This is a genomic window from Pseudomonas syringae group sp. J254-4 (assembly GCF_032586855.1).
Taxonomy (GTDB): domain Bacteria; phylum Pseudomonadota; class Gammaproteobacteria; order Pseudomonadales; family Pseudomonadaceae; genus Aquipseudomonas; species Aquipseudomonas amygdali.
On the sequence record NZ_JAWHOO010000013.1, the window covers coordinates 114,134 to 170,245 of the forward strand.

Annotated in this window: 55 protein-coding genes, 1 tRNA gene and 1 pseudogene (1 of these 57 running past the window's edge); 35 read left to right on the top strand and 22 right to left on the bottom strand. The window is 58.2% G+C overall.

Annotated elements, in window-relative coordinates; genetic code table 11:
* Positions 1–88: 88 nt before the first annotated feature.
* The 7 genes from RYB09_RS16740 to RYB09_RS16770 form a co-directional block, all read right to left on the bottom strand.
* On the bottom strand, positions 89–367 hold the full coding sequence (locus tag RYB09_RS16740; RefSeq protein WP_003318312.1) for a lipoprotein: 279 nt from the start codon (positions 365–367) through the stop codon (positions 89–91).
* Positions 368–547: 180 nt separating this feature from the next.
* The gene (locus tag RYB09_RS16745) at positions 548–991 is read right to left on the bottom strand and encodes a helix-turn-helix domain-containing protein (protein WP_003372222.1); all 444 of its coding nucleotides are present in this window, start codon (positions 989–991) and stop codon (positions 548–550) included.
* Positions 988–1,305 carry a DUF4258 domain-containing protein gene (locus tag RYB09_RS16750; RefSeq protein WP_058400059.1) on the bottom strand — a complete coding sequence of 106 codons (318 nt, stop codon included), beginning with the start codon at positions 1,303–1,305 and terminating at the stop codon, positions 988–990. Before RYB09_RS16750 ends, RYB09_RS16745 begins: the two co-directional genes overlap by 4 nt.
* A 361-nt stretch (positions 1,306–1,666) precedes the next feature.
* Positions 1,667–1,742: transfer RNA gene (locus RYB09_RS16755), tRNA-Phe, on the bottom strand.
* A 101-nt stretch (positions 1,743–1,843) separates the two neighbouring features.
* Positions 1,844–2,116, bottom strand: a complete 273-nt coding sequence (locus tag RYB09_RS16760; RefSeq protein WP_002555777.1) for an oxidative damage protection protein — start codon at positions 2,114–2,116, stop codon at positions 1,844–1,846.
* The gene (gene mutY, locus RYB09_RS16765) at positions 2,113–3,180 is read right to left on the bottom strand and encodes an A/G-specific adenine glycosylase (RefSeq protein ID WP_058400060.1); all 1,068 of its coding nucleotides are present in this window, start codon (positions 3,178–3,180) and stop codon (positions 2,113–2,115) included. The genes RYB09_RS16760 and mutY overlap by 4 nt, the downstream gene beginning before the upstream one ends.
* Positions 3,181–3,276: 96 nt before the next feature.
* Positions 3,277–5,502 (bottom strand): AsmA family protein, encoded by a 2,226-nt coding sequence (locus tag RYB09_RS16770; protein ID WP_316889421.1) that lies wholly within the window; start codon positions 5,500–5,502, stop codon positions 3,277–3,279.
* A 424-nt stretch (positions 5,503–5,926) separates the two neighbouring features.
* Here RYB09_RS16770 and RYB09_RS16775 point away from each other — a divergent pair, with 424 nt between their 5' ends.
* The 8 genes from RYB09_RS16775 to RYB09_RS16810 all read left to right on the top strand — a co-directional run bounded on the left by RYB09_RS16775 (position 5,927) and on the right by RYB09_RS16810 (position 13,219).
* Positions 5,927–7,588 (top strand): OFA family MFS transporter, encoded by a 1,662-nt coding sequence (locus tag RYB09_RS16775; protein WP_316889423.1) that lies wholly within the window; start codon positions 5,927–5,929, stop codon positions 7,586–7,588.
* A gap of 267 nt (positions 7,589–7,855) precedes the next feature.
* Positions 7,856–9,055, top strand: coding sequence for an aromatic amino acid transaminase (locus RYB09_RS16780; protein WP_122280889.1), 1,200 nt, complete (start codon positions 7,856–7,858; stop codon positions 9,053–9,055).
* Between the two features lie 92 nt (positions 9,056–9,147).
* Positions 9,148–9,741, top strand: a complete 594-nt coding sequence (gene hisB, locus RYB09_RS16785) for an imidazoleglycerol-phosphate dehydratase HisB (RefSeq protein WP_002551454.1) — start codon at positions 9,148–9,150, stop codon at positions 9,739–9,741.
* Positions 9,741–10,379 (top strand): imidazole glycerol phosphate synthase subunit HisH, encoded by a 639-nt coding sequence (hisH, locus tag RYB09_RS16790; protein ID WP_005745046.1) that lies wholly within the window; start codon positions 9,741–9,743, stop codon positions 10,377–10,379. Before hisB ends, hisH begins: the two co-directional genes overlap by 1 nt.
* Before the next feature lie 4 nt (positions 10,380–10,383).
* A complete protein-coding gene (locus tag RYB09_RS16795) occupies positions 10,384–10,644 on the top strand; it encodes a DUF2164 domain-containing protein (protein WP_002551456.1) in 261 nt (86 codons plus the stop codon).
* Between the two features lie 107 nt (positions 10,645–10,751).
* A complete protein-coding gene (gene hisA / locus RYB09_RS16800; protein WP_058400064.1) occupies positions 10,752–11,489 on the top strand; it encodes a 1-(5-phosphoribosyl)-5-[(5-phosphoribosylamino)methylideneamino]imidazole-4-carboxamide isomerase in 738 nt (245 codons plus the stop codon).
* Positions 11,490–11,508: 19 nt separating this feature from the next.
* Positions 11,509–12,279 carry an imidazole glycerol phosphate synthase subunit HisF gene (gene hisF / locus RYB09_RS16805; protein ID WP_002551458.1) on the top strand — a complete coding sequence of 257 codons (771 nt, stop codon included), beginning with the start codon at positions 11,509–11,511 and terminating at the stop codon, positions 12,277–12,279.
* A 184-nt stretch (positions 12,280–12,463) separates the two neighbouring features.
* Entirely contained in the window at positions 12,464–13,219 is a 756-nt protein-coding gene (locus tag RYB09_RS16810) for a substrate-binding periplasmic protein (RefSeq protein WP_058400090.1), read from the top strand.
* A gap of 4 nt (positions 13,220–13,223) precedes the next feature.
* Here the strand turns inward: RYB09_RS16810 and RYB09_RS16815 are convergent.
* Positions 13,224–13,514: pseudogene (locus RYB09_RS16815) on the bottom strand (serine protease); the annotation flags it as partial.
* 270 nt (positions 13,515–13,784) lie between these two features.
* On the opposite strand from RYB09_RS16815, the gene RYB09_RS16820 reads away from it, so the two are divergent.
* On the top strand, positions 13,785–13,967 hold the full coding sequence (locus tag RYB09_RS16820; RefSeq protein ID WP_005781617.1) for a type II toxin-antitoxin system HicA family toxin: 183 nt from the start codon (positions 13,785–13,787) through the stop codon (positions 13,965–13,967).
* A 31-nt stretch (positions 13,968–13,998) separates the two neighbouring features.
* Complete coding sequence (locus RYB09_RS16825; RefSeq protein WP_011169797.1) at positions 13,999–14,424, top strand: type II toxin-antitoxin system HicB family antitoxin; 426 nt, start codon at positions 13,999–14,001, stop codon at positions 14,422–14,424.
* Positions 14,425–14,478: 54 nt separating this feature from the next.
* On the opposite strand, the gene RYB09_RS16830 is transcribed toward RYB09_RS16825, so the two are convergent.
* The 4 genes from RYB09_RS16830 to gpmI all read right to left on the bottom strand — a co-directional run bounded on the left by RYB09_RS16830 (position 14,479) and on the right by gpmI (position 19,644).
* Positions 14,479–15,261 carry a divergent polysaccharide deacetylase family protein gene (locus tag RYB09_RS16830; protein ID WP_054995969.1) on the bottom strand — a complete coding sequence of 261 codons (783 nt, stop codon included), beginning with the start codon at positions 15,259–15,261 and terminating at the stop codon, positions 14,479–14,481.
* 3 nt (positions 15,262–15,264) lie between these two features.
* On the bottom strand, positions 15,265–16,602 hold the full coding sequence (locus RYB09_RS16835; RefSeq protein WP_002551463.1) for a S41 family peptidase: 1,338 nt from the start codon (positions 16,600–16,602) through the stop codon (positions 15,265–15,267).
* A 33-nt stretch (positions 16,603–16,635) separates the two neighbouring features.
* A complete protein-coding gene (locus RYB09_RS16840) occupies positions 16,636–17,958 on the bottom strand; it encodes a murein hydrolase activator EnvC (protein ID WP_316889426.1) in 1,323 nt (440 codons plus the stop codon).
* Between the two features lie 153 nt (positions 17,959–18,111).
* On the bottom strand, positions 18,112–19,644 hold the full coding sequence (gene gpmI / locus RYB09_RS16845) for a 2,3-bisphosphoglycerate-independent phosphoglycerate mutase (RefSeq protein ID WP_316889428.1): 1,533 nt from the start codon (positions 19,642–19,644) through the stop codon (positions 18,112–18,114).
* Positions 19,645–19,800: 156 nt separating this feature from the next.
* Here gpmI and RYB09_RS16850 point away from each other — a divergent pair, with 156 nt between their 5' ends.
* Genes RYB09_RS16850 through secB form a run of 3 tightly spaced genes read left to right on the top strand, consistent with a single transcriptional unit; the run spans position 19,801 to position 20,997 of the window.
* Positions 19,801–20,214, top strand: coding sequence for a rhodanese-like domain-containing protein (locus RYB09_RS16850; protein WP_002551466.1), 414 nt, complete (start codon positions 19,801–19,803; stop codon positions 20,212–20,214).
* 2 nt (positions 20,215–20,216) lie between these two features.
* Positions 20,217–20,468, top strand: coding sequence for a glutaredoxin 3 (grxC, locus tag RYB09_RS16855; RefSeq protein ID WP_058400067.1), 252 nt, complete (start codon positions 20,217–20,219; stop codon positions 20,466–20,468).
* Between the two features lie 40 nt (positions 20,469–20,508).
* Entirely contained in the window at positions 20,509–20,997 is a 489-nt protein-coding gene (secB, locus tag RYB09_RS16860; RefSeq protein ID WP_002551468.1) for a protein-export chaperone SecB, read from the top strand.
* Between the two features lie 61 nt (positions 20,998–21,058).
* On the opposite strand, the gene trmL is transcribed toward secB, so the two are convergent.
* Positions 21,059–21,514: a tRNA (uridine(34)/cytosine(34)/5-carboxymethylaminomethyluridine(34)-2'-O)-methyltransferase TrmL gene (gene trmL, locus RYB09_RS16865; protein ID WP_058407890.1), complete on the bottom strand. Its 456-nt coding sequence runs from the start codon at positions 21,512–21,514 to the stop codon at positions 21,059–21,061.
* On the opposite strand from trmL, the gene RYB09_RS16870 reads away from it, so the two are divergent.
* Positions 21,513–21,953: a hypothetical protein gene (locus RYB09_RS16870; RefSeq protein ID WP_004655063.1), complete on the top strand. Its 441-nt coding sequence runs from the start codon at positions 21,513–21,515 to the stop codon at positions 21,951–21,953. The genes trmL and RYB09_RS16870 overlap by 2 nt on opposite strands.
* 347 nt (positions 21,954–22,300) lie before the next feature.
* On the opposite strand, the gene tauC is transcribed toward RYB09_RS16870, so the two are convergent.
* From tauC to tauA, 3 genes are read right to left on the bottom strand one after another with little or no spacing between them, the layout of a single operon-like run.
* On the bottom strand, positions 22,301–23,176 hold the full coding sequence (gene tauC, locus RYB09_RS16875) for a taurine ABC transporter permease TauC (protein ID WP_316889433.1): 876 nt from the start codon (positions 23,174–23,176) through the stop codon (positions 22,301–22,303).
* Positions 23,173–23,958 (bottom strand): taurine ABC transporter ATP-binding subunit, encoded by a 786-nt coding sequence (gene tauB, locus RYB09_RS16880; protein ID WP_316889435.1) that lies wholly within the window; start codon positions 23,956–23,958, stop codon positions 23,173–23,175. Before tauB ends, tauC begins: the two co-directional genes overlap by 4 nt.
* A gap of 25 nt (positions 23,959–23,983) precedes the next feature.
* Positions 23,984–24,961: a taurine ABC transporter substrate-binding protein gene (gene tauA / locus RYB09_RS16885; protein WP_122258799.1), complete on the bottom strand. Its 978-nt coding sequence runs from the start codon at positions 24,959–24,961 to the stop codon at positions 23,984–23,986.
* 770 nt (positions 24,962–25,731) lie between these two features.
* Between tauA and RYB09_RS16890 the strand changes: the two genes are divergently transcribed.
* The 7 genes from RYB09_RS16890 to RYB09_RS16920 all read left to right on the top strand — a co-directional run bounded on the left by RYB09_RS16890 (position 25,732) and on the right by RYB09_RS16920 (position 32,449).
* A complete protein-coding gene (locus tag RYB09_RS16890; RefSeq protein WP_058400071.1) occupies positions 25,732–27,078 on the top strand; it encodes an OprD family outer membrane porin in 1,347 nt (448 codons plus the stop codon).
* 169 nt (positions 27,079–27,247) lie between these two features.
* Complete coding sequence (locus RYB09_RS16895) at positions 27,248–27,886, top strand: peroxiredoxin (protein WP_058407887.1); 639 nt, start codon at positions 27,248–27,250, stop codon at positions 27,884–27,886.
* Positions 27,887–28,426: 540 nt separating this feature from the next.
* Positions 28,427–29,392 carry a sulfonate ABC transporter substrate-binding protein gene (locus RYB09_RS16900; RefSeq protein WP_316889438.1) on the top strand — a complete coding sequence of 322 codons (966 nt, stop codon included), beginning with the start codon at positions 28,427–28,429 and terminating at the stop codon, positions 29,390–29,392.
* A 28-nt stretch (positions 29,393–29,420) separates the two neighbouring features.
* Positions 29,421–30,218 (top strand): aliphatic sulfonate ABC transporter permease SsuC, encoded by a 798-nt coding sequence (ssuC, locus tag RYB09_RS16905; RefSeq protein WP_032614408.1) that lies wholly within the window; start codon positions 29,421–29,423, stop codon positions 30,216–30,218.
* Positions 30,215–31,027, top strand: coding sequence for an aliphatic sulfonates ABC transporter ATP-binding protein (ssuB, locus tag RYB09_RS16910; RefSeq protein WP_002555771.1), 813 nt, complete (start codon positions 30,215–30,217; stop codon positions 31,025–31,027). Before ssuC ends, ssuB begins: the two co-directional genes overlap by 4 nt.
* A 26-nt stretch (positions 31,028–31,053) precedes the next feature.
* Positions 31,054–31,269 carry a molybdopterin-binding protein gene (locus tag RYB09_RS16915; protein ID WP_002555770.1) on the top strand — a complete coding sequence of 72 codons (216 nt, stop codon included), beginning with the start codon at positions 31,054–31,056 and terminating at the stop codon, positions 31,267–31,269.
* 133 nt (positions 31,270–31,402) lie between these two features.
* A complete protein-coding gene (locus RYB09_RS16920; protein ID WP_122280893.1) occupies positions 31,403–32,449 on the top strand; it encodes an RHS repeat-associated core domain-containing protein in 1,047 nt (348 codons plus the stop codon).
* A 6-nt stretch (positions 32,450–32,455) separates the two neighbouring features.
* On the opposite strand, the gene RYB09_RS16925 is transcribed toward RYB09_RS16920, so the two are convergent.
* Together RYB09_RS16925 and RYB09_RS16930 are read right to left on the bottom strand one after the other, a co-directional pair.
* Entirely contained in the window at positions 32,456–33,088 is a 633-nt protein-coding gene (locus tag RYB09_RS16925) for a TetR/AcrR family transcriptional regulator (RefSeq protein WP_058400074.1), read from the bottom strand.
* A 293-nt stretch (positions 33,089–33,381) separates the two neighbouring features.
* Positions 33,382–34,758 carry a glutamine synthetase family protein gene (locus tag RYB09_RS16930; RefSeq protein ID WP_003413528.1) on the bottom strand — a complete coding sequence of 459 codons (1,377 nt, stop codon included), beginning with the start codon at positions 34,756–34,758 and terminating at the stop codon, positions 33,382–33,384.
* Positions 34,759–35,351: 593 nt separating this feature from the next.
* Between RYB09_RS16930 and RYB09_RS16935 the strand changes: the two genes are divergently transcribed.
* The 7 genes from RYB09_RS16935 to RYB09_RS16965 all read left to right on the top strand — a co-directional run bounded on the left by RYB09_RS16935 (position 35,352) and on the right by RYB09_RS16965 (position 43,646).
* On the top strand, positions 35,352–36,710 hold the full coding sequence (locus tag RYB09_RS16935) for a glutamine synthetase family protein (RefSeq protein WP_002555767.1): 1,359 nt from the start codon (positions 35,352–35,354) through the stop codon (positions 36,708–36,710).
* Positions 36,711–36,779: 69 nt separating this feature from the next.
* A complete protein-coding gene (locus RYB09_RS16940) occupies positions 36,780–38,147 on the top strand; it encodes an aspartate aminotransferase family protein (protein WP_316889441.1) in 1,368 nt (455 codons plus the stop codon).
* 142 nt (positions 38,148–38,289) lie between these two features.
* Positions 38,290–39,387 (top strand): polyamine ABC transporter substrate-binding protein, encoded by a 1,098-nt coding sequence (locus tag RYB09_RS16945; protein ID WP_004663257.1) that lies wholly within the window; start codon positions 38,290–38,292, stop codon positions 39,385–39,387.
* 171 nt (positions 39,388–39,558) lie between these two features.
* Positions 39,559–40,653 (top strand): polyamine ABC transporter substrate-binding protein, encoded by a 1,095-nt coding sequence (locus tag RYB09_RS16950; RefSeq protein WP_011169790.1) that lies wholly within the window; start codon positions 39,559–39,561, stop codon positions 40,651–40,653.
* A 55-nt stretch (positions 40,654–40,708) separates the two neighbouring features.
* Positions 40,709–41,851 (top strand): polyamine ABC transporter ATP-binding protein, encoded by a 1,143-nt coding sequence (gene potA / locus RYB09_RS16955; protein WP_058400076.1) that lies wholly within the window; start codon positions 40,709–40,711, stop codon positions 41,849–41,851.
* On the top strand, positions 41,848–42,768 hold the full coding sequence (locus tag RYB09_RS16960) for an ABC transporter permease subunit (protein WP_003372160.1): 921 nt from the start codon (positions 41,848–41,850) through the stop codon (positions 42,766–42,768). The genes potA and RYB09_RS16960 overlap by 4 nt, the downstream gene beginning before the upstream one ends.
* Entirely contained in the window at positions 42,765–43,646 is an 882-nt protein-coding gene (locus RYB09_RS16965; protein WP_058400077.1) for an ABC transporter permease subunit, read from the top strand. Before RYB09_RS16960 ends, RYB09_RS16965 begins: the two co-directional genes overlap by 4 nt.
* Positions 43,647–43,998: 352 nt before the next feature.
* Here RYB09_RS16965 and RYB09_RS16970 read toward each other — a convergent pair whose 3' ends face one another.
* Entirely contained in the window at positions 43,999–46,386 is a 2,388-nt protein-coding gene (locus tag RYB09_RS16970; protein ID WP_316889443.1) for a penicillin acylase family protein, read from the bottom strand.
* A 270-nt stretch (positions 46,387–46,656) separates the two neighbouring features.
* Between RYB09_RS16970 and RYB09_RS16975 the strand changes: the two genes are divergently transcribed.
* On the top strand, positions 46,657–47,598 hold the full coding sequence (locus RYB09_RS16975) for an alpha/beta hydrolase (protein ID WP_058400079.1): 942 nt from the start codon (positions 46,657–46,659) through the stop codon (positions 47,596–47,598).
* Positions 47,599–47,612: 14 nt separating this feature from the next.
* Here the strand turns inward: RYB09_RS16975 and RYB09_RS16980 are convergent, their stop codons facing one another.
* Positions 47,613–48,365 carry a DUF2059 domain-containing protein gene (locus RYB09_RS16980; RefSeq protein ID WP_058400080.1) on the bottom strand — a complete coding sequence of 251 codons (753 nt, stop codon included), beginning with the start codon at positions 48,363–48,365 and terminating at the stop codon, positions 47,613–47,615.
* A gap of 141 nt (positions 48,366–48,506) precedes the next feature.
* Here RYB09_RS16980 and RYB09_RS16985 point away from each other — a divergent pair, with 141 nt between their 5' ends.
* Together RYB09_RS16985 and RYB09_RS16990 are read left to right on the top strand one after the other, a co-directional pair.
* Positions 48,507–49,142: a 2OG-Fe(II) oxygenase gene (locus RYB09_RS16985; protein ID WP_005741083.1), complete on the top strand. Its 636-nt coding sequence runs from the start codon at positions 48,507–48,509 to the stop codon at positions 49,140–49,142.
* A gap of 136 nt (positions 49,143–49,278) precedes the next feature.
* Complete coding sequence (locus tag RYB09_RS16990) at positions 49,279–49,716, top strand: DUF4399 domain-containing protein (RefSeq protein ID WP_057453652.1); 438 nt, start codon at positions 49,279–49,281, stop codon at positions 49,714–49,716.
* Positions 49,717–49,900: 184 nt separating this feature from the next.
* Here the strand turns inward: RYB09_RS16990 and serA are convergent, their stop codons facing one another.
* Positions 49,901–51,130, bottom strand: coding sequence for a phosphoglycerate dehydrogenase (serA, locus tag RYB09_RS16995; protein WP_002555754.1), 1,230 nt, complete (start codon positions 51,128–51,130; stop codon positions 49,901–49,903).
* A 161-nt stretch (positions 51,131–51,291) separates the two neighbouring features.
* Between serA and RYB09_RS17000 the strand changes: the two genes are divergently transcribed.
* The 4 genes from RYB09_RS17000 (at position 51,292) to RYB09_RS17015 (ending at position 55,550) form a co-directional block, all read left to right on the top strand.
* Positions 51,292–52,686: an FAD-binding oxidoreductase gene (locus RYB09_RS17000; RefSeq protein ID WP_193600973.1), complete on the top strand. Its 1,395-nt coding sequence runs from the start codon at positions 51,292–51,294 to the stop codon at positions 52,684–52,686.
* Positions 52,687–52,753: 67 nt separating this feature from the next.
* The gene (locus RYB09_RS17005) at positions 52,754–53,419 is read left to right on the top strand and encodes a fumarylacetoacetate hydrolase family protein (RefSeq protein WP_058400082.1); all 666 of its coding nucleotides are present in this window, start codon (positions 52,754–52,756) and stop codon (positions 53,417–53,419) included.
* Positions 53,420–53,601: 182 nt separating this feature from the next.
* Positions 53,602–54,534: an SdiA-regulated domain-containing protein gene (locus RYB09_RS17010; RefSeq protein ID WP_122280901.1), complete on the top strand. Its 933-nt coding sequence runs from the start codon at positions 53,602–53,604 to the stop codon at positions 54,532–54,534.
* Positions 54,535–54,644: 110 nt separating this feature from the next.
* Entirely contained in the window at positions 54,645–55,550 is a 906-nt protein-coding gene (locus tag RYB09_RS17015) for an SdiA-regulated domain-containing protein (protein ID WP_316889452.1), read from the top strand.
* 45 nt (positions 55,551–55,595) lie between these two features.
* Here RYB09_RS17015 and rpiA read toward each other — a convergent pair whose 3' ends face one another.
* Positions 55,596–56,112 carry the 3' portion of a ribose-5-phosphate isomerase RpiA gene (gene rpiA / locus RYB09_RS17020; protein WP_058407876.1) on the bottom strand. The gene runs 155 nt beyond the window's last position, so 517 of the gene's 672 nt are visible here — the last part of the coding sequence; the start codon falls outside the window, past its right edge — the gene reads right to left on this strand; the stop codon is at positions 55,596–55,598.

Below are 56,112 nucleotides of genomic sequence, written 5' to 3' on the forward strand. Positions count from 1 at the left end.
GGGGGAGCGGGCTTAAGGATTCACACTTGGGAGCAGCTCTACAATGACGCGGTCGCTGTGAAAACTTTGTGAAGAGTATTCACTGTTTTCACTTTTTTTCCGGCTGGATGGTGTTGGTCACTTCGGACGTCGGCACGAAGGTCTTCGACTCTTCGGCAGCCGCTTCCTTGGACTCGGCTTTATCCTTGGCCGCTTCGGTGTTCTCTTTGGCAGCCTCGTTCACTTTGTCCTGAGCAGACTCCATCTTCTCCTGGGACTTCTCCTGATGCGCCTGAGCGTCCTGTGCCTTCTGTTCGGATTTGCTGTCGCAGGCAGCCAGACCCAGAGTGGCGGCGAGGATGAGGGCGGAGGCAGTTAACTTGAGCACGGAATTTTCCTTGTGGAAGCAAATGTATGGCTTCGATGGCGGGCAGGGAAAATTAGTTCAATGGGATGGGGGTGGCAGGGCTCTGGATGGCTGGTATGAGTAGCAGAAGGCCGTTGTGATCTTCTCAAGTGTTGCCTTGAACGGCACCTTTACATGCCGCCAGACTAATCACCCTGTGAGTCAAGCGACTTTCAGCTCGGACTCTTTCCACTGTGTTCCGTCCAATTCGAACGCGGCTCCTTCGTGGGGTTGTGCATTTCGTTCGAAGATGATCGGACCAAAATTGGCGTGGATATAGGCAGCGTAAAAAGCCCTCATGGCAACGTCAGCTGGTCCCGGTATTTCTTGAGATTCGCGCTTTTCCCAGTTGGCAATGGTCTGCACATCGACCCGGAAAATGGCTGCAGCCTCCTCCTGAATGAGATCCTGCTCCTTTCTCAAAAAGCGAAACTGACGCCCGGTCATTGGCGTTTTCTGGCCAATGATATCCACAGCTATCGCTCGATGAAGTCCGTCGATATCTTCAATCTTCACACCTTCGCCGTATGGCGTTTCGAGGATCGTATAACCATTTTTCAAGAAGATGCCGTCCAGTCCACTGCCTTTATATTTGTACATTTTCATACCTCCCACACCGTAATTGCGAAAAGCTCGTCAGGCTCAGGACTTGGATTGACGGCTACTACCATGCAGACAACATCTCTCGGCGCGAGCTCGCTCATCCGGAACTCGAAGTTGCCATGCTTCTCGCTGTACGTAGGCCCTCGGATGATTGCTCCTCGACGCAGGCATCTCAGGGCCTCCGTGGCGGTTATGCCGCGCTCATAGAGGCGCTCCAGGCAATGCTCGCGAAAAACGACTTTGGAGGAGTCTCTTGCCAGGACATGAACAAGATCCTCAAGTTGCTGCTTGCTCCACAAGGGCTGCCTGTTTTTCATGCTGCCTATAATCCTTATAGGTGACACCATAGTAGGGTGTCGTCCTTGCGTCGTAAATAATGATTATTTTCCGCTTGAGGCGTCGCGCTTGGAGCCTTTGGAATTAGCGGGTTTTGGTTTGCCGAGGCTTGGCTACCTTGTCACGCGCCGCGAAATGCGGGCAAGCGAATAAGCCGGATGGCGGCCGACGTGCGGCGCAGGAAGAGTCGACACGTGCAGTAGTCTGATTCTACTGGTCTCTTCTGCGCGCGCAGGGTGCAGACACGTCTGTCATTCAAAAAAACCAGACAACAAAAAGCCCGCACGAGGCGGGCTTCTTGTGTGCTTTCAGGTGTGCTTAGCATCACCTGAAAACGAAAGGTGGTGCCCAGAGACGGAATCGAACCGCCGACACGGGGATTTTCAATCCCCTGCTCTACCGACTGAGCTATCTGGGCAACGGGGCGCATTAGACGTGTTTTTCAGGAGGTCGTCAAGCGTGTTTTTTAAAAAATTTGAATTATTACCGACGCTTACGACCTTCACTGCGTGAAACGCTTTATTTTTCGGGGGGAACGTAGCCTTCGGCCTGGGCGTATTCTTCGCCGGAGAGAAACTTGTCCATCTCGGTCTGGAGGAATTTACGGTCTTCGGCGTTCATCATGTTCAGGCGACGCTCGTTGATCAGCAGGGTCTGGTGTTTCTGCCAGTCGGCCCAGGCTTTCTGCGAGACGTGGTTGAAGATGTCCTCGCCCTTGGCGCCCGGATACGGGGCGCGTTCCAGGCCGGGCAGTTCTTCTTTGTATTTGCGGCACATTACGGTGCGGGTCATGACGACTCTCCTGCGTTCAATACGTCGGCTGCGCGTTTGAGCAGCTTTTTCACCGGGGCGGCAAGGCCCAGGCGTGGCGGGGTGGCGAGGTTATACCAGAGCCAGTCAGCCTCGGCCACGTGATCGGTGGACTCCTGGACCTTGACCAGCCAGGGTTCGATGCTCAACTGGAAGTGGCTGAAAGTGTGGATCAGCCCCGGCAGTTCATGGTGCTCGCCCAGTTGCAGCGCGTGTTGGGTGGCCAGGTGCTGAAGGTCATCGAAGTCATCCAGTTCCGGAAGGCTCCACAGGCCGCCCCACAAGCCGCTGGAAGGGCGACGATAAAGCAGAATCGCGCCGTCTTCGTTGGCGAGCATCGGCATGAGCGTGCGTTTCTGCGGCACGGTCTTGCGTGGTTTGGGGATGGGGTAGCGGGTTTCCAGGCCCAGCATGTGCGCCTCGCAACTGCGTTCCAGCGGGCAGAGCAGGCAGCTGGGTTTGCTGCGGGTACAGAGCGTGGCACCGAGGTCCATCATGGCCTGGGTATAGTTGTTGACCCGGCTGTGCGGTGTGAAGCGTTCGGCTGTAGCCCACAGCTGTTTGGCCACCTTGGGTTCGCCCGGGTAGCCCTCTTGCGCGGTGAAGCGCGCCAGCACGCGTTTGACGTTGCCATCGAGGATCGGCGCGCGAATGCCCATGCTCAGGCTGGCAATCGCGCCTGCGGTGGACAGGCCGATGCCGGGCAGCAGAATGAGCTTTTCGACATCGCGGGGAAACTCGCCGCCATGGTCGGCGACCACGATTTTTGCCGTTTTCTGCAGGTTGCGGGCGCGGGTGTAGTAACCCAGCCCGGTCCACAGGTGCAGCACTTCGTCCTCGGGCGCGTCGGCCAGCGCCTGCACGGTCGGCAGGGCCTCCATGAAGCGGTCGAAGTAATTCAGAACGGTGCTGACCTGGGTCTGCTGCAGCATGATTTCCGATACCCAGACCCGATACGGCGTGATGTCTTGTTGCCAGGGCAGGTCATGTCGGCCATGACGGTCGTACCAGTCCAGCACGGCGCTGGAGAATTGTTCGGGTTGCATGGCCTGAAGGGCTCTCGTCGTCGGGGTATGAGTCGGGATAGGAAAGGTTGCGCCAGTGGAGCGCCGCGAGGGCGCTCCTGAGCAGTTCACGTTGCCCTAGCGCTTGAACAGTCCCTTGAGGGCGTCCTTGAGCTCGGGGCTGACCTTGTCACCGAGTTTGTCGTTCAGCTTGTCCTCGAGCTTCTCGCTGATCCGGTCGCCCGCCAGTTTCGCAGCGATCTGGCCGATACCTTCCTTGTCCAGACGGCAAGCCTTGGCGCCCAGTTCCAGCGGGCCGCGGCACTGCACCGGCCACTCGATACCGACAAAGCGCGGATTGATCTCGCAGGCCGGGTCCGGCATGTCGCTCTTGTCGCCTTCGACGATGATGCCGACGCGGTAATTCATGCCCAGTACGCGCAGGTCGATGTCGCCGTTACCGTTGACGGCCATGCCCGGCGTACGAACCTTGAGGTCCGGATTGCTGGCCACGCCGTTGCGTACCACCAGATTGCCGTTGAGCTGCTGGAAAGGGGTGTCCTTGGCGCGCGGTTCGCCGCTAAGCGTCTTGCGGTTGAGGATCGAAATACCCTTGCACAGCTGCTGCTCCAGGTTGGCATTGACCAGTACGCCGTTATTGAGCGCAAAGCTGGCGGTGCCGTTCAGGCTGTCGATCAGGGCTTTTTCGCTGTTGCCTGTACCGGTCAGGTTGCTGTCGAGGTTCAGCAGGCCACGCACTGGCGGCGTCTGGCCCTGGCTTTCCAGAATGCGTTCGACCGGTACTTTGGCAATGCGCGTCTGCACCGTGGCCACAGGCGTGTCCGGACGCGTGTCCAGATTGCCCTTGACCTCGAAGTTGCCGTTGTACAGGTCGCCACTCAGCGTATCGACCTTGATAAGGCCACCGTTGGCCTGGGTCTTGAACGCTGCGTTGTCGATGGGCAGTTTGTTCAGGGTCAGTTTGCCGAAGCTCAGGTCAGCCTCGACATCCAGCGTACGCAAGCGCTCCAGTGGCAGCAGCTTTGTGGTGCTCCAGGCAGCCTTGGTCGGTTGCTCGGGCAGCGGTGAGTCGCCCGCAGCGGCGGCGGCTTCACCGGACTGAACCTCGGATTTGCGCGCGGCTTTGGCACCTTTGCTTTCTTCGCTCTCAGCCGGACGATAGCGGTCGGCGTCGAAGGTATCGCTCTTGAGCTGGACACGCAGCGCCTGTTTGGCGAAGTCGTCCACGGCGATGCGACCCGTGAAGGTGCTGTCGTCGACTTTCAGGTTTAGGTTGTCCAGCGCAAGGCTGGTAGGCGTACCCGCCAGGCGCGTGACCATTTCAACCTTGCTCAGCGCACCCTCGGACATGGCTGGCAACGGCTGACCGATGTTCTCGAAGAACGCGCGCAGATCGAGCTGGGCAATGGACAGGCCGCCGCTGATCTGTGGCGTTTTGTCCAGGTCGCGGGCACGCAGTTCGCCGAGTGCACGCAACTGGTTGGCCGAGACTTTGAGGCTGTTCCATTCAGCGATATTGGCGGCCAGGTCAACGAGCAACTGGCCCTGTGCCGAGAAGGTCACGGTCTTGCCTTGCAGCGGCTCGCCGGCGACTTCACCGGACAGGCGCATGTCTTCGAATTGATAACGCTTGAGCACGCGGTCCATGCGCAGTTCGCCGACCAGTTCGGTCTTGGCGCGCACGACTGGCTGGTTGGTGCTCAGGAACGCCGTCAGTTTGATCGGGATGTCGGACGCTTCACGAATCGGCCCGGTGCTCAGTTGAATGCTCTCGGCGGTGAAGGTTCGGCCTTTTCGGGCATCGCTGTAATCCACGCGGGCGTTGTTGACGGTCAGGCTGTCGATATCCAGCCGGATGGGCTGGGAAGGGCGGTCGGCCTTGGGCGCGTCCGGGGCTGGTGCAGGAGCCGGTTCGCCAGGCGCTGCAGTGGTTGCGACAGCGGGCTTGCCGATGTCTTCCCAGTTGCCATGGCCGTTTTCGTCACGGTGCAGGGCCAGGTTAAGGCCTTCGACGCGGATGTCGCTCATCTGCACCTGACGACGAAGCAGCGGCAGGACACGTACGGACAGGCCGAGCATCTGCACATCGGCAAACGGCTGATCGGGGGCGGTCAGGGTGGCGACATGGGCGTCGTGCAATTCCAGGCCGAGCCAGGGGAACAGGCTCCAGCCGATATCGCCGTTGAGCGTCAGCTCGACGTTGGCCTTGTCGCGTGCCAGCTGGCGAATCTCGTCTTTGTAGTCGTTGGGATCAAACAGGTGGGTCAGGGCGAAGCCGAGAGCCACGATGATCAGCAACAGCCCGAGAATAAACAGCCCCAGGATTTTGCCGAACGCTTTCATGGGCGAGTCCTTGTGTCGATGTTCAAAAATAGCCCGTGAGTATACCGCTCTGACGCGCGTACCGGGCTGCGGATGCCGTTATTGCTGTCCGGTCTGTGGTTTGAGGTGTCCGCGCGCCTCTCGACCAGACCGCCAAACAGTTTTTGCCGCAACTAAGGTTCTGACAGTTTTTCTTATCATTTAATTGACTGCATCTATGGCGTCATAGAGCGCGCGGATTAACCGATGCAATAGATAATAAAAAGCATGTAACGAGATGCTTATTTGCCATCAGACAGTGATAGTCTCCGTTTTTGCTGGCTCAGGTGCGTCTTTTTGTCACGTATCTGAATAACCTGCCGATAAAACAGACATGGCCGCTCGGCATTGAGTCTGTGGCGGACCAGCGGACCATCTGCGAGCTTCACACATTGGGGTAATTATAATGAGCACAAGCACAGCCTTGGGCGGCGACGCCGTTCAGCCTGCGTTCTTGTCCAAAGAGCGCATTATCGCCAAGCCCGGTTTCAACCGTTGGCTTGTTCCACCAGCAGCATTGGCAATCCACCTTTGTATCGGTATGGCTTACGGCTTCTCGGTGTTCTGGTTGCCGTTGTCCAAGGCCGTGGGTATTACTGCACCCGTCGCCTGCACTCCGGACATGGGTTTCTTCGCGCAGATGTTCGCGTCGACCTGTGACTGGCAGATCTCCATGCTGGGCTGGATCTACACCCTGTTCTTCATCTTCCTGGGTTGCTCGGCTGCCATCTGGGGTGGCTGGCTGGAGCACGCAGGTCCACGCAAGGCCGGTGTTGTTTCTGCCGTGTGCTGGTGTGGCGGTCTGCTGATTTCCGCACTGGGTATTTATACCCACCAGATCTGGCTGATGTGGCTGGGCTCGGGCGTGATCGGCGGTATTGGTCTGGGGCTGGGCTATATCTCCCCCGTATCGACTCTGATCAAGTGGTTCCCGGACAAGCGCGGCATGGCGACCGGCATGGCGATCATGGGCTTTGGTGGCGGCGCGATGGTGGGTGCACCGCTGGCCACTGCGCTGATGGGTCACTTCGCTTCGGCTGAAAGCGTGGGCGTCTGGCAGAGCTTCGTGGTGATGGCGATGATTTACTTCATCTTCATGATCGGCGGTGCACTGGGCTACCGCGTTCCGCCAACCGGCTGGAAGCCTGAGGGCTGGACCGCTCCGGCTGCCAAGGCCAAGAACTCGATGATCACCAACCGTCACGTGCACGTCAGCGTGGCCTGGAAGACACCGCAGTTCCGTCTGGTCTGGCTGGTGCTGTGCCTGAACGTATCGGCCGGTATCGGCATCCTGGGCATGGCTTCGCCGCTGCTGCAGGAAGTCTTCGCTGGCAAACTGCTGGGCGTCGACCTGACCTTCAGCCAGCTCAATGCCGACCAGCTGAAAGCCATTGCTGCGATCGCCGCCGGCTTCACGGGTCTGTTGAGTCTGTTCAACATCGGCGGTCGTTTCTTCTGGGCTTCGTGCTCGGACTTCATCGGTCGCAAGGCAACCTACTTCGTATTCTTCGCACTGGGCTTCCTGCTTTATGCGTCGGTTCCGACCCTGAGCCATATGGGTAGCATCGCGCTGTTCGTGGCCGCGTTCTGCATCGTGCTGTCGATGTACGGTGGCGGTTTTGCGACAGTTCCGGCTTATCTGGCTGACCTGTTCGGTACGCAGATGGTCGGCGCGATCCACGGTCGCCTGCTGACTGCCTGGGCTGCGGCCGGTGTGCTCGGTCCGGTATTGGTCAACTACCTGCGTGAGTACCAACTCGCCCACGGTGTTGCACGTGCCGATGCCTATGACATCACCCTGTACATCCTCTCGGGTCTGCTGGTGCTGGGCTTTATCTGCAACCTGCTGATTCGTCCGGTTGCCGACAAGTACTTCATGACCGACGCCGAGCTGGCGGCTGAACAAGCCATCGGTCACGACAAGGGTGCCAACGCCACGACTTCGCTGGAGTGGAAAGCATCCGCAGGCAGCAAGCCGCTGGTCATCGCCGCTTGGCTGGCCGTAGGCATCCCGCTGGCGTGGGGCGTCTGGATTACCCTGCAAAAGACCGCAGTGCTGTTTCACTAAAAGCCTGTAGGTAACAGATAAGCGCTTGCACTTCGGTGCAAGCGCTTTTTTTTGTGCGCAGACTTCTTGTTCCACGCACTCTGAATCGGACGCAGAGCGTCGCACGATAGTTGAGGCTATCGTTCCGCACGCTCCAGCGTGGGAATGCCGTTCATGACGCTCCGCGTCACCTATCTGCGGCTCAATGTGTTTGATGCACTGCCCGTTCCCCCGCAGACGCTGCTACATTAGCAACCCCTGTTTTTATTGCCTGTAGGAGTTGTTTGCATGCTAGCCCACGTGGAGTCATACGCTGGTGATCCGATCCTTTCCCTGATGGAAACCTTTGGCAAGGATTCCCGTGCGGACAAGGTCAATCTGAGCATCGGCTTGTATTACGACGCGCAGGGCCGTATCCCTCAGCTGGGATGCGTAGCAACGGCACAACAGCAACTGGCCGAGGGCGAGCAGGCGGCTTCGGTCTATCTGCCGATGGAAGGCCTGGCGGCTTATCGGCAGGCAGTGCAGACCCTGTTGTTCGGGGCGGATCACCCGCTTGTGCAGGCAGGACGCGTGGCGACCATCCAGACCGTGGGCGGCTCCGGCGCGCTGAAAGTAGGCGCCGACTTCCTCAAGTATGCCTTCCCTGATTCACAGGTCTGGGTCAGCGATCCGACCTGGGAAAACCACAACGCGCTGTTCGGTGGTGCGGGCTTCAAGGTCAACAGCTACCCGTATTTCGACGCGCAGACTGGCGGGGTCAGGTTCGAGGCCATGCTCGATACGGTGCAGGGTCTGCCTGCGCAGAGCATTCTCCTGCTGCACCCGTGCTGCCATAACCCGACCGGTGCCGATCTGACGGTGGCGCAATGGGACCGCCTGATCGAAGTGATCAAGGATCGTCAGCTCATCGCGTTTCTGGATATTGCCTATCAGGGTTTCGGCAAAGGCATGGACGAAGACGCCTACGCCATCCGGGCGATGGCCAACGCAGGTATCACAACGCTGGTCAGTAACTCGTTCTCGAAAATTTTCTCGCTGTACGGCGAGCGGGTCGGCGGGTTGTCGGTCGTTTGCGAAGACACCGCGTCGGCTGCCAACGTATTCGGCCAGCTCAAGGCCACTGTACGCCGCAACTACTCCAGCCCGCCTGCACATGGCGCGTTTCTGGTGTCGAAAGTGCTCAACACACCGCATTTGCGCGAGCAGTGGCTGGGCGAAGTCGAGGCCATGCGCGTGCGCATCATCGACATGCGCACGCGTCTGGTCGAGGTGCTGGCGCAGAAGGTCTCCGGACGTGATTTCAGCTTTATACTCAGGCAGAACGGGATGTTCAGCTACACAGGTCTGACGCCACAGCAGGTCGATGAACTGAAAGACGTTCACGGCATTTACATGCTGCGCAGTGGCCGGGTGTGCATGGCGGGCCTGAATGAAGGGAATATCGACAAGGTATGTAACGCAATCGCGAGCCTCTTCACCCACTAAATGCCCTGCTGGTCGTCTGTTTGCTTCATGGCGGGCGCATCTGGGCCTATAATGCTCGCCTTTTTTCGCCCAATGATTTTGCGGAGCTGGTGATGGCCGAACGTAAGGCGTACGTCGAGCGTAATACTCTGGAAACCCAGATCAAAGCCTCGATCAACCTGGATGGCACCGGAAAGGCCCGATTCGATATCGGTGTGCCTTTTCTTGAGCACATGCTCGACCAGATCGCCCGGCACGGGCTGATCGACCTGGACATCGAGTGCAAGGGTGACCTGGCAATCGATGATCACCATACGGTGGAAGACGTCGGTATCACCGTGGGGCAGGCGTTCAGCCAGGCCATCGGCGACAAGAAAGGCATTCGTCGTTACGGCCACGCCTATGTGCCGCTCGACGAAGCGCTTTCACGTGTGGTCATCGATTTCTCCGGGCGTCCGGGCCTGCAGATGCATGTGCCGTACACCCGCGCCACTGTAGGCGGCTTCGATGTGGACCTGTTTCAGGAGTTCTTCCAGGGCTTCGTTAACCACGCGAACGTGACGCTGCACATCGACAACCTGCGTGGCACCAACACTCACCACCAGATCGAAACCGTGTTCAAGGCTTTCGGTCGCGCGCTGCGCATGGCGGTCGAGCTGGATGAGCGCATGGCCGGGCAAATGCCATCCACCAAGGGTGTGCTCTGATGCAGACGGTTGCGGTCATCGATTACGGTATGGGCAACCTGCACTCTGTCGCCAAGGCGCTTGAGCACGTAGGCGCAGGCCGTGTGCTGATTACCAGTGACGCCAAGGTGATTCGCGAAGCCGACCGTGTGGTGTTTCCGGGTGTGGGCGCGATTCGCGACTGCATGGCCGAGATCCGCCGTCTGGGCTTTGATTCGCTGGTCAGGGAAGTCAGCCAGGACCGTCCGTTTCTCGGTATCTGCGTCGGCATGCAGGCGTTGCTCGACAGAAGTGAAGAGAGCGGCGGCGTGGATTGCATCGGTCTGTTTCCCGGCCAGGTGAAGTTTTTCGGCAAGGACCTGCACGAAGAGGGCGAGCACTTGAAAGTGCCGCACATGGGTTGGAATCAGGTCGCTCAGGCGGTGGATCACCCGCTGTGGCATGACATTCCGGACCTGGCACGTTTCTACTTCGTGCACAGTTTCTACATCGATGCCGCCAATCAGCGTCAGGTGGTCGGGCGCGGTCACTATGGCCTCGACTTTGCCGCCGCGCTGGCCGACGGTTCGCGCTTCGCCGTGCAATTTCATCCGGAAAAGAGCCACACCCACGGTCTGCAATTGCTGCAGAACTTCGCTGCCTGGGATGGTCGCTGGTAATCGTATGAGCAAAACCAAGAGCAAGCCGCCGATCCTGACCCTTTCGCCCGAGCATGAGCAGCAGGCGATCGACAAGCTCAAGCGCCTGTTCGCAGAGCGCTTCGAGCTGGAGCTGGGTACGTTTGAAGTGGCTGAGGTACTGGAATTGTTCACCCGCGAGATTGCGCCGCATTACTACAATCGCGCTATTTTCGATGTTCAGCAGCAGCTCAAGGAGCGGTTCGAGAGCATCGAAAGCGATCTCTGGGCGCTCGAAAAGAATTGAATAGAAGCAGCTTTGAGCTTCAGGCTTCAAGCCGCAAGAATCAGTGAGTACGCATACTTGCAGCTAATCGCTTGCAGCTTGCCGCTCTTTTTGACCAAGGAATAAGCATGCTGATTATCCCCGCTATCGACCTCAAAGACGGTGCCTGTGTGCGTCTGCGTCAGGGCCGGATGGAAGATTCCACAGTGTTCTCCGATGATCCGGTGGCCATGGCCGCCAAGTGGGTCGACGGTGGTTGCCGCCGTCTGCATCTGGTCGATCTGAACGGTGCGTTCGAAGGACAGCCGGTCAACGGTGATGTGGTCACGGCCATCGCCAGACGCTACCCGAACCTGCCGATCCAGATCGGTGGCGGCATCCGTTCGCTGGAAACCATCGAGCACTACGTCAAGGCGGGTGTGAGCTACGTCATCATCGGCACCAAGGCCGTCAAAGAGCCCGAGTTCGTGGCTGAAGCCTGCCGTGCGTTCCCCGGCAAGGTGATCGTCGGTCTGGATGCCAAGGACGGTTTCGTCGCCACCGATGGCTGGGCTGAAGTCAGTTCGGTTCAGGTCATTGATCTGGCCAAGCGCTTTGAAGCCGATGGCGTGTCGGCCATTGTCTACACCGACATCGCCAAAGACGGCATGATGCAGGGCTGCAACATCCCGTTCACCGCCGCGCTGGCGGCCGCCACGCGGATCCCGGTAATTGCTTCGGGTGGCATTCATAACCTGGGCGACATTCAGGCGCTGCTGAACGCCAGGGCTCCGGGCATCATCGGCGCAATCACCGGTCGTGCGATCTACGAAGGCACGCTGGATGTGGCCGAAGCCCAGGCGCTCTGCGACCGCGAACAACGCTGAATAGCTGGAGACTGACCCTGTGGCCCTAGCCAAACGCATCATCCCTTGCCTGGACGTCGACAACGGTCGAGTGGTCAAGGGTGTCAAGTTCGAGAACATCCGGGATGCAGGCGATCCGGTGGAAATTGCTCGTCGCTACGATGAACAGGGTGCCGACGAAATCACTTTTCTCGACATCACTGCCAGCGTCGATGGCCGTGACACCACGCTGCACACTGTCGAGCGCATGGCCAGTCAGGTGTTCATTCCGCTGACTGTCGGTGGCGGCGTGCGTACCGTGCAGGACATCCGTAACCTGCTCAATGCGGGCGCGGACAAGGTGTCGATCAACACTGCAGCGGTGTTCAACCCCGAGTTCGTCGGTGAAGCCGCCGCTCGTTTCGGGTCGCAGTGCATTGTGGTCGCTATCGATGCCAAGAAGGTCTCCGGCCCGGGCGAAACCCCGCGCTGGGAAATCTTCACCCACGGTGGACGCAAACCCACCGGGCTGGACGCGGTGCTCTGGGCGAAAAAGATGGAAGACCTGGGGGCTGGCGAGATCCTGTTGACCAGCATGGACCAGGACGGCATGAAGAACGGCTTCGACCTGGGCGTCACCCGCGCCATCAGTGATGCGCTGGGCATTCCGGTAATTGCTTCCGGTGGTGTCGGCAACCTTGAGCATCTGGCTGCTGGCGTCATCGAAGGTCACGCCAGTGCCGTGCTGGCGGCGAGTATTTTCCACTTTGGCGAATACACCGTTCCCGAAGCAAAGGCTTATATGGCCAGTCGCGGGATTGTGGTGCGCTGAGTACTGCGCATCAAAGCGGGCGTCGCTTGTTTCAGACCATGGGTTTGAAACAGCCGGCGCTCGCTCTGTTTCAGCCCTGTGGCATTCGAGTATTACCTGTAAGCGACATCGCCGGACAGCGCGCTAGACAGTGCGCCGGGTTCACGGCACTCTGCATGCGTCGTTCATGATCGAGTGCTGGAACATGTTCAAACGTCTATTTCTCGCACTGATCGGTGTCGGCTTGTTGCTGAGTGAAACTGCGCGAGCCAGCGACTCAGCGCCTTATTCCATGGTGTTGCTCACCGAGAATTTTCCGCCGTTCAACATGGCGGTCGATGGCAAGAATTTCGCGCAGGAAAACAACATCGACGGTATTGCCGCTGAAGTGGTGCGTGAGATGTTCAAGCGCGCAAACATTGGTTACAGCATGACCCTGCGTTTTCCGTGGGACCGGGTTTACAAGCTTGCCCTCGACAAGCCCGGTTATGGCGTGTTCTCCACCACTCGCCTGCCTGAGCGCGAAAAACTGTTCAAATGGGTAGGTCCGGTAGGCTCCTATGACTGGATCATGCTCGCCCGCGGCGACAGCCCTATCACGTTAACGTCGCTTGAGCAGGCAAAGAACTACAGGATTGGTGCCTATAAAGGCGACGCCATCGGCGAGCGTCTGAACGCGATGGGCCTGAACCCGATTTTGATGCTGCGTGACCGGGACAACGTGAAAAAGCTCGACAATGGTCAGATCGATCTGTGGGCCGTGGGCGATCCGGTTGGCCGCTATCTGGCGAAACTGGAAGGGGTCACGGGGTTCAAGACCGCGCTGCGTTTCAACAGCGCCGAACTTTACCTGGCAGTCAACAAGAGCACGCCTGACGACGTTGTGGCTCGCCTGCAGAAAGCCCTCGACCAGATGCGTGCCGAAGGCTGGGTCGACGCCGTCAAGGCGCGCTATCAGTAATTGCTCAACCTGCTGCGGGAATGATGTCTTCACGTACGTTGGAAGGCTGCCCATTGATGTCATGGGCGAAAGTGCAGATCTTCAACGGCAGCAGTGTCTGGCGGGCCCATCTTGACCGTGTAATGGTCGATCGGGCGATGTTCGTACGACCAACTGACCGATATGCGCCGAATCGATTTTTTCCAATAATCACCTGTGGCTCGGGCGTCGGTCCCGCCGGTTGCAGCTCTATGGCAAGCGCAAGCGGCTGGATGCCGTCATTGATAACCGTGTCCTGCTCTCCGTTGTGGAGACCTCATCCTTTAAGCCGGAATTGATCGGGTTATCAAGGCTGAAACGGCGCGGGACATGGAAAACAGACCTTGCCTACTTTGCGTGCGGAACGTGCTGACTCGGTTTTGGCGGGATCGACGGTAAAATCCGTCAGCGTCATGTCTGGAAAGGCGAGCGCAGACTGGCGAAAGCCAATTATATGCAATTAAGAGCTATTTATATGCATCATAAGTGTTGCCCGAGCTACATAAGTGTTGCATATTGATGTTGCCGAAACGGTAGGATTCAAGCAATGAAATGCAACGAGTTTCGGCGATGGTTGCAGGCTCAAGGCGCTGAGTTCAGGGCGGCCAAGGGTAGTCATTTCAAGGTTTACCTGAATGGTAAGGCAACCATCTTTGCAGACCATGGCAGCAAAGAAATGCACGAAGGGTTACGCAAGTCGATCATCAAGCAGCTCGGCCTTAAGGATTGACGTCGAGCTGCTCCACTACAGGTGAGGCCTTATGTATCAATATCCATTGGATCTGCATCGGGAGCCGACAGGCGTTTGGCTGTCGTGTCCAGACATTCCCGAAATGAGCGCCTCTGGCGACACCCTGCCTGAAGCATTGAGCGAAGCTCTTGACGGCATGGAATCGGCTCTATCGCTCTACGTCGATCAGCGTCGCAAGATTCCCCAGGCCTCAGTCGTACCCGGCCATGAACTGTTGATGCGTTTGCCAGCGCTGACGGTTGCCAAAATCATGCTATGGAACAGCTTGTTGGAAGAGGGCGTTAGCCGTGCTGAGCTGGCGCGTCGCCTGGGTTGCACGCGGCAAGTGGTGGATCGGCTTGTGGACTTTCTGCATGCCTCGAAAATCGAGCAGGTGGAGCGAGCGCTGGCTGAGCTTGGTCGGCGTATTACGTTGAGCATTGAGCGGGCCGCTTGATGTGTAACACCTCATTTGAAAGACCAGCTGACGGACGTTTCGTCGTTCGCAGGCTCAGCGATACACCCCATTCTTGCCATGCGCCGCACTCGCCTGATTGCCGCGTTCGCTGATCATGCTGCGCAGGTCGATCCATTCGACGCCCTGATCCTTGAGTTTGGGCAACTCGCGTTCCAGTACGTCCAGCGTGACAGGGTAGGGGTGACCGATGACCACTGCCGAGCCATGCTTGCGGGCGATTTTGATGGCTGACTGCAATTGTCGATTGATGGCTTCGGCCGTGCGCTCGTCGTCCAGAAACACGTCGCGCGAGACGCTTGCGAGGCCGATGCGCTGAGCCTCTGCGGCTGCCACGGTTTTCGCGCTGGTGCGGCTGTCCACGAAAAACAGATGACGTCGTTGCAGTTCGGCCATCAACCAGGCCATCGCGACCGGTTCGGCGGTCATCCGGCTGCCCATGTGGTTATTGATGCCGGCTGCATAAGGCACTTTCAGCAGCGCCGCATTGAGACGGCTTTCCAGTTCAGGCAAGGGCAGTTCGGGATGCCAGGCGTAAGGCCCGGTCGCCGGGTCCATCGGCATGTGCAGCATGACCGTCTTGCCTGCGCGGTGAGCCTCGCGGGCAAATTCGGTGGCGTGTGGAGTGTCAGGCATGATCGCCAGCGTTACCGGCCCGGGGAGCGCCAGTGTACGGCTATCCCGCGCCGGGTTCTGACCCAGGTCGTCGATGATCAGGCTGAGATAGGCCTTCGGCGGCTTGCCGTTGTCTTCGGCTGGCGCTGCATGGGCAGCGCCAGTGATCGAGAGTGTCAGCAGTAACAGAGCGAGAGCGCGCATCCGTCAGTTGCCGCGGGTGATACTCAGCCCTTTCAGAAGACTGAGCGCCTGGCTGAGCTGGAAGTCATCATCCTGCGGACGCGCCTTGGCTGCTGCGCCACCCTTGACGGTCGGCTTGTCTGCACCGCCGTTGCCATTGCCCAGGTGACCCATCAGGTCGGCTTCCTTGTAGTTCTCGCCGTCCGCTTCGCTGGTGACCTTGGCCCGACGTACCACGATGTCCGGGTTGATGCCCTGCGCCTGGATCGAGCGACCGTTCGGCGTGTAATACAACGCTGTGGTGATCTTCAGAGCGCGATCGTTGTTCAGCGGCAGAACGGTTTGCACCGAGCCTTTGCCAAAGGTGTCGGTGCCCATCAGAATCCCGCGTTTCTGGTCTTGCAGGGCACCGGCGACGATTTCCGAAGCAGAAGCGCTGCCGCCGTTGATCAACACCACCAGCGGTACGCCTTCGCTGGCGTCTGCCGGGTCTGCCGAGAAACGCAGTTCGGAGTTGGCGATGCGACCTTTGGTGTAGACGATCAGGCCTTTGGTAAGGAAGTGGTCCGCCACCTGCACCGCCGATTGCAGCACGCCGCCCGGGTTGTTGCGCAGGTCGAGAATCAGGCCGCTCATCTTCTTGCCGTTGTCCTTGCGGAATTTGGCCAGTGCCTTGCCGACCTCGTCCCCGGTCTTGACCTGGAACTGGGTGATGCGGATGTAGCCGTAGCCGTTTTCCAGCATCTGCGCCTTGACGCTCTTGACCTGGATGGTCGCCCGCGCCAGCGTCACATCAAACGGCGTACCGCCATCGCGCACCAGTGTCAGGGTGATCTTCTCGCCGATTTTGCCGCGCATCTTGTCGACCGCTTCCTGCATGTTCTGGCCCTGGGTCGGCGTGCCATTGATCTTCACGATCAGGTCGCCTGCCTCAATGCCAGCCTTGGAAGCAGGTGTGTCGTCGATGGGTGAAACCACCTTGACGAACCCGTCTTCGACGCCCACTTCGATGCCCAGTCCACCGAACTCGCCGCTGGTGCTTTCCTGCAGCTCCTGGAAATCTTCCGGGCCCAGATAGGCGGAGTGTGGATCAAGGTTGCTGAGCATGCCCTTGATGGCGTTTTCCAGCAGAGTCTTGTCGTCTACTGGCTCGACATAGGCCGCCTTGACCCGATCCATGACCTCGGCAAAGGTGCGCAGCTCGTCAAGCGGCAGCGGCGGCTTGGCGTTGGCATTGGGCTTGGCGGGCGAGACTGCTGCAGGCGTGGCTGGCGCGGTCTTTTCGGCAGCTTGCGCCAAAGGCGCGCCAATAACGATGGCAATTGCCAGGGCCAGCGAGGTGAGACGGGACAAATGCAGCATGTCTAACGAACTCCTACAGATATTGACGCCGGCTTATCCTTGAGTGCGGCACCATTGGGCTGGATCGCTGGGGCGACCCTGCTGACGAATAGCAAAGTACAACGCTGCCGTGTCCTGACCGCCACTATTGCCGACCGTGGAAATCGCTTCACCGGCTTTTACAATGTCACCTGCCGACTTGAGCAGGCTCTGGTTATGCCCATACAGGGTGAGATAACCGTTGCCATGGTCGAGAATGACCAGAAGCCCGGCACCACGCAACCAGTCGGCGAACACCACTCGTCCGCCATGCACTGCATGTACCTGGCTTCCGGCTGCGGCGCTGATCATGACGCCGTCCCATTTGGTTCGCTCGTCATCACCGCGGGCTTCACCGAAACGCGCAAGCAGTCGACCATCAATAGGCCATGGAAGTTTTCCCCGGGCCTCTGCAAAAGGTCCGCCGTAGGAAACTCCGGCACTGGAAACGACTGCGGCGGGGGCTTTGACCGGGCGACGCGGTGTGGGTTCATCAGCGCTTTTACTGCTGCTGGTGCTGTTGTTGCGGGCGACGGCCTCAGCTTCGCGCTGACGTTTCTCTTCGGCCTCGCGAGCGGCGACCAGCGCCTTCTGGCGAGCCTCTTCGGCTTCACGTGCCTGGCGGGCCAGGGTTTCCTCGATGGTCTTGAGAACCTTGGCCAGGTCGGCCTGATCCTGCTGACGCGCCTGCAGTTTCTGATCGCGGGCCTTGTAGTCCTGATTCAGCTTGGCCAGTGCCTGCTGACGCTCCTGGCGCACCTTGGCCAGTTCTTCGCTCTGGCTGTCCAGGTTGCTCTTCTGCACCAGCAGCTGTGCCTGTTGCAGGTCGATGTCTTTTTCGACATTGGCCAGCTGGCGCAGGGTTTCATTGAAGTTGCGTAGCTGCTCCAGGCGCGCCTGGCTCAGGTAATCGTAATACGTGAGGGTTCGGGCGAACTTCTCGGGGTGCTGCTGATTGAGCAACAGCTTGAGGTATTCCTGGCGGCCACTCTGATAGGCGGCGCGGGCCTGGATAGCGATCAGGCGTTGCTGTTCAACGCGGGCACTGTTCAGTTTCTTTTTTTCACTGTCGAGCTTTTGCAGCTCGGTTTCCGTCTTTTTTAGTTCCTTTTGCAGGACCTCGACCTGCTTTTCCAACTTGCCCATTTCGGTTTCGGTGGTGCGCAGGTCCTTCTGGACGCCTGCACGTTCTTCCTGAAGCTTGCCCAGGACTTTTTGCAGCTCCGTCACATCCTGACGCGCAGCATCTATCTGTTTTTGGGTTTGCACACGCTCGTCTTCGGCAAACGCCGGATTGAGCAGGCAGATCAGAGCAAGGGCAATCAAGGCGCGAAGCATGTGGGTGGGCGATACCGAGGAATTGTGAGAAAAAATGTCAGGCTTAGTATGCCCGCCATGCGCTGCAAAAAAAACGCCCCGCAGCCACTGCTTTAGGGCTTGAAACATAAAAAACCGGCTTTGCCTGATGGCTATAGGCCGGTTTTCAGCGTTTTACTTCGCCACAAGGATCGAGTGGCCCGTCATCTCTTGCGGTTTCTCCATGCCCAACAGGTGCAGCATGGTCGGTGCCACGTCAGCCAGAACACCACCTTCGCGGACTTTCAGCGGGCGTTTGCCGACGTACACGAAAGGCACCGGCTCGGAGGTGTGTGCGGTATGCGCCTGGCCTGTGGAGTCATCGGTCATCTGCTCGACGTTGCCGTGGTCAGCGGTAATCAGTGCTTCACCGCCGACTTTTTCCAATGCCGCGGTAATGCGACCGACGCATACGTCCAGGCATTCCACGGCCTTGATCGCCGCTTCCATGATGCCGCTGTGGCCGACCATGTCGCCGTTGGCGTAGTTGACGATAATCACGTCATAACGCTGATGTTCGATGGCATCGACAATTTTGTCGGTCACTTCCGGCGCGCTCATTTCCGGCTGCAGGTCGTAGGTGGCGACTTTCGGCGATGGAATCAGAATGCGCTCTTCACCCGGAAACGGCTCTTCACGACCGCCAGAGAAGAAGAATGTGACGTGCGCGTATTTTTCGGTTTCGGCGATACGCAGCTGAGTCTTGCCGTTGTCTGCCAAGTATTCACCCAGCACGTTTTTCAGGCTGCCAGCCGCAAATGCCGAGGGCGCAGGGATGCTCGCCGCGTACTGGGTCAGCATCACGTAATTGACCTTGGGCTGACGGGCGCGCTCGAAATCCTTGAAGTCGTCTTCGACGAACACACGGGTCAGCTCACGGGCGCGGTCGGCGCGGAAGTTCATGAACACCACAGCATCGCCATCCTCGACGCGAGCGGGTTCACCGATGCGTGTGGCTTTGACGAATTCGTCGTTCTCGTCACGCGCGTAGGCTGCTTCAAGCCCGGCAACACCGCTGTCTGCGTGAAATTCGGCGGTGCTGTCGACGATCAGGTTATAGGCGGTGGAGACCCGGTCCCAACGGTTGTCGCGGTCCATGGCGAAGTAGCGGCCGATGATCGTGGCGGTGCGGCCCTTGCCCAGGCGAGCGAAGGTTGCGTCCATCAGCTCAAGGGATTTCTTCGCGCTGCGCGGTGGCGTGTCGCGACCGTCGAGGAAGGCGTGCAGATAGATTTTTTCTGCACCGCGCTTGACCGCCAGTTCGGCCATGGCGACCAGATGGTCCTGGTGGCTGTGCACGCCGCCATCGGACAGCAGGCCCATAATGTGGACCGCCTTGCCCGCACCGACAGCTTTATCCACAGCGGCACAGATGATCGGGTTCTCGAAGAACTCGCCGTCGCGAATCGCTTTGGTCACTCGAGTGAAGTCCTGATACACCACGCGACCGGCACCCAGGTTCATGTGCCCGACTTCGGAGTTGCCCATCTGACCGTCCGGCAGACCGACGTCCATGCCCGACCCTGAAATCAGGCCGTTGGGCATGGTTTGGTAAAGACGATCCATGACCGGCATCTTCGCGGCCAGAATGGCATTGCCTTCATGGCTTTCGCTGTGTCCGAAGCCATCCAGGATGATAAGAACCAGAGGTTTTGGCGTGGCAGTCATAGAACCCACTCGATGCTGGTTGAATAAATGGAGTAACAAAGTACAAGGGAGCGGCATTTTAGGGACAAGTTCAAACGGCGTCACTGCCGTACGGACTTTGGCCCACCTTGGCTGCTGTGTATACTGGCCGACATTTTAACGCCCTGGAACCTACTGATGGTTGCTCACCTGCTTGAATTCGCCACTAACCACTATTTGATCACCGGTGCCTTCGTCATTCTGCTGGGACTGCTGATCGCTTACGAACTGAGCAAGGGCGGTGCCAGCCTGAGCACTCGCGAGCTGACCGCGCTGGTCAACAGCGACCAGGGCGTGGTCATCGACGTGCGCTCGAAAAAGGATTTCACTGCCGGCCACATCGTGGGCTCCCTGAACTTCCCGCAGGACAAGGTGCTGACCCGTACCGCTGAACTGCAGAAATACAAGGACAAGACGTTGATCATAGTCGATGCAATGGGGCAGCATGCTGGCACCACCGCCCGCGAGCTGCTCAAATCCGGCTTCAAGGCGGCCAAACTGTCCGGCGGTATTTCCAGCTGGCGCGGCGACAACCTTCCCTTGGTGAAGTGAACATGGCCCAAGTCATCGTCTATTCAAGCGACTATTGCCCGTATTGCGTACGTGCCAAACAGCTGTTGCAGAGCAAGAGCGTGGCCTTCGAGGAAATCCGTGTCGACGGCAAGCCGCAACTGCGTGCCGAAATGACCAAGAAGGCCGGTCGCACTTCCGTACCGCAGATCTGGATCGGCTCGACCCACGTGGGCGGCTGCGATGACCTGTTTGCTCTGGAGCGTGCTGGCAAGCTTGATGCGCTGCTGGCCTGATTCCCCTTAAACTTTCAGCCCTATCTGACAAGGATCCGAGATGACCGACCAACCGAACAACGGCGCTGTTGCCAACGAAGAAAACGGCCCACAATTTTCCCTGCAGCGTATCTACGTTCGCGACCTGTCGTTCGAAGCGCCAAAAAGCCCGGCAATCTTCCGCCAGGAGTGGACACCGACCGTCAGCCTGGACCTCAACACCCGTCAGAAGCAGCTGGAAGGCGATTTCTATGAAGTCGTGCTGACCCTGTCCGTGACCGTCAACAATGGCGACGAAGTTGCTTTCATCGTTGAAGTGCAACAGGCCGGTATCTTCCTGATCAAGGGTCTGGACGACGGCGCAATGAGCCACACCCTCGGCGCGTTCTGCCCGAACATCCTGTTCCCTTACGCTCGCGAAGCCATCGACAACCTGGTTGTACGCGGCTCGTTCCCTGCGCTGATGCTGGCCCCGGTGAACTTCGACGCCCTGTACGCGCAAGAGCTGCAACGCATGCAGGAAGCTGGCGAAACGCCAACTGTTCAGTAAGCGTTACCGCTGCAAGCAAAAAGCGCCTTTCGGGGCGCTTTTTTGTGCGTCGTCGTTCGCTCTACGCAAATCCGTGCTGACGCCACGCCTCATAGACGGCCACGGCCACTGTGTTGGACAGGTTCAGACTACGGCAGCCTTCACGCATGGGCAGTCGCAGGCGATGCTCGCTGCTCAGCGAGTCGAGGATGTCGGCGGGCAGGCCGCGGCTCTCCGGGCCGAACAGAAATGCATCGCCTGGCTCAAAGCTGACATCGTGAAAAGGCCGAGAGCCCTTGGTGGTGAAAGCGAACAACCGTGGGTTGCCGATCTTCTCCAGACAGCTTGCCAGGTCAGCATGCGTCTGCAGCGTGGCATACTCGTGATAGTCGAGCCCGGCACGGCGCAAGCGCTTGTCGTCCAGCTCGAAACCCAAGGGTTCGATCAAATGCAGGGTGCAGCCGCTGTTGGCGCATAGCCTGATGACATTGCCGGTATTCGGCGGAATTTCTGGTTGAAAAAGGATGACGTGAAACATGCACGGCTCCGAACGAAAGGACGGGATGCATTCTACCCCTGAAGAGGACCCGAGACCGAAGCTATGGCCGCGAGTTCTGGGTTCGATGGCGATTGTCGGCTTTACCGTGGGCACCATTATCGGTCGTCTGCAGCAACCTGACCCCGTTGAACTGGAGCAGATCGAGGAGCTGCCTGCCGGGCTGGCGCTCTGGTTCAATGAGGAGCCGAAGTACCAAGGGTCGACGGTGGATGGCGCTGTGGTGCTCAACGTCGATGCTTCAGGGCGGCCGTGGACGGGCCAACTGAGGTTCGACAACAGGGTTGCACGCTGGAAGGTGGAGCGAGGTGAGAAGGGGTTGGTGCTGACACTCCTGGCAGCCCGTCCACTTCATGGCGACTGGCGCACTGAGAAGGTGGACGGGCGCTGGAGACTGGAGGTCAGTCTCCGGGAGGAATAAAAGAGGGGAATCCCCGGCCTGCCTGTACCAAGGTCCCCAAAACTGGTGATGTAATACCTATTGCAGAGTGCGTGCCAGTTTTGAGAATTAATCCGAAAGAACAGGCTGACTTAGTCATATCCGGTTAAGCATTTCTTGAGTCCAAAGCCCTTTAACCTCATCAACGTACTGAATTTATTAAGTATTTTTCATAATAAAAAACCTTGGGCTGGTTGATGAGTCAGCCGCTGTGAATGCTCGGCGCTGGCATCTGGTCGCCCTGAATGTCGCGCCAGGCCCCGCGATGCAGCATCAGCGCATGCACTCAATTTGCGCACCGCAACGACGCACACACCCATACTGATGCATTAATGCTGCTGACCATGCCAGGGCACCAGCCTGCGTTGCAGCTCGCGCAGGCCCAGCTCCATGGCAAAAGCGATCACGGCGATCAGCAGAATCCCCAGCACCACAACGTCGGTCACCAGAAACTGCGCCGCCGACTGCACCATGAATCCCAGCCCGCTGGTGGCAGCAATAAGCTCTGCGGCCACCAGTGTCGACCAGCCCACGCCCAGACCGATGCGAATCCCGGTAAGTATGTCCGGGAGTGCGCTGGGCAGGACCACATGCCGAATCAACTGCCAGCGCGTCGCGCCCAGCGACTGTGCCGCCCGCACTTTGGTCGGGTCCACGGTGCGAACGCCGGTAGCCGTGGCAATGGCAATCGGCGCGAAGATCGCCAGATAAATCAGTAGTACCTTGGAGAATTCGCCGATACCGAACCAGATAACGATCAGCGGCAGGTAGGCCAGCGGTGGTATCGGTCTGTAAAACTCTATCAGCGGGTCAAATATCCCCCGGGCGATGCGGTTATGGCCGATGGCGATTCCTGCCGGGATGGCCGTCACAATTGCCGCACCCAGCGCCAGACCGATGCGTTGCAGGCTGGCGCCCAGATGCTGCCAGAGTGTGGAGTCCATGTAGCCCTTGGTTGCCAGCAGCCAGCCTTTGCCCAGTACATCCGCTGGCGGTGGCAGGAACAGCGGCTCGATCCAGCCCCCGGCAGTTACGGCCCACCAAAGAATCAGCAGTACGGCGAGGGTCAGGATGCTGATCGCTCGGGTGCTCAAATAAACCTTCGGCGTGGGGGCAGCCGGTTGTTTGGCGAACGGTTTGCTGATTTCGGTCAGTTCGCGGCTATCTATAAGCTCGTGGCTGCCAACAGGCTCAAGGCTACTCATACACGCTGCTCCCGGGTGCGTTGGGAAAACACGCTGGCCAGCACATGCTCGCGGGTTTCGATAAAGCGCGGGTCGGACTTTATCGCGCGGGCCGATTCGCCGGCGGCGTAGCGACGGCCGAAGTCCAGGTGCAGATGCTCGGCGATACGACCGGGGTTAGGGGCGAGCAGAACAAGGTCGGTGGCGAGGAAAACCGCTTCTTCTATATCGTGGGTTATCAGAAACACCGGCTTGGCGGTACGTTGCCAGATTTGCAGCAATAGCTCCTGCATCTGCTCACGGGTGAAGGCATCCAGTGCACCGAATGGCTCGTCCATCAACAGGATGCGCGGGTCGGCTGCCAGCGCTCTGGCCAGGCCGACGCGTTGCCGTTGTCCACCGGACAGCTGCCATATTCGCCGCTGGTCAAAACCGGCCAGATCCACCAGTGCCAACATCTCCCGCGCTCTGGCTTCACGTTCCGAACGGCCGACACCCGCCAGTTCCAGGCCAAACGCAACATTGGCCAACACGTCCTGCCAGGGCAGTAAGGCATCATCCTGAAAAACTACGCCACGCTCTGCGCTCGGCCCCTCTACGGGAATGCCGTCGAGAGTAATGCGGCCGTTGCCGGGTTTGATGAAGCCGGCGATGAGGTTCAACAGCGAGGTTTTACCGCTGCCGGAAGGGCCGAGCGCAACGAGAAGTTGCTGTGGGCCCAGGCTCAGGTTGATGTCCGCCAGCACGGGTGCCGCGGCACCGGGGTACTGAGCGCCAATACGCTCCAGCTGTAATAGCGCCATGCGTGTCTCCTTGTGCTGAGAGCGTTTAGCGTGGGATGAACCGGGCGCTGACGTACGTTGAGTAGTCAAGCAGTACCGCGTCGACCTTGCCCTGCTCTTTAAGGAATGCTGCGGTTTTGGTCACCGCCTCGATGGTCGGTGTACCCAGCAGCGCCGTCTGCTCGGCAGCCAGCGGGTAGACATTGCCTTGCAACAGGCCGGGTACGTCAGACGCCTTGGCGCCAGACAGGCGGGTCAGCTTGTCGACGTTCGCCGGGTTTGCGATCCATGCAGCGGGGTCCTGGCGATATCGGGCGTAGGCATCGAGCGTTACCTTGGCGAAGGCGCTGACAACTTCCGGGTGTTTGCTGGCGAAGTCCTTGCGCACGATCCAGGCATCGAAGGTCGGTGCTCCGACTTTCGCCAGTTCGCCTGAAGTGATCAGCACCTTGCCGGTTTCCTTGGCGACGCCCAGCGCCGGGTCCCAGACGTAAGTGGCATCAATGTCGCCGCGCTTCCAGGCCGCAGCAATGGCAGGCGGCGCGAGGTTGAGGATCGTGACCCTGGCCGGATCGATATTCCAGTGTTTGAGCGCTGCAAGCAGGCTGTAATGGCCGGTGGAGACAAAGGGCACGGCCACTTTCTTGCCGATCAGGTCCTGTGGTGAGTTGATCCCCGAGCCATTACGGGCAACCAGCGCCTCGGCAGCGCCGATCTGCGTGGCTATCAGAAAGGTCTCCACCGGGAGTTTGCGTGTAGCGGCGGCTGTGAAGGGGCTTGAACCGAGATAGCCGATCTGTACGTCGCCGGATGCAATTGCGGTGATGACGTCCGCACCATTATCGAACTTGCGCCAGGCGATTTTCGAGTCAGTGGCTTTTTCGTAGGCGTTATCGGCCTGGGCAACCTTGGCTGGGTCGACAGTGGTCTGGTAGGCGACGGTAAAGTCTGCTGCCTGTGCAATGAATGTTGCGCCAGTCAACGACAGCGCAGTCAGCAAGCGCAGGGAAAAATGCAGTTTCATGATGACGCTCCGAATCAGACGGGCCGAGGACTGGCTGGATAAGGAGGCTAATTGATCTAAGAATCTGCAAATAAAGAACTTTTCGGAATTAGCTTATGAAGGGTCTTTAGAGCCATCTGCAGAACCGATCTGCACATCAGGGACCTGCTACGCATCTGCCAATCGGCTCGGGCGTCACGGCCCGGACACCAAAATTGCTTTTTTGTTCACCTGGGCTACAGTTGAGCGCAAGTTTGAGACGGTAAAAAACGCTGAAAAAGCGTATTTGGAGCGGTTTTTAGAAAATATTTCATGACCGCAGGGCGCTGGCCATCAAAGTGGTGACAACTGTCATATTTCTTCACTAATCTCTCTGAAGTGCCCGTTTTACAAGGCTTTTACTGGCAGGCAAATTGCGCTCTGCCGTTGGGGACTATGACCGGCTGGTCTCGATTTGGCCGGTCACTGGTACAAAACCAAAAGATCTGACGAACGGTACCGAAATAAATTTTGGGAATTACCCGATTAGGTCGATACACTCCGTGACGTCCTGGCTGACACGAGTTGTGACATATGCCTGATTGTTCTTAGAAGCTGCAAATCGGTTTCTTTTGAGCATGAAGAATTTTCACTAACGTGCGGCCACCGACATGCGCGGTCTAGTCAAAAGTCGGGGTGTACAGAATCCATTGACCTCCAGGTCGGGACTGTCACCTATCGCAATATCTCTGGGTCAGGGCAACGCCCGGCACCGGAGACATAAAAAATTAGATTCACGAGGAGCGTAGTTAATGAAGAAGTCCACCCTGGCCTTGGCCGTAACAGTCGGTGTATTGGCCCAACAGGCCGGTGCAGCTGGTTTCCTTGAAGACAGCAAAGCGTCCGTTAGTTCTCGTACTCTGTATTTCAATAACGACGTGCGTGAAGGCCGTAACGCACCCGATCAGCGCGAAACCGCTACTGGTCTGAAATTTGACTACACCTCGGGCTTTACTCAAGGCACCGTTGGTTTTGGTCTTGATGCACAAGCCGTGATGGGTCTCCATCTGGGCGGCGGCATTCAGCACCACACTGTCAACACAGCCAACACCGTTGTTCCGACTGATACTGATGGTTCTTCGGTCAGCGACTGGTCCCGTGTCGGCGCCAACGCCAAGATGCGCTTCTCCAAAACTGAATTGAAGGTCGGTAACGCTCTGGCACCGAACCTGCCAATTCTGGTCAGCAACGATGGTCGTCTTTTGCCTCAAGCTTTTGAGGGCGGCATCCTGACTTCGAAAGATCTGGACAATGTCACCTTCACCGCAGGTCAACTGAACAAGTCCATCGGCCGTGCTTCGAGCAACTGGACTGACCTGTCCGTTGCCGGTGCTACTCAGACCTCCGACCAGTTCCGTTTCGCGGGTGCTGACTGGAAAGTCACCAAAGACCTGACCCTGCAGTACTACTACGCCAACCTGGAAGACTTCTACAAGCAGCACTTCCTGGGTCTGGTTCATGTTTACCCGATCAGCGACAACCAGTCCTTCAAGACTGACCTGCGTTATTTCAACAGCAGCGCTGACGGCAAAAACAGCCAGGCCGCAGCAGGCTATCGTTTCAACAACAACGGTGGTTACGCCTCTCACACCGGTGAAGTCGACAACCAGACCTGGTCTGCCATGTTCACTTACTCCCTGGGTGGTCACGCGCTCATGGTTGGTCACCAGCAAGTGGGTGACAGCGGCGGCATGGTCTACCTTGGTCAAGGTAACGTAGTGGATGGTCGCGGTCGTCCTGAAGGTAACGGCGGTTCAAGCTTCTACCTGTTCACCGATTCGATGATCAACGGCTTCAACCGTGCTGGTGAAAACACCACATTCGGTCAGTACTCGTATGACTTTGCCAAGGTCGGAGTTCCTGGTCTGAAGGCTGCGATTGCTTACTTGAGCGGTGATGACATCCGTGACGTAAACCGCAATCTGGGTACTCACTCCGAGTGGGAACGCGATATGCGCGTTGACTACGTGATTCAAAGCGGCGTGTTGAAAGGCTTCGGCACCACTGTACGTCACGGCACCTTCCGCGGTGACGTCGCTACTACTGCTGATACTGATCAAACCCGTATTCTCTTCAACTACACCTACAACTTTTTGTAAGTGTACTGAAGCTTGAAGAAACCCCGCCTGGTGCGGGGTTTCTTTTGCCCGTTTTTTGATATTCCTGGCAGGTCTATCAAGCGCATTATTTATTCTTTTTAACTTTTCTCAGCAGGGCGCACAGTAACGTCATACCAAGGCCTACCCGATACAGACAAGGAGCAACACCATGACACTGCGACTTGGCGACATCGCCCCTGACTTCGAGCAGGAATCCAGCGAAGGTCGTATCCGTTTCCATGAATGGCTCGGCGACAGCTGGGGTGTGTTGTTTTCTCATCCTGCAGACTTCACGCCTGTGTGCACCACTGAACTGGGCTTCACCGCCAAATTGAAAGACGAGTTTGCCAAGCGCGGTGTGAAAGCCATTGCGCTGTCGGTCGACCCGGTTGATTCGCACATCAAGTGGATCGATGACATCAACACTACGCAAAACACCCAGGTTAACTTCCCGATTCTGGCCGATGCCGACCGCAAGGTCTCCGACCTGTATGACCTTATTCATCCCAATGCCAACGACACACTGACTGTGCGCTCGCTGTTCGTGATCGACCCGAACAAGAAAGTGCGCCTGACGATTACTTATCCGGCGAGTACCGGGCGTAATTTCCACGAGGTTCTGCGCGTTATCGACTCTCTGCAATTGACCGACAACTACAAGGTTGCCACGCCCGCCAATTGGGTGGACGGCGATGATGTAGTGATTGTGCCGTCGATCAAAGACGAAGCCGAGATCAAGCAACGCTTTCCCAAGGGCTACAAGGCCGTCACGCCCTATCTGCGCCTGACGCCACAGCCAAACCGCTGATTTTCGATCTACCAAGCGTGGGGTTATTCGGGCCGATTTATCGGCCCTTTTTTATTCCTCCCTCATAGCCGCCGACTGCGTTGCTCGATCAAGCGCGGACGCAGAGCGTCCAGAACGGCATGCGACGCGGAGCGTCGCACGATAGTCGAGATCATCGTTCCTCACGCTCCAGCGTACGAATGCCGCTAGTGACGCTCCGCCGCCTGTTCAAGATCGGACGCAGAGCATCGCACGATAGTTGAGATCATCGTTCCTCACGCTCCAGCGTGGGAATGCCTGTCGTGACGCTCCGCGTCATGGATATGCGCCACGCCGCATACTCAAGATCGGACGCAGAGGGTCCAGAACGGCATGCCGCCGTAGTACGCCGCACGATAGTTGAAAAATGGTGCTGCTCTTTATATTCATTTATGGAATAACTAAATGAATAAATAAGATTTATAGATATAAAAAAGTGCTGTTAATGTCGTCCCTATTCCCGCCTTGTTCGTCTGTGACTGGCTGAGCAGGCACTACCCAATACCCGCTAAAGGAGCGCATATGCGCACTGTCATTTTGCGTCGAGGCCTTGTCGCTCTGTTTGCTGCTGCGGTCGCGCTTGGCGCGGTCACCCAGGCCCAGGCGGAAGATCTGCGCATCGGTTATCAGAAATACGGCACGCTGGTGCTGCTCAAGGCCAAGGGTTCACTGGAGAAGCGCCTGGCCGAGCAGGGCGTAAAGGTTCAGTGGACAGAATTTCCGGGTGGTCCGCAGTTGCTTGAAGGTCTGAACGTGGGCTCGATTGATTTCGGCGTGACCGGTGAAACACCACCGGTCTTCGCTCAGGCCGCAGGCGCGGATCTGCTGTACGTCGCATACGAGCCGCCAGCGCCGACCAGTGAAGCCATCCTGGTGCCCAAAGACTCGCCCATTACCTCGGTCAAAGACCTGAAAGGCAAGAAAGTCATCCTCAATAAAGGCTCCAACGTCCATTACCTGTTGGTCAAGGCACTGGAAGATGCAGGCCTGAAGTACACCGATATCCAGACTGTCTTCCTTCCCCCGGCTGATGCGCGTGCCGCTTTCGAGCGCGGCAGCGTAGACGCCTGGGTCATCTGGGACCCGTACCAGGCCGCAGCTGAAAAGCAATTGCAGGCGCGGACCTTGAAAGACGGCACCGGCATCGTCGACAACCACCAGTTCTATCTGGCGACCAAGCCTTACGCACAAAAGAATCCGAAGGTGATTCAAGCCTTGATCGAAGAAGTTCGTGCAGTGGGCGAATGGTCCAAGGCTCACCCTGACGAAGTGACCAAACAGGTTGCGCCGTTGCTGGGGCTGCCCGCCGACATCACCCTGACCTCGGTAAAACGCCAGGGCTACGGTGCGCTGTTCATTACTCCGCCAGTTGTAGCTGCGCAGCAGAAAATTGCTGACACCTTCTACCAGCTCAAACTGATTCCGAAGCCGCTCAGCATTGCTGATGTGGTCTGGACACCTCCTGCTGCTGTTGCTCAAGCACAGTGATCGTCAGGCCCTTCGAGGAGACAACTCCATGAGCCTCAGTGCTTCGCAACGCATCGTTCACCGACTGGCGCCCTGGGCACTTCCAGTCCTGTTGTTGGCCGTCTGGCAGCTGTCGGTCAGCGCCGGATGGCTATCCACACGCATTCTTCCTGCACCCAGCGCAGTCATTGAGGCGGGTATCAATCTGGTTGCGAGTGGCGAAATCTGGACGCATCTGGCGATCAGCGGCTGGCGCGCCGGGATCGGATTCGCCATTGGCGGTGGCATCGGTCTGGCGCTGGGCTTCATTACCGGCCTGAGCAAATGGGGCGAGCGCCTGCTGGACAGCTCAGTGCAGATGATCCGTAACGTGCCGCACCTGGCGCTTATTCCGCTGGTCATCCTGTGGTTCGGCATCGACGAGACAGCGAAGATATTTCTGGTCGCGCTGGGCACGCTGTTCCCGATTTACCTGAACACCTACCACGGCATCCGCAACATCGACCCGGCACTGGTAGAAATGTCCCGCAGCTACGGCTTGTCCGGTTTCAGCCTGTTTCGGCATGTGATTTTGCCAGGCGCCATGCCTTCGATTCTGGTCGGTGTGCGCTTTGCGCTGGGCTTCATGTGGCTGACGCTGATTGTGGCAGAAACCATTTCTGCCAGCTCCGGCATCGGTTACCTGGCGATGAATGCACGGGAATTCCTGCAAACCGACATCGTGGTACTGGCCATTGTGTTGTACGCCGTCCTCGGCAAACTGGCCGATCTTGCGGCGCGAGGCCTTGAACGTGTGTGCCTGCGCTGGCACCCGGCCTATCAAGTGAGCAAAGGCGGTGCCGCATGACCAGTCTGAAACAGCAACCTCCACATTTGCTGCGCGGTATTCCGCTGGCAGTCCGCAACCTGAAAAAAGCGTTCGGCACTCGCGAAGTGCTCAAGGACATCGACCTGCATATTCCGGCCGGTCAGTTCGTCGCCATCGTCGGCCGTAGTGGCTGCGGTAAAAGTACCTTGCTGCGCCTGCTTGCCGGTCTCGACAAGCCAACCGAGGGTCAATTGCTTGCAGGCTCTGCACCACTGGACGACGCTCGCGAAGACACGCGTTTGATGTTCCAGGAGGCGCGTTTGCTGCCTTGGAAGAAGATCATCGACAACGTCGGCCTTGGTCTGAGCGGCGACTGGCGTGCGCAAGCACTCGAAGCGCTCGAGGCCGTCGGCCTTGCCGAACGCGCCAACGAGTGGCCAGCGGCATTGTCCGGTGGCCAGAAGCAGCGTGTTGCTCTGGCGCGTGCGCTGATTCACAAGCCGCGCCTGCTGTTACTCGACGAGCCGTTGGGCGCGCTGGACGCTTTGACCCGCATCGAAATGCAGCAACTGATTGAAAAACTGTGGGGCCAATACGGCTTCACGGTACTGCTGGTTACTCACGATGTCAGCGAGGCAGTCGCCATCGCCGACCGCGTGATCCTGATCGAAGAAGGCCAGATCGGCCTCGACCTTCTGGTCGACCTGCCACGGCCACGTGCTCGCGGCTCGCACCGCCTTGCTGCGCTGGAAGCCGAAGTGCTTAACCGCGTATTGGCCATCCCCGGCTCGCCACCTGACCCGGAACCGTTTTCGCCACTGCCCACGCAATTGCGCTGGGCAAATTAACCCTGATCCCCAAAGGAAGACATGCCATGACTATCAAAGCCATCAACGTTCGCAACCAGTTCAAAGGCACCATCAAGGAAATCGTCCACGGCGATGTACTGTCGGAAATCGACGTACAGACCGCTTCCGGCGTTGTGACCTCGGTCATCACCACCCGCTCGGTAAAAGAGCTGGAGCTGGTCGTCGGCAGCGAAGTCATCGCCTTCGTGAAGTCGACAGAAGTCTCCATCGCCAAGCTGTAAACAATGGGTAAAAAACACCCCGGACGGTCCTGGCCCTCCGGGGTTTTTTGCTGTTTACCTAGCAATTATGTGAGGTAGGCGAAGTATCGGTTTTGCTGGATGCTGATGGCTGGTTCTATTTGAAGCATCAGCCATGACCTCTTCAGCCCAAGCAGTTTTATGCCGCTATCGCTACGACCCGCTGGACCGTCTGGCTTCCAGCTCGCTGGCGGGGCAGGAAGATATCCAGCGCTTCTATCAGAAGAACGTTCTGGCGACCGAGATTCAGGGTGCTTTACGGAGCACGGTCTTTCAGCATGAAGACCGGCTATTGGCTCAACAGCGGCACGTTGATGATCTAGTGGACACGACGCTGCTGGCGACCGATCAGCAACGTTCAGTTTTGCAACTTGTGGATAACACTGGGGTTGAGTCTGTGGCGTATAGCGTCTACGGACATCATCCGGCTGAAAGCGGACTAACCAGTTTGCTGGGTTTCAATGGCGAGCGACGAGATCCGGCGACCGGGCATTATCTGCTGGGGAATGGGTATCGGGCTTATAACCCGGTTTTGATGCGGTTTAACAGCCCGGACAGTCTGAGCCCGTTTGGCGAGGGAGGGTTGAATGCTTATGGTTATGTGAGTGGGGATCCGGTTGGGTTTGGGGATCCGTCGGGGCATATAAGTGCTGGGTTGCTTCATAAGTTATTACAGGCCGGAAAAATTATACTGGCGCCTAAAAAAATACCGTTATCACAGTTGCCTGGCATGGTTGATGAATTGCCATATTCCTCTGCTACTGTTTCGTCAACTCCCTCGCTTCCCATTGCGTCATCAACAGGTGCGGGCTTGGCAAGTAAAAGTTCAATTTCCAGCTCGTCTGTTGATCCGAGTGCAGGCGGGACTTTAAAATCCATGATCAGAAATTATAAAGAAAAACGTGAAGCTTTTAATCGTTTTTATAAATCTGGTGCAGCTGACCAGCGCAAAGCAGACGTACTCAAGGCGGCAGAAGCCACCTACCGAGAAGAGTTAGACGTTACAGTGAAAGCGCTCGAAGTGATGGAGGCGTCGAAAGGAACCAGTGCTTTTAATCCTGAAAGGTACAATATTCTGAACGCCAGGTTTATCAAGCGAGAAAGAAAATATAGTAAACGTTTTACGCCTTATCATGAAGGTGTGAAGAAGATCCGTGAATAGTGAGCCTTAAATAACTCGCTTCACCAAAAACATCGGCAAATACAACCCCAAATAAGCATCAAACACCCGCATCCCTTCCTCAGCCATGCGCGGTGTGATCTCGTCATGCAATTGCACTGATCGCGCATACACCCGATCCCCCAGTTCCATCGCCAGCGCAAATACGTCCACGTCATCCGGCAGCGCAGGCAGCTGGAAGTGGCGGTCAAAGACCTCAAGCATCAAATGCCCCAGCTCTATATCGTGCTGGCGGTCTGCCTGGTTGATTTCGGTCAGGCCGTGCTGGGCAAGGATCAATTGGCGGGCGGCGGCGTCGGCGTTGTAGATGGCCAGCATGCGCAGTTCGACGATACGCGACAGGTCGCGCCAAGTGGTGAGCTGGTCGTGATCGATAGGCGCTTGCAGTGAGGCGCGGAAAGCCGCGTGAATATCGGCGGTCAGCGCTTCAAGCAGCGCCGGAACGCTGGCGAAGAAGTGGTACACCGAGGAGGGCGGAATACCTGCGCGTTCGGCCACGCTGTAAATCGACAGGCTGGCCACCCCTTGCTCGGCGAGCAACGTACGCGCGGCGTCGAGAATCGAATCGATCCTGGCCTGGCTGCGTGCTTGAGGTTTACGAGGTGCAGCGGCGCGTGTCATGGAGGCGGCTCTTGGATGGACTGGTGGTTATTGTAAGGCATTCTGTCTGAACGAATCTTGATCGTGTTTTAGCTTGCCGTAACATACAGTTATCGCTCCAACGCTCCGCGTGGTAGCGCATTTCTGGACGCTCTGCGTCCGATTTTGAGCATGCGGCGCGCCTCAGAGTTGTGACGCGGAGCGTCATCCACGGCATTCCCACGCGGAGCGTGAGGAACGAGGAGTGTTCCGGACGCAAACAAAAACGCCGCAAAGCTCAAGGCTTTGCGGCGTTTTGTATTACTCGGCTTCAATCAGACCGTATGCAGGTACCAGTTGTACTCGAGGTCGGAGATGGAGTGTTCGAACTCTTCCAGCTCGCTCTCTTTACAGGCGACAAAAATGTCGATGTATTTTGGATCGATGTACTTGGCCATCACCGGGTTGTCGTCCAGCTCGCGCAGTGCGTCGCGCAGGTTGTTCGGCAGGCTTTGTTCGTGTTGCTCGTACGAGTTGCCTTCTACCGGCGCGCCTGGTTCGACCTTGTTGACCAGGCCGTGGTGCACGCCCGCCAGGACCGAAGCCATTACCAGATACGGGTTGGCATCGGCACCGGCAACGCGGTGTTCGATACGTACCGCGTCGGCGGTGCCGGTCGGTACACGAACGGCGACCGTGCGGTTGTCCAGGCCCCAAGTGGGCGAGTTGGGCACATAGAACTGCGCACCGAACCGGCGATACGAGTTGACGTTCGGGCACAGGAAAGCCATTTGTGCCGGCAGGGTCTCGAGCACACCGCCGATTGCGTGACGCAATGCGGCGTTCTGCTCGGGATCCTCGCTGGTGAAGATGTTCTTGCCATCGCGATCCAGGATCGAGATGTGAACGTGCAGACCATTACCCGCCTGACCCGGATAGGGCTTGGCCATGAAGGTCGTGTCCATCTCGTGATCGTAGGCGATGTTCTTGATCAGTCGCTTGAGCAGCACAGCGTAATCGCACGCCTTGATAGCGTCGGCAACGTGGTGCAGGTTGACTTCGAACTGGGCCGGGGCGCTTTCCTTGACGATGGCATCGGCAGGAATGCCTTGCTCCTTCGCACCTTCAAGTATGTCCTGAAGGCAGTCGACGTACTCGTCGAGGTCGTCGATCAGGTAGACCTGTGTCGAATGCGGGCGTTTGCCGGAAATAGGCGAGCGGGGCGGTTGTGGGCGACCGTTCACGTTCTCCTGATCGATCAGGTAGAACTCCAGCTCGAATGCCGCGCAGATGGTCAGGCCCATTTCGTCGAATTTGGCGACGACCTGACGCAATACTTCACGCGGGTCGGCAAAAAACGGGTCGCCTTCGAGTTCGTGCATGGTCATCAGCAATTGCGCGGTAGGGCGCTTTTGCCATGGCTCGTTGCACAGGGTGTCAGGGATGGGATAACAGATTCGGTCAGCATCACCGATATCCAGGCCCAGGCCGGTGCTTTCCACCGTGGAGCCATTGATATCCAGAGCAAATAAAGAGGCAGGCAGGTTGATGCCCTTCTCGTAAACCTTATGGAGGCTGGTGCGTTCGATGCGTTTGCCACGCACCACACCATTCATATCTGCAATCAGAAGGTCAACGTACAGAACCTCAGGATGTTCCTTAAGGAACGCGTTCGCTTCGTTAAGCTGAACGGCACGCGGGGGTACCGACATGATGCAACACCTTTGTTGTTAAAAATATCAATCATCAATGATTGCGGATCTCAGTCAATCCGAAAGCCATGATGAAGTCAATAGAGCCTTTTTTGCCCTAAAACTGCGCCATATGGCCTTTTTTGCCGCTATTTAGGGCGTTTTATTCCGTTTCTGACCGCTGTTAAATACAAGCTAGAGCGGCCTGTCTTCTATTTTTAACGGGTTGTTGTATAAAAAAATGAACGAGGCTAAGCTCGATCGCAACCCAGTAGAGCAACAATAGCGGGGGTCCAATGCTTCACCTTTCCCTGGTCGACACGCGACTATCAAGTCCGTACAGCGCTCATCATGCCTGTGATATCGGTGCTCGTGGTGGGTTGCCACACCTTGCGACATCCCTGAACGGCTATCGAAGCCAGTCTGCTCTACTCTCAATGCTCGACATTACCACTATAACGGCTTCGTCAGTGTGACCGCGGCCGTCTGGAAATCCGGCCCCGCAGCTGTCACCTTACCTCTAATCGGCGTCTGCCGAAACGAGTTGTACAACATGACGCCGATGCGTCTGGAACGCCTGATCACGATCAGGACAATAAAACCCTGAGGTATTTATGAGTACCAACCTCGACCAGCTCACCGATTGGTTGAAAGAACACAAGATTACCGAAGTCGAATGCATGATGTCCGACCTTACCGGCATCACCCGAGGCAAGATCTCGCCGACCAACAAGTTCATCGCTGAAAAAGGCATGCGTCTGCCTGAAAGCGTGCTGTTGCAGACGGTGACCGGCGACTACGTAGAAGACGATATCTACTACGAGCTGCTGGACCCGGCAGACATCGACATGATCTGCCGTCCCGACCAGAACGCGGTGTATCTGGTGCCCTGGGCGGTCGAGCCCACTGCGCAGGTGATTCACGACACCTACGACAAGCAGGGCAACCCCATCGAGCTGTCGCCGCGCAACGTGTTGAAGAAGGTCCTCAAGCTTTACGCCGATCAGGGCTGGCAGCCAATCGTGGCGCCGGAGATGGAGTTCTACCTGACCAAGCGTAGCGACGACCCGGACTATCCGCTACAGCCACCGATCGGGCGCTCCGGGCGACCAGAGACCGGGCGTCAGTCGTTCTCCATCGAAGCGGCCAACGAATTCGATCCGCTGTTCGAAGACGTCTATGACTGGTGCGAACTGCAGAATCTGGACCTGGACACGCTGATCCACGAAGACGGCACGGCGCAGATGGAAATCAACTTCCGTCACGGTGATGCCCTGTCGCTGGCTGATCAGATTCTGGTGTTCAAGCGCACCATGCGCGAAGCCGCGCTCAAGCACGACGTTGCGGCGACCTTCATGGCCAAGCCGATGACCGGCGAACCGGGCAGTGCCATGCACTTGCACCAGAGCATCATCGACATCGAGACCGGCAAGAACATCTTCTCCAATGAAGACGGGACCATGAGCGAGCTGTTTCTGAACCACGTCGGTGGTCTGCAGAAGTTCATACCCGAGCTGTTGCCGCTGTTCGCCCCCAACGTCAACTCGTTCCGCCGCTTTCTGCCTGACACCTCGGCACCGGTGAACGTCGAGTGGGGCGAAGAGAACCGTACCGTCGGCCTGCGCGTGCCGGACGCCGTGCCGCAGAATCGTCGTGTCGAAAACCGTCTGCCAGGTGCCGATGCCAACCCTTATCTGGCCATCGCCGCCAGTCTGCTGTGCGGCTTCATCGGCATGGTCGAAGGCATCAACCCGAGTGCGCCGGTGGTCGGGCGTGGCTACGAGCGTCGCAACCTGCGCCTGCCATTGACCATCGAAGACGCGCTGGAACGCATGGAAAACAGCAAGACCATCGAAAAATACCTGGGCAAGAAATTCATCATCGGTTACGTCGCGGTCAAGCGCGCCGAGCATGAAAACTTCAAGCGCGTGATCAGCTCGTGGGAGCGGGAATTCCTGCTCTTCGCCGTCTGATCCCGCAGAGCGCCGCAGCAGCAGGTATGCGGCGCTCTGATAACTGACCTGAATTAAAGGAAGTGCTGCATGAGTGCCCACAATAATCCGCAAACCCTCGAATGGCAGGCCTTGAGCAGCGAACATCACCTGGCACCGTTCAGCGACTACAAACAATTGAAAGAGAAAGGCCCGCGCATTATTACCCGTGCCGAGGGCGTTTATTTGTGGGACAGCGAGGGCAACAAGATCCTCGATGGCATGTCCGGCCTGTGGTGCGTAGCCATTGGTTACGGCAGGGATGAACTGGCCGACGCTGCCAGCAAACAAATGCGTGAGCTGCCTTATTACAACCTTTTTTTCCAGACCGCCCACCCGCCGGTGCTAGAGCTGGCCAAAGCCATTTCCGAAATCGCTCCGCAGGGCATGAACCACGTGTTCTTCACCGGTTCAGGCTCCGAAGGTAATGACACGATGCTGCGCATGGTTCGTCATTACTGGGCTCTCAAAGGCCAACCAAACAAGAAAACCATCATCAGCCGCGTCAATGGTTACCACGGCTCCACTGTCGCCGGTGCCAGTCTGGGTGGCATGACCTACATGCACGAGCAGGGCGACCTGCCTATTCCGGGTGTTGTGCACATTCCCCAGCCCTACTGGTTCGGCGAAGGCGGCGACATGACGCCGGACGAGTTCGGTGTGTGGGCTGCCGAGCAACTGGAAAAGAAAATTATCGAGCTGGGCGTCGAGAATGTCGGCGCATTCATTGCCGAACCGATTCAGGGCGCAGGCGGTGTGATCGTGCCGCCCGATTCCTACTGGCCGAAGATCAAGGAAATCCTTTCCCGCTACGACATCCTGTTCGCCGCCGATGAGGTGATTTGTGGTTTCGGCCGCACCAGTGAGTGGTTCGGTAGCGATTTCTACGGCCTCAAACCCGACATGATGACCATCGCCAAAGGCCTGACCTCCGGTTATGTACCGATGGGCGGCCTGATCGTGCGCGATGAAATCGTCGCGGTGCTCAATGAGGGCGGTGATTTCAATCATGGCTTTACCTACTCCGGGCATCCGGTGGCGGCAGCCGTTGCGCTGGAGAACATACGTATCCTGCGCGAAGAAAAGATCGTCGAACGGGTCAAGTCGGAAACGGCACCGTATTTGCAAAAGCGTTTGCGTGAGTTGAGCGATCATCCGCTGGTGGGCGAGGTTCGTGGCGTCGGGCTGCTGGGAGCCATCGAACTGGTTAAGGACAAGGTCACTCGCGAGCGCTACACCGACAAGGGCGCGGGGATGATCTGTCGAACCTTCTGCTTCGATAATGGCCTGATCATGCGGGCCGTGGGCGACACGATGATCATTGCGCCGCCACTGGTGATCAGTTTTGCGGAAATCGACGAACTGGTGGAAAAGGCTCGCAAATGCCTGGATCTGACGCTGGCGGTATTGCAGGGCTGAAAACGTGGAAAAAAGCGTCGATTCAAGCGCAATGTGCATTGTTTAACGGGTGTCGGCTTGAAAGCCTGCCCAGGAAGTTGCCAGACTAATGGCTACACGCCGCTAACTGACGGTCAGTGATAAAAATACATTGGAGCTACGCATGAAAAAATTTGGCAAGACCCTTCTCGCGCTGTCCCTGATGGGCGTTGTGGCCGCCGCTGCGCAGGCCGATGATAAAGTGCTGCACGTCTATAACTGGTCCGATTACATCGCGCCGGACACCGTTGCCAAGTTCGAGAAAGAATCGGGCATCAAGGTGGTCTACGACGTTTTCGACAGCAACGAGACGCTGGAAGCCAAATTGCTCGCCGGCAAGTCCGGCTATGACATCGTTGTGCCGTCCAACAACTTCCTGGCCAAGCAGATCAAGGCGGGCGTCTACCAGGAACTGGACAAATCCAAGCTGCCGAACTGGAAGAACCTGAACGAATCGCTGCTCAAGGCCGTGTCGGTCAGCGACCCGGACAACAAGCACGCATTCCCGTACATGTGGGGCTCGATCGGTATCGGCATCAACCCGGACAAGGTCAAGGCCGCACTGGGTGCTGACGCGCCGGTCAACTCGTGGGATCTGCTGTTCAAGCCCGAGAACGCTGCCAAGCTGAAATCATGCGGCATCAGCTTCCTCGACTCGCCGACCGAAATGCTGCCGATTGCCCTGCATTACCTGGGCTACCCGACCGACTCTCAGGACAAGAAGCAGCTCGCCGAAGCTGAAGCGCTGTTCATGAAGATTCGTCCGTCGATTGGCTATTTCCACTCGTCGAAGTACATCTCGGACCTGGCCAACGGCAATATCTGCGTCGCAGTCGGCTACTCGGGCGACATCTATCAGGCCAAGTCCCGTGCTGCGGAAGCCGGTGGCAAGGTAAAAGTTGCCTACAACATTCCGAAAGAAGGTGCCGGCAGCTTCTATGACATGGTCGCCATTCCCAAGGATGCCGAAAACGTTGAAGGTGCCTACAAGTTCATGACCTTCCTGATGAAGCCCGAAATCATGGCTGAAATCACCAACGCAGTGCGCTTCCCGAATGGTAACGCGGCAGCAACGGCGCTGGTCGACAAGGAAATCACCAGTGACCCTGGCGTTTATCCGCCTGCCGACGTACAGGCCAAACTGTATGCAATCGCTGACCTGCCTGCTGCCACGCAGCGGATCATGACTCGCAGCTGGACCAAGATAAAGTCGGGTAAATAAGCCTGTCATCAAACCTGTGGATGCTGCGTAGCCTTGGCCGCGCAGCAGCCAGCAGACAGGAATATTGCCTAAACCTTTGCTGGTTGGACGCATAGACGGTAAGTTGCGCGCCGGTTTGGTTTTCCGGACGCCCTCCGGCGCTCAGGCCCCTCTGTTAAAAGGACTCATTCTTTGTCTATTTCTATTTTTTCCAAAGCCTTGCTGGCGGCTGCCGGGCTGACACTGTCGATTAGTGCTCAGGCCGAATCCACCGTGCATATTTATAACTGGTCCGATTACATCGGCAAGACCACCCTGGCGGACTTCGAAGCCGCGACCGGCATAAAGCCGATGTACGACGTGTTCGACTCCAACGAAACCCTTGAAGCCAAGCTGTTGGCCGGACGCACCGGCTATGACGTGGTGGTGCCGTCCAATCACTTCCTCGGCAAGCAGATCAAGGCTGGCGCGTTCCAGAAACTCGACAAGTCGCTGCTGCCCAATTACAAGAACCTCGACCCGGCGCTGCTCAAGCGTCTGGAGAAGAACGATCCGGGTAACCAGTACGCCGTGCCGTACCTGTGGGGGACCAACGGCATCGGTTACAACGTCGAAAAGGTCAAGGCCGTGTTGGGCGTCGACAAGATCGACTCCTGGGCCGTGCTGTTTGAGCCGGAGAACATCAAGAAGCTCTCCAGCTGTGGCGTAGCGTTTCTCGACTCCGCCGATGAGATGTTGCCTGCGGTGCTCAACTACATGGGGCTGGACCCCAACAGCACCAAGGAAGCTGATTACAAGAAGGCCGAAGCCAAGCTGCTGGCGATTCGTCCTTACGTGACCTATTTCCACTCGTCCAAATACATCACCGACCTGGCTAACGGCGACATCTGTGTTGCCGCAGGATTTTCGGGTGATGTGTTCCAGGCCAAGGCTCGCGCAGAAGAGGCAGGCAAAGGCGTGAAGCTCGCTTACAGCATCCCGAAAGAGGGCGGCAACCTGTGGTTCGATATGCTGGCTATTCCGGCAGACTCGAAAAACATCAAGGCTGCCAGCGCCTTCATCAATTACATGCTTGACCCCAAGGTGATTGCCCAGGTCAGCGATGAAGTCGGCTACGCCAACCCCAATCCCGCCTCCGGCGAGTTCATGGACCAGAAAATCCGCACCGATGCAGCGGTTTACCCGCCTCAGGAAGTGCTGGACCGTCTGTTCGTGAACAGCGAGTTGCCCCCCAAGGTGCAACGTCTGATGACCCGCAGCTGGACCAAGGTCAAGTCGGGCAAATAAAAATCCAGCACCCGGCCGTATTGGCCGGGTTGCCTACCTGTTGGGAGTTTCACCCATGGCAGTTGCCTCCGGCGCCTACAAGAAAGCCCTCGAAGGCGGTCAGCAACCCAAAGAGGTGCTGGTCAAGATTGATCGGGTCACGAAGAAGTTCGACGAGACGATTGCGGTGGACGACGTGTCCCTGCAAATCAACAAGGGCGAGATCTTCGCCCTGCTTGGCGGCTCCGGTTCCGGAAAGTCCACACTGCTGCGCATGCTGGCCGGTTTCGAGCGCCCGACCGAGGGGCGTATCTACCTCGACGGCGTCGACATTACAGACATGCCGCCGTACGAACGTCCGATCAACATGATGTTCCAGTCCTACGCACTGTTCCCGCACATGACCGTCGCGGACAACATCGCCTTTGGCCTGAAACAGGACAAGCTGGCCAAGCCGGAAATCGAAGCCCGCGTGGCGGAAATGCTCAAGCTGGTGCAGATGACACAGTACGCCAAGCGCAAGCCGCACCAGCTCTCGGGCGGCCAGCGTCAACGTGTGGCCCTGGCCCGTTCGCTGGCCAAAAAGCCCAAGCTTTTGCTGCTCGACGAGCCTATGGGCGCGCTGGACAAGAAACTGCGTTCGCAGATGCAACTGGAACTGGTAGAGATCATCGAGCGCGTAGGCGTGACTTGTGTGATGGTGACTCACGATCAGGAAGAGGCCATGACCATGGCCGAGCGCATCGCGATCATGCACCTGGGCTGGATCGCGCAGATCGGCAGCCCGATCGATATCTATGAAACCCCGACCAGCCGTCTGGTCTGCGAATTCATTGGCAGCGTCAACCTGTTCGAAGGTGACGTGATCGAAGACATGGAAGCCCACGCGCTGATCCGCAGCCCCGAGCTGGAGCGCAATATCTATGTCGGCCACGGCGTCAGTACGTCGGTGGAAGACAAGCACATCACCTACGCCTTGCGTCCGGAAAAACTGCTGGTTACCACTGAGCAACCCGGCTTCGAATACAACTGGTCGCGCGGCAAGGTCCACGACATCGCCTACCTGGGCGGTCATTCGGTGTTCTACGTCGAGCTGCCGGGCGGCAAACTGGTGCAGTCGTTCGTCGCCAACGCCGAGCGTCAGGGCGCACGGCCTACCTGGGGCGATGAAGTCTACGTGTGGTGGGAAGACGACAGCGGCGTGGTACTGCGCTCATGAAAATCCGCAAGATCAAGCGCGCGTTCGAGCGCATAAAGCCCAACGGGCGGCAGATGGTCATCGGCGTGCCGTTCCTCTGGCTGTTCCTGTTCTTTGCCTTGCCGTTTCTGATCGTACTCAAGATCAGCTTCGCCGAAGCCGACGTCGCGATCCCGCCATACACCGAGATCTTCAGCTACGCCGACGAAAAGCTGCAGATGGTCCTCAACTTCGCCAACTACACCTTGCTCAGTGGCGATGACCTGTATGTTTCGGCCTATCTGGGCTCGCTGAAAATGGCCTTCATCAGCACGTTGCTGTGCCTGCTGATCGGCTATCCGATGGCTTATGCCATTGCCAGCGCCCGTAAAGACCTGCAAACCGTGCTGTTGCTGCTGATCATGATGCCGACCTGGACCGCGATCCTGATCCGCGTTTACGCCTGGATGGGCATTCTCAGCAACAACGGGCTGCTCAATGCCTTCCTGATGTGGCTGGGCCTGATCGACGCGCCGTTGCAGATCCTCAACACCAACCTGGCGGTGTACATCGGCGTGGTCTATTCCTATCTGCCGTTCATGATTTTGCCGCTGTACGCCAACCTTGTGAAGCACGACACCAGCCTGCTGGAAGCCGCGTCCGACCTGGGTTCGAGCACCTTCAACAGTTTCTGGAAAATCACCGTACCGCTGTCCAAGAACGGCGTGATCGCCGGCTGCATGCTGGTATTCATTCCGGTGGTCGGCGAGTTCGTGATTCCCGAGCTGCTGGGTGGCCCGGAAACCCTGATGATCGGCCGCGTGCTGTGGCAGGAATTCTTCAATAACCGTGACTGGCCGGTGGCTTCGGCGCTGGCAGTCATCATGCTGCTGGTGCTGATCGTGCCCATCATCCTGTTCAACCGCAGTCAGGCCAAAGAACTGGAGGGCAAGGCATGAACCGCTTTCGATTCTCGAACCTGATGCTCGTTCTGGGTTTGCTGTTCATCTATGCGCCGATGGTGATTCTGGTCATCTACTCGTTCAACGCCTCGCAACTGGTGACGGTCTGGGGCGGCTGGTCGGTGAAGTGGTACGTCGGCCTGCTGGACAACTCGCAACTGATGGGCTCGGTGATGCGCTCGCTGGAGATCGCCTGCTACACCGCCGTTGCTGCGGTGGCGCTGGGGACGATGGCTGCGTTTGTGCTGACCCGCATCAGTCGCTTCAAGGGCCGGACGTTCTTTGGCGGGCTGGTTACAGCTCCCCTGGTCATGCCGGAAGTGATCACCGGTCTGTCGCTGTTGCTGCTGTTCGTGGCAATGGCGCAATTGATCGGCTGGCCGCAGGAACGCGGCATCATGACCATCTGGATCGCGCACACGACGTTCTGCGCGGCCTACGTGGCAGTTGTGGTATCGGCGCGGCTGCGTGAGCTGGACCTGTCGATTGAAGAAGCGGCGATGGATCTGGGGGCGCGTCCGTGGAAGGTGTTCTTGCTGATCACCATCCCGATGATCGCGCCGTCGCTGGCAGCCGGCGGCATGATGTCGTTTGCACTGTCACTGGACGACCTGGTGCTCGCCAGCTTCGTCTCCGGGCCGGGCTCGACAACCTTGCCGATGGAAGTGTTCTCCGCCGTGCGACTGGGTGTTAAACCTGAAATCAACGCGGTTGCCAGCCTAATCCTGCTGGCCGTTTCTCTGGCAACCTTCATGGTCTGGTTCTTCACCCGTCGCGCGGAAAACAGCCGCAAGCGTGCTATCCAGCAAGCCATCGAGGAAAGCGCGGCAGACGCCTGGAAACAACCGGACCCAAGGCGTGCACCTGCGGCGTGAGGACCTGATCGTGCGCGGAGGGCGTGGGAGCGAGCTTGCTCGCGAACTGCCGGTTACCGGCAGCAACTAGCTATCCCGGTTTACCGCTCCCACGCTCCAGCGTGGGAGCGCAGCTCTGGACGCTCTGCGTCTCTGCGTCCGATCTTGATAGCGCGGTGCTACGCAGACCTGTGACGCTGAGCGTCACGAAAGGCATGCCAACACGGAGCATTGGCACGATAGTCAAATCCGGTTGTGCCTGATGTACCGTACGTGAAGGTTTCACTGTCGGTGCCCGACAGTTCGCGAGCAAGCTCGCTCCCACGCCCTCCGGGCAGAAGCCCCGTTTCCGGACTCGGCGCAAAGCGTGTCGCTAGGCCCCCGGCACCAGCCGCAAAACCCCTTCAGTATGCTCTGCCACGTCCTTCTCGCTGAAGCGCTGTGGCACGTACTCGCCACTCACAAACGCCTTGGCCTGATCCGAATAATGCTTGTCGAACGGCACGCCGCTTTGTCCCACCGGATTTATCCCCAGGCTGTGCGCCGGGTCGGCGAAGTCGATCAGGCGGCGGGTCGAAGGGCCGTAGCCGACGGGCCACGGGGCAGGGCGGATGCTGGATGACAGGTTGTTCGGCACTTCATGAGTGCCCGGCGCTGCATACGGGCCAACGTTGAAGATCATGTCCAGCGGCTTTTGCGACCCCATCGGGTGGCCCTGAGTAAGGGTGTGCGCCTTGCCCCACACCCATTCGTCCGGGTTGGTGCCGTACAGCGACCGCAAGTGCGACACGCTGGCTCGCCAGGCTACCTTGACGGTATTGGCGCGGCTTTCTTCATGGGGTGAATTGCGATTGTTCCACCACGGCGAATCGGCGTCGGCGGCCAGACGCGGCAGGGCGGCGTCCAGTACGCGGGTCGACAGCAGCATCTCGAACATCGTATCGCCCAGTTCGTCGTGGAATGTTTCCTCAGTCAGGTCGAACAGGAACTGGTTGAACAGTGTGGCACCCACCGAATCAACAGGGTAATCGCCCTTCCAGCTGGCGAGGCGCTCCACGAGGGCGAGTTCATCCGGGTCGCTGACGACGCTGCGCAGTACCGGAATCAACGGTTTGAGAATGCTTGGTGCGTAATCGGTCTGCGTGCCCAGTTGCAGCGCCTTGCTGGCTGCCAGGTCCCACTTGATGGTGGAGTCGCTCAGTTGCCGGTTCAGCTCCTGGCCGCGCTCGGCCGGGTTGTAATAGCCGGGAATCGGCATGCCGGTCGGCGACTGCGGCTGGAAGTTGGCCGACACGATGTAGCCACGCGCCGGGTTTTCTTCGTGCGGGTTGGCGCTGAATGGGTAGAAGCCCGATTTGTCCGCCTGCGCGGTGCTGCCATCGAGGATGAAGCTCGGGTTGACGCCTTGCGGACGAATCGGCAGTTGCGCCGCAGCCCACCAGCCGATGTCACCTTTGGCATTGGCCCAGACAATGTTGAGGCCCGGCGACTGGATCTTCTCGGCGGCGCTGCGCATCTTCTCCAGCGTGTCTGCGCGGTTGGCTTCGTAGAAACCATCCAGTACCGGGTTGGCAGACACCAGAAAGGACCACCACATGGCAATCGGTGTCTGCCCGGCATTCTTGCCCATCACGGTGTTGACGATAGGTCCGTGCGGCGATTCCAGCAGGGTCAGCGGGACTGGCGATTGGCCTTTGACTGCTATCTGCTGCTCGGTGCGGGTCATGGCTACCCATTGCCCGTGATACCAGACCTGATTGGGGTTATCAGGATTGGTCTTCTCGGCGATCAGGTCCACGTCATCGTTCTGGAACATGGTCAGGCTCCAGCCGAAATCCATGTTGTGGCCCAGAAACGCAAACGGATTGAGCCCCGGGAAGTGCCCGTACAGCTCAAAGCCCGGCGCAGAAAGCTGTGCTTCGTACCACACCGAAGGCACCGAGAAGCGGATGTGCGGGTCGCCCGCCAGTATCGGTTTGCCGCTTTGCGTGCGGCTGCCGGAAATCACCCAGGCGTTGCTGCCCTCGAACTGCGGCAGACCTGCGCCTTCCAGCGCCTTGTGGCTCAGCTGGGCCAGCTGCGCCAGGCCTTTCCAGTCGGCGCTGGCCAATGCCGGTTTAGAACCGAGCATGCCGTCCGGATGCCAGTCCAGATCAAACACTTTCAAATATTGCGGGCCCAGTTGATCGCGCACGTACGTCAGCAATGGTTCGGTTCTGAATGCTGCCGCAAAGCTGTACGCCAGATAGCCGCCGATGCTGACGGTGTCTTCGGTAGTGAAGCGCCGCTTGGGAATACCCAGCGCGTCGAACTCCATCGGTCGTGCGTGGGTGTCCTGATACTGATTGACGCCGTCGATGTAGGCTTCCAGCGCTTTCCAGGTCGGGGTGTTCTTGTCCTGGCGTGCGACATACGCGTCGGCATGCTCGCGAATGCGCAGCGTGCGAAACAGTTTGTCGGTCTCGACCAGGTTCGGCCCGAGTATTTCCGCCAGTTCGCCACGCGCCAGACGCCGCAGCATTTCCATCTGGAACAGCCGGTCCTGAGCATGGGCATAGCCGAGCGCGCGGTAAAGGTCGGCTTCGTTCTCGGCGCGGATGTGTGGCACGCCACGCTCGTCGTAGCGCAGGGTGACGGGGGCCTGAAGACGGCTCATGGCGATCTCGCCGTCACGTACCGGCAGTTTGCTATTTACGTACCAGCCCGCGCCACCCGCAAGCAGGGCGAAGATGATGGCTAGAATGAAGAGGCTGCGTTTCATCCGGTTTCTCTGTAAATGGCGTAGGCGGGAATTAAGACTATCGTTGTGACGCAGTTGATTCGATGAAACCCGATACAAGAGCCCGTTCGAAACGGCTTCAGGGCGAATTCGGGCAGGTGAGCTCGCGAGCATCGCCCAATGTGCAGACAGCAATGTGCACGTTCAATGACAGATGTCTGCGATTACAGCCGCTTAGCTTGCCATGCCGGGGCAGACAGAAGAATATCGTTACACAACTTTACGAGTCATTTGTTGAAATCTGGAAACCACATGTCCGTCACGTTCGACCCCGATAACCTGCGTGCCAGCCTGCTGCCGCTGAGCGTTATTGATCCGCTTTCCATGGAGGGACTGGCTTATCAGCGCTTCTACGGTCTTGCCGGACTGTGTGGCGAAAACGTCATACGCAGCTGGCTGGGGCGCCTCGATGTGGCGGGCTATGAGGTGGTCGGGCAGGTCTGGCTGCCTGACAATCCGGTCGCCACGCTGTTTCTGTTTCACGGCTTCTATGACCACATGGGCCTGTACCGGCATGTAATCGAGTGGGCTCTGGAGCAAGGCTTTGCCGTGATCGCCTGCGACCTGCCGGGGCATGGTCTGTCGAGCGGCAGTCGCGCCTGTATCAATGACTTCGCCGAATACCAACTGGTGTTGCAACGCCTGCTGCTCGAAGCCGAAGGCCTTGGCCTGCCACATCCCTGGCACCTGTGCGGACAAAGCATGGGCGGTGCCATCGTTACCGATCACCTGCTCCATCAGGGGCACGACACGCCTGCGCAAGGTGAGGTAATCCTGCTGGCACCGCTGGTCAGGCCAAGGGCCTGGGGATGGTCGCGGTTGAGTTATCACCTGCTCAAACCGTTCGTAAACGGCATTGCCCGGCGTTTCACCGAAAACTCCAATGCGCCTGCGTTCCTGCCTTTTCTCCTGGCGGACCCTTTGCAGCCGCGTCGCCTGCCCACTGCCTGGGTCGGCGCGTTGTCGCAATGGATCGTGCGTATTGAGCGCGCGCCGCGCAGCCTGCGCAGCCCGTTGATCATTCAAGGTGACTCAGACATGACGGTCGACTGGTCTCACAACCTCACGGTTCTGAAAGGCAAGTTCAGCCAGCCACAAATCCTGATGTTGGGGCACGCCCGGCATCATCTGGCCAATGAATCGCCGGAGTTACGGGCAAGGTACTTTGATTTTCTGGAAGGGCGTTTGCGCTAAGCCGTCGGTACCGATCAGGGGTTCAGGCTCGACGCACTCTGCCCGACGGCCAGACCGGCGCGAATCGCAGCCAGTGCGGCCTGATAATAGGCTTTGCCTTCCGGCGACTCGGCGAAGGTCGAGAACTCTTCAAGTTCAGGGTCGGACAGGTCGCGGTACACATACAGCAGCGTGTTGTTCAGGTCGGCGCTGATCTGCGCCATCAGGCGTTCGCGCTGGCCTTCGAGCATGCCTTGCGCCTGACCGCCGCCCAACAGGCCGGGAATCATCTGGCTCAGGCTGTCGGCGGCAACGCCTGCGATGGCCAGGCTGACTTCTGCACCGGCCTGTCTGGCTGGCAGCGCCTGGGCCAGGTGGCCAATCAGCAACTGACGCGTGGCATCCGCTTCGATATGTGGCAGCCCTTGCGCGTGCTTGGCCAGTTGGTCGGCGCGGGTTGCGGTCAGTTCGGCGTTGACGATCTTGCGACCCAGCGGCGACTGAAAGAATTGCAGCGAGGGCTTGGGGTCCTTGAGGCTTTCACGCAGGCGCCTGGACGCGCGCTGATCCATGGCCTGGGGGGAAAAACGCTGATTGCTGTTATTGACCAGCGCTTGATAAACCGCAGGCGGCAGGTTGTTGCTGTAGCGCTGTTGGGCAGCCTTGAGAGCATCGTTGAAATGCGCGCGCTGTTCCGGCCAGCCTGCGGCCTTGTACAACTGATCGTAGCTGTCTGCCCAGGCAGGGGAGGTGCAGAACATCAACAGCAAAACAAACAAACGACGCATTGGGGACTCCTGTCGGCAGGCCGCTATTCTCCGGGTGTTAGCGTGGATTTGTCGAGTTATGAGTGCCGCCAGCGAGTGAAATCTCACGCGTGTGATACTGCATGTATACGCCTCTGTCAGATTTCATGGCTTATCGATACTATGCACGCCATGCGCATACCCTCTGACCACCCACTGCTGTTGCGAATCGTCGACGACCTGGCCGCCAACGGCTGGTCGCAGCAGAATATTTTCCTGCCCGAAGCTCTGACTCTTGAACTTGAGCAAGAGTGCCGAAAACGTGCTGCCGAAGGTGAGCTGGAGCCTGCCGCTATTGGCAAGGGGGCAGCGCAGGAAATACGCGAAGGCATTCGTGGTGACCGCATTCAGTGGCTTGAAGCGGGGCAGGTGCAGTGTTGCGACAGCTATCTGGAATTGATGGAAAGCCTGCGTCAGGCGCTCAATCGCGGCCTTTTTCTGGGGCTGGAGGACTATGAAAGCCATTTTGCGCTGTATCCACCGGGTGCCCGCTACCTCAGGCATGTGGATCGCTTTCGCGATGATGACAAGCGCATGGTGTCGGCGGTGCTCTACCTCAACAATGCCTGGCTGCCCGAGCATGGCGGCCAGTTGCGTATGTATCTCAAGGACGATGTAGCTTACGACGTCCAGCCTACAGGCGGTTGCCTGGTGGTTTTTCTGTCCGGTGATATTCCCCACGAAGTCATGCCTGCCAGCCGTGATCGACTGTCACTGACAGGCTGGTTCAGGCGCCGCAGCAATGAGTTGTTCCAGTGACCTGTAGCCCGTTCATGAAAACTGTTTCATCAATGCAGTGAGCCATTGAGCCCGGCTGCGGTCTATCGTGAGCACTCCTGAACCGACGGATTTGTTGTGTGAGGGTCGACTTACGTCAACTGTAATCGGAGCAATCATGAAATCCTTATTTTCTGGAACGATGGTCGCGGGCCTGTTGCTCAGCGCATCCATGCTGGTCAGCGCCGCCGATATGCCACGCACTGCATCCCCTGAAGGCGCCGAGGTGTACATCATCTCGCCCAAGGACGGTGAAACCGTCACCTCACCGTTCACGGTGCAATTCGGCCTCAAGGGCATGGGTGTCGCGCCTGCGGGTGTCGATGTTCCCGAGACCGGTCACCATCACCTGCTGATCGACGTGAAGGATCAGCCGTCGATGAATGCGCCGCTGCCGGTCAGTGACAACATCCGCCACTTCGGCAAGGGCCAGACCGAAACCGAAATCAACCTGCCGCCTGGTCAGCACACATTGCAATTGCTGATGGGCGACAAAGGCCATATGCCGCTGAACCCGTCGGTCGAGTCAAAGAAGATCACGATCAATGTGAAGTAGGGCTGTCAGTGCTTGTGTGACGCCAAGCGTCACGAACGGCACTCCCACGCTGGAGCCTGGAAGAACACTTATCGTGCCCATGCTCCGCGTGGGCATGCAGTTCTGGACGCTCTGCGTCCGATCTTGAGGGGGCTTGTAGCGGAAGGCGCGCCCATGCAGAGCATGGGCACGCTGATCAGGGCGATCAGAACAGAACGCGGCTGCGGATGGTGCCTTTGATCTGTTGCAGCTTGGCTTGTGCCAAATCCGAGTACTCGGCGTCGACGTCGATGACCACGTAACCGACTTTCTCGTTGGTCTGCAGGAACTGACCGGAGATGTTGATGCCGTTCTCGGCGAAGACCTTGTTGATCTCGCTGAGCACGCCCGGGATGTTCTCGTGGATGTGCAGCAGGCGATGCTTGCCAGGGTGAGCAGGCAAGGCCACTTCCGGGAAGTTGACCGACGACACCGAGGTACCGTTGTCGCTGTACTTGACCAGCTTTTCTGCGACTTCCAGACCGATGTTGGCCTGCGCTTCGGCAGTGGAACCACCGATGTGCGGGGTCAGGATCACGTTGTCCAGGCCGCGCAGCGGGCTTTCGAAGATGTCGTCGTTCGAGCGTGGCTCGACCGGGAACACGTCGATTGCAGCGCCGATCAGGTGTTTGTCCTTGATCGCGTCGGCCAGGGCGTCCAGCTCAACGACTGTGCCGCGAGCCGCGTTGATCAGGATGCTGCCCTTTTTCATCGCGCGAATTTCTTTTTCGCCGATCATCCACTGGGTTTCCGAGGTTTCCGGCACGTGCAGGGTAACGATATCGGACATGCCCAGCAGCTCGTTCAGGCTGGACACCTGAGTCGCGTTGCCCAGTGGCAGCTTGGTCAGCGTGTCGTAGAAGTACACCTGCATGCCCAGGCCTTCGGCCAGCACCGACAGTTGCGTACCGATCGAGCCATAGCCAATGATGCCGAGTTTCTTGCCACGGATTTCGAAAGAGTTGGCCGCGCTTTTGATCCAGCCGCCACGGTGGCAGGAAGCGTTCTTCTCGGGGATACCGCGCAGCAGCAGGATGGCTTCGGCCAGTACCAGTTCGGCGACCGAACGGGTGTTGGAGTAGGGCGCATTGAACACTGCAATACCACGCTCACGCGCTGCATTGAGGTCAACCTGATTGGTGCCGATGCAGAAGCAGCCGACGGCAACCAGTTTCTTGGCGCAATCGAACAGCTCTTCGGTCAACTGAGTGCGGGAGCGGATACCGATGAAGTGTGCGTCGGCGATCTTTTCTTTCAGTTCGGCTTCCGGCAGAGACTTGGTGTGGTACTCGATGCTGGTGTAGCCGGCTGCCTTGAGGACGTCGACAGCGGACTGATGGACGCCTTCGAGAAGAAGGAACTTGATCTTGCTCTTGTCGAGGGAAGTCTTGCTCATCTGCGTAAACCTGTGTCCCGAAGAAAATTGGCAGGGGGTGCCCGGTTCGGCTCTGGGCACGACTCACGGGGGGCGTATGCTAGCATATGAGCCCCGCGAAACCTCATCCCGTAACGTGAACCGTTCTCAGGATGCCCATGAATTGTTCGAGAGTTGAGTCCATGACTGATCGCGCTTTGATTGATGAGCTGCAGACCCTGGTTGACACCGGCAAGGTGCTGACCGATGCCGATTCTCTGCAGACTTACGGCAAGGACTGGACCAAACAATTCACCCCCGCGCCACTGGCTATCGTGTTTCCCAAAACCACCGAACAGGTGCAGGCGATCGTACGCTGGGCCAATGAGCGGCTCGTGGCGCTGGTGCCTTCGGGTGGACGAACCGGGCTTTCGGCGGCCGCGGTGGCTGCCAACGGTGAAGTGGTCGTCTCGTTCGATTACATGAACCAAGTGCTGGAGCTGAATCTGACCGACCGTACTGCAGTCTGTCAGCCTGGTGTGATCACTCGCCAGTTGCAGGCGTTGGCTGAAGAAAGCGGCCTTTATTACCCGGTCGACTTTGCCTCTTCGGGCTCCAGCCAGATCGGCGGCAATATCGGCACCAATGCCGGCGGGATAAAGGTCATTCGCTACGGTATGACCCGCAACTGGGTCGCGGGCCTGAAAGTGGTCACTGGCAAGGGCGATCTGCTGGAGCTGAACAAGGACCTGATCAAGAACGCCACCGGCTATGACCTGCGACAACTGTTCATCGGTGCCGAGGGCACGCTGGGTTTTGTTGTCGAAGCCACCATGCGCCTTGATCGTGCGCCGAAGAACCTCACCGCGATGGTGCTGGGCACCTCGGACTTCAACTCGATCATGCCGGTGCTGCATGCCTTTCACGGCAAGCTCGACCTGACGGCGTTCGAGTTCTTCTCCGACAAATCCTTCGCCCGCGTCATGGCGCGCGGTGACGTACCGTCGCCCTTCGACACGCCATGCCCGTTCTATGTATTGCTGGAGTTCGAGGCGACCACCGAAGACCTGGCCGATCAGGCGCTGGCGACCTTTGAGCATTGCGTGGAGCAGGGCTGGGTGCTGGACGGGGTGATGAGCCAGAGCGAACAGCAGTTGCGCAACCTGTGGAAGTTGCGCGAATACATATCCGAAACCATCTCGCACTTCACCCCGTACAAGAACGACATCTCGGTCACTGTCTCGAAAGTACCGGAATTTCTGGCTGAAATCGATGCCATCGTCGCCAAGTACTATCCTGACTTCGAAGTGCTCTGGTACGGCCACATCGGCGACGGCAACCTGCACTTGAACATCCTCAAGCCCGAAAGCCTCGACAAGGACGAGTTCTTCGTCAAATGTGCGCAGGTCAACAAATGGGTATTTGAGACCGTGGAAAAGTACAACGGCTCGATTTCCGCCGAGCACGGGGTCGGGATGACCAAGCGCGACTATTTGACGTACAGTCGCTCGCCGGTCGAAATCGAATACATGAAAGCGTTGAAAGCGGTGTTCGACCCCAATGGCATCATGAATCCGGGGAAAATATTCGCCGTTTGATGCCTGTCGTATGGTGCATCGCCACGCTAAAACAGCCACGCCACACTTATCAGCCTCAGGAGACGTCATGAGCTACCAGCACAAATATGTCGATGGCACCAACATCCACTTCCCGCTGGGCAAGGTGGTTTGCATCGGCCGTAACTATGCCGAGCACGCCAAGGAGCTGGGCAACCCGGTGCCTACCGAACCATTGCTGTTCATGAAGCCCGGCAGCGCAGTGGTTGCGCTGGAAGACAGTTTCACTATTCCGGCAGACCGCGGCTCGGTGCATTACGAAGCAGAGATCGTTGTCCTGATCGGCAAGCCCTTGAGCAAGAATCCGTCCCGTGAAGAAGTGCTCGACGCGATCAGCGGCTTTGCGCCCGGTCTGGACCTGACCCTGCGTGATGTCCAGTCGCGTCTGCGTGAGAAAGGCCTGCCGTGGGAGCTGGCCAAGTGCTTTGATGGCGCTGCAGTGATCCCGCCTTTCGTTCCGGCTGGCACCTTTACTGACCTGACAGATATAGGCATTCGTCTGACCATCAACGGCAAAGTGGTGCAGGACGGCAACAGCAGCCTGATGCTCAACCCGATTGTGCCGATGATCCAGCACATGGCAGCCAACTTCTCGTTGCAGGCCGGTGACCTGATCATGACCGGCACGCCTGCTGGCGTGGGGCCATTTGAGGCCGGTGACGAAATCGTCCTGGAGCTGGTTGGGCAGGCGCCGTTCAGCAGCGTCGTTCGCTAACTGCGCAGCCGCTTGATGCAGTACCCAAAGCCACACGAGGTCATTCTCGGGTGGCTTTTGTTTATCCGGTGGTTGATAGTTCGGTCGATTTTGCGTTTTTTTCACACCTGCTCTGGATAATCCCGCCGACCCGTGCGGGCACCCATGTCGTCATGAAGTCTCATCTGCTCAGGAATACTTGAATGGCCCTTCCTGCCTCAACGCCCCCTCGCGCAAAAAAACGCTTCGCCTTCATACGCACACTGCGTTGGTATTCGTGGCTGCTGCTGGCTGTCGTGCTGGGCTATGGCCTGTCTCACATCATGCATTGGGATGATCGCGGGCTGCTTTGGCTCAAGGAACGGTTCGAGAGCAACGAAGAGCGCAGCGCAAGTATCTGGCTGCCGGACTATCACGTAGATATCGATGCCAAGGCGCTGCCGGGCATGGAAAAGGACGAGGCTTCTGATCTGTCCTACAGCCCGGCCACCAAAACGCTGTTTGCGGTCATGGGCAAGAATGCATTTCTGGTGGAGTTGACGCTCACGGGCGATGTATTGCGCAAGATTCCGCTGGTGGGCTGGAGCAATCCCGAGGGGGTTGCCGTCATGAATGACGGGTTGATCGCGATTACCGATGAGCGTCAGCACAAGCTGACCATCGTCAAGGTGACGGCCGATACCAGCACCCTGAACATCGCGGATTTCCCCCAGTACGAACTGGGCAAGTCTGCAAACCAGAACAAGGGTTTCGAAGGCATTGCCTGGGACCCGCGTCGCCAGCAGTTGCTGCTCGGTGAAGAACGTCCACCAGCGCTGTTCACCTGGCAAAGTAACGGCAGTGATGTGCTCAACGGCGACAAGCAGAAACTCCCGAACCGCTCTCTGGACATGCGCAACCTTTCCTCGCTGAGCATCGACCCGCGTACCGGCCACATGCTGGCGCTCTCTGCCGATTCGCATCTGTTGCTGGAAGTCGACGAACAGGGCGAGCAGGTGAGCTTCATGACCCTGCTGGGCGGTATGAATGGCTTGAAGAATACGATTCCACGCGCAGAAGGTGTTGCGCTGGATGAAGCCGGGACGTTGTACATGGTCAGCGAACCGAACCTGTTCTATTCGTTTCGCAAGCACTGAGCCAGGACGGCAGCCACATAGCTGATAATCAAATAGCACTGCGCCATTAAGTTTGCTTTCAGAATGGCGTGGTATCAATGCCGCCCGCTCAACCTGTCCGAGTCACCTCAATGCGTCGTTCTACCCGCTCTTTACTCCTGCTTCTGGCCCTTGTTCCGTTGGCGGTGCTGTTCATGCTCGCCAATGAGCGATACCGCTACGTGGAGCGCGTGCTGTTCGACTGGCAAGTGTTCTGGCAGTCCGACTCGCTCCATTCCATCGGGCTCGATCAGTATCGTGTCGTGACAGAAGAAAAGGTGATCGAGGGGCTTGAGGATGATGTTTCCGGCCTCAGCTACGACCCGGACCGCAAGAGCCTGTTCACGGTGACCAACCAGAACCCCGAACTGGTCGAACTGAGCCTGGATGGCAAGGTGTTGCGGCGCATTCCGCTGGTTGGTTTCGGCGATGCCGAAGCTGTCGAATACATCAGCCCCGGCGTTTACGTCGTCAGCGACGAGCGTCAACTGCGGCTGATTCAGATTCATGTGGATGACAGCACAAAAAGCCTGAACGCCGCCGATGCCGAGCAACTGACGCTGGGGATAAGTACCAGCGGCAATAAAGGCTATGAAGGGCTGGCTTATGACTCGGTCGGCAAGCGCCTGTTTGTCGCCAGAGAGCGTGATCCGGTGCAGATCATTGAAGTGCGTGGCTTTCCAAAGACTGATCTGCAGGCCCCCGGCAACCTGCAGGTCATTGCCAACAGCAAGCGCGATGGCCGACTTTCGGTTCGTGATCTTTCCAGCCTGCAATTCGATGAGATCAGCGGCCACCTGCTGGCCTTGTCCGATGAGTCGAAGCGGATTCTCGAACTTGACACCAGTGGTCACCCGATTGGCAGCAGCTCATTGGCAAAAGGGGCGATGGGCCTGAGCAAGGGCGTGCCGCAGGCTGAAGGGATGGCCATGGACGCAGAGGGAACGCTGTATCTGGTGAGCGAGCCGAACCTGTTCTACGTATTCCGCAAGCCTTGAGCCTGTGAGGTACATGCCCACCTTGCATGGGCATGACCGGTTTTATCAGCGCTTCAGGGTCTTCACGCCTTCAGCAGTACCGAGCAGCAGCAGATCAGCCGGGCGAGCGGCGAACAGGCCATTGGTGACCACGCCGACAATGGCGTTGATGTTCGCTTCCAGCTCCACCGGGTTGGTGATGCTCATGTTGTGCACGTCGATGATGATATTGCCGTTGTCGGTCAGAACGCCCTCGCGATAGACCGGGTCGCCGCCCAGTTTGACCAGTTGGCGGGCTACGTGGCTGCGCGCCATCGGGATAACCTCGACCGGCAGCGGAAATGCGCCCAGCACCGGCACCAGCTTGCTGCCGTCGGCGATGCAGATAAAGGTCTTGGCCACTGCTGCGACGATTTTCTCGCGTGTCAGCGCCGCGCCGCCGCCCTTGATCAGGTTCAGATGCTCGTCGCTTTCATCGGCACCATCGACATAGAACTCCAGGTCGCTGACCGTGTTCAGCTCATACACCGGAATACCGTGGCCCTTGAGGCGCGCGGCGGTAGCTTCCGAGCTGGCGACCGCG

Coding starts and splice junctions, on each gene's coding strand:
- RYB09_RS16965 (WP_058400077.1), top strand. CDS start 42,765: ATGAACCGCTTTCGATTCTCGAACCTGATGCTCGTTCTGGGTTTGCTG.
- RYB09_RS16835 (WP_002551463.1), bottom strand. CDS start 16,602: ATGCTGCATTTGTCCCGTCTCACCTCGCTGGCCCTGGCAATTGCCATC.
- secB (WP_002551468.1), top strand. CDS start 20,509: ATGACCGACCAACCGAACAACGGCGCTGTTGCCAACGAAGAAAACGGC.
- tauC (WP_316889433.1), bottom strand. CDS start 23,176: ATGAGTAGCCTTGAGCCTGTTGGCAGCCACGAGCTTATAGATAGCCGC.
- ssuB (WP_002555771.1), top strand. CDS start 30,215: ATGACCAGTCTGAAACAGCAACCTCCACATTTGCTGCGCGGTATTCCG.
- RYB09_RS16990 (WP_057453652.1), top strand. CDS start 49,279: ATGAAATCCTTATTTTCTGGAACGATGGTCGCGGGCCTGTTGCTCAGC.
- RYB09_RS16890 (WP_058400071.1), top strand. CDS start 25,732: ATGAAGAAGTCCACCCTGGCCTTGGCCGTAACAGTCGGTGTATTGGCC.
- hisA (WP_058400064.1), top strand. CDS start 10,752: ATGCTGATTATCCCCGCTATCGACCTCAAAGACGGTGCCTGTGTGCGT.
- mutY (WP_058400060.1), bottom strand. CDS start 3,180: ATGCAACCCGAACAATTCTCCAGCGCCGTGCTGGACTGGTACGACCGT.
- potA (WP_058400076.1), top strand. CDS start 40,709: ATGGCAGTTGCCTCCGGCGCCTACAAGAAAGCCCTCGAAGGCGGTCAG.
- RYB09_RS16960 (WP_003372160.1), top strand. CDS start 41,848: ATGAAAATCCGCAAGATCAAGCGCGCGTTCGAGCGCATAAAGCCCAAC.
- RYB09_RS16770 (WP_316889421.1), bottom strand. CDS start 5,502: ATGAAAGCGTTCGGCAAAATCCTGGGGCTGTTTATTCTCGGGCTGTTG.
- ssuC (WP_032614408.1), top strand. CDS start 29,421: ATGAGCCTCAGTGCTTCGCAACGCATCGTTCACCGACTGGCGCCCTGG.
- RYB09_RS16850 (WP_002551466.1), top strand. CDS start 19,801: ATGGTTGCTCACCTGCTTGAATTCGCCACTAACCACTATTTGATCACC.
- RYB09_RS16970 (WP_316889443.1), bottom strand. CDS start 46,386: ATGAAACGCAGCCTCTTCATTCTAGCCATCATCTTCGCCCTGCTTGCG.
- serA (WP_002555754.1), bottom strand. CDS start 51,130: ATGAGCAAGACTTCCCTCGACAAGAGCAAGATCAAGTTCCTTCTTCTC.
- RYB09_RS16985 (WP_005741083.1), top strand. CDS start 48,507: ATGCACGCCATGCGCATACCCTCTGACCACCCACTGCTGTTGCGAATC.
- RYB09_RS16945 (WP_004663257.1), top strand. CDS start 38,290: ATGAAAAAATTTGGCAAGACCCTTCTCGCGCTGTCCCTGATGGGCGTT.
- RYB09_RS17015 (WP_316889452.1), top strand. CDS start 54,645: ATGCGTCGTTCTACCCGCTCTTTACTCCTGCTTCTGGCCCTTGTTCCG.
- grxC (WP_058400067.1), top strand. CDS start 20,217: ATGGCCCAAGTCATCGTCTATTCAAGCGACTATTGCCCGTATTGCGTA.
- trmL (WP_058407890.1), bottom strand. CDS start 21,514: ATGTTTCACGTCATCCTTTTTCAACCAGAAATTCCGCCGAATACCGGC.
- RYB09_RS16760 (WP_002555777.1), bottom strand. CDS start 2,116: ATGACCCGCACCGTAATGTGCCGCAAATACAAAGAAGAACTGCCCGGC.
- RYB09_RS17010 (WP_122280901.1), top strand. CDS start 53,602: ATGGCCCTTCCTGCCTCAACGCCCCCTCGCGCAAAAAAACGCTTCGCC.
- RYB09_RS16925 (WP_058400074.1), bottom strand. CDS start 33,088: ATGACACGCGCCGCTGCACCTCGTAAACCTCAAGCACGCAGCCAGGCC.
- hisB (WP_002551454.1), top strand. CDS start 9,148: ATGGCCGAACGTAAGGCGTACGTCGAGCGTAATACTCTGGAAACCCAG.
- RYB09_RS16920 (WP_122280893.1), top strand. CDS start 31,403: ATGACCTCTTCAGCCCAAGCAGTTTTATGCCGCTATCGCTACGACCCG.
- RYB09_RS16975 (WP_058400079.1), top strand. CDS start 46,657: ATGTCCGTCACGTTCGACCCCGATAACCTGCGTGCCAGCCTGCTGCCG.
- RYB09_RS16935 (WP_002555767.1), top strand. CDS start 35,352: ATGAGTACCAACCTCGACCAGCTCACCGATTGGTTGAAAGAACACAAG.
- RYB09_RS16810 (WP_058400090.1), top strand. CDS start 12,464: ATGTTCAAACGTCTATTTCTCGCACTGATCGGTGTCGGCTTGTTGCTG.
- tauB (WP_316889435.1), bottom strand. CDS start 23,958: ATGGCGCTATTACAGCTGGAGCGTATTGGCGCTCAGTACCCCGGTGCC.
- hisH (WP_005745046.1), top strand. CDS start 9,741: ATGCAGACGGTTGCGGTCATCGATTACGGTATGGGCAACCTGCACTCT.
- RYB09_RS16895 (WP_058407887.1), top strand. CDS start 27,248: ATGACACTGCGACTTGGCGACATCGCCCCTGACTTCGAGCAGGAATCC.
- RYB09_RS17005 (WP_058400082.1), top strand. CDS start 52,754: ATGAGCTACCAGCACAAATATGTCGATGGCACCAACATCCACTTCCCG.
- RYB09_RS16980 (WP_058400080.1), bottom strand. CDS start 48,365: ATGCGTCGTTTGTTTGTTTTGCTGTTGATGTTCTGCACCTCCCCTGCC.
- RYB09_RS17000 (WP_193600973.1), top strand. CDS start 51,292: ATGACTGATCGCGCTTTGATTGATGAGCTGCAGACCCTGGTTGACACC.
- RYB09_RS16795 (WP_002551456.1), top strand. CDS start 10,384: ATGAGCAAAACCAAGAGCAAGCCGCCGATCCTGACCCTTTCGCCCGAG.
- RYB09_RS16900 (WP_316889438.1), top strand. CDS start 28,427: ATGCGCACTGTCATTTTGCGTCGAGGCCTTGTCGCTCTGTTTGCTGCT.
- RYB09_RS16915 (WP_002555770.1), top strand. CDS start 31,054: ATGACTATCAAAGCCATCAACGTTCGCAACCAGTTCAAAGGCACCATC.
- RYB09_RS16870 (WP_004655063.1), top strand. CDS start 21,513: ATGCACGGCTCCGAACGAAAGGACGGGATGCATTCTACCCCTGAAGAG.
- RYB09_RS16750 (WP_058400059.1), bottom strand. CDS start 1,305: ATGAAAAACAGGCAGCCCTTGTGGAGCAAGCAGCAACTTGAGGATCTT.
- RYB09_RS16940 (WP_316889441.1), top strand. CDS start 36,780: ATGAGTGCCCACAATAATCCGCAAACCCTCGAATGGCAGGCCTTGAGC.
- gpmI (WP_316889428.1), bottom strand. CDS start 19,644: ATGACTGCCACGCCAAAACCTCTGGTTCTTATCATCCTGGATGGCTTC.
- RYB09_RS16930 (WP_003413528.1), bottom strand. CDS start 34,758: ATGTCGGTACCCCCGCGTGCCGTTCAGCTTAACGAAGCGAACGCGTTC.
- RYB09_RS16775 (WP_316889423.1), top strand. CDS start 5,927: ATGAGCACAAGCACAGCCTTGGGCGGCGACGCCGTTCAGCCTGCGTTC.
- RYB09_RS16830 (WP_054995969.1), bottom strand. CDS start 15,261: ATGCGCGCTCTCGCTCTGTTACTGCTGACACTCTCGATCACTGGCGCT.
- RYB09_RS16780 (WP_122280889.1), top strand. CDS start 7,856: ATGCTAGCCCACGTGGAGTCATACGCTGGTGATCCGATCCTTTCCCTG.
- RYB09_RS16840 (WP_316889426.1), bottom strand. CDS start 17,958: ATGCTTCGCGCCTTGATTGCCCTTGCTCTGATCTGCCTGCTCAATCCG.
- RYB09_RS16820 (WP_005781617.1), top strand. CDS start 13,785: ATGAAATGCAACGAGTTTCGGCGATGGTTGCAGGCTCAAGGCGCTGAG.
- tauA (WP_122258799.1), bottom strand. CDS start 24,961: ATGAAACTGCATTTTTCCCTGCGCTTGCTGACTGCGCTGTCGTTGACT.
- RYB09_RS16745 (WP_003372222.1), bottom strand. CDS start 991: ATGAAAATGTACAAATATAAAGGCAGTGGACTGGACGGCATCTTCTTG.
- RYB09_RS16825 (WP_011169797.1), top strand. CDS start 13,999: ATGTATCAATATCCATTGGATCTGCATCGGGAGCCGACAGGCGTTTGG.